We start from the raw sequence: 54865 nt of genomic DNA, 5'->3' as shown, positions 1-54865 counted from the left end.
CCCACGCCCGTCTGGGTCGTACGCGACGGCGACACCCTGGGCGTCTGGACCCCCGCCGACTCCTACAAGGTCAAGCGCATCCGCGCCCGCGGCGACATCCTCGTCGGCCCCTGCGACCTGCGCGGCAACCCCCTCGGCGACCAGGTCCCGGCCACCGCCGAGATCTGCGACCCCGACACCACCGGCCGCTACCGCAAGCTCATCGCCCGCAAGTACGGCCTCATCGGTCGGCTCACGCTGTTGAGCAGCCGGCTCCGCCGAGGCCCACATGGCTCCACCGGTATCCGCATCACCCTCAGCCGGCAGTGAACCCATCGGGGCCCGGCCGACGGCGACGAAGGCGACACAAACGTCCACCCTGCATGACAAGATCCTTTGTATGGCTACGTTGTTTTCTCGCATCATCGCTGGTGAGCTGCCTGGGCGCTTCGTCTGGCAAGATCCAGAAGTCACCGCATTTCTCACCATCGCGCCGTTGCGGCCTGGTCACACGCTTGTTGTGCCCAGGCGTGAGGTCGACCGGTGGACGGACGCCGACGGAGCCCTTCTGGCGCGTTGCTTTGAGGTGGCCCAGGCTATTGGGCAAGGGGTGCAGCGGGCTTGGGATGCTCCGCGAGCCGGTGTCGTCATCGCGGGCTTCGAGGTGCCGCATTTGCATATACATGTAGCCCCTGTCTGGGACATGTCCGACTTTGATTTCAGTAAGGCGAAGCCGGAGGAGGATCAGTCGGCTTTGGACGAAGCCGCGGCCAAGCTCCGTGCCGCCTTGCTCGAGCTCGGTTATGAACAGGCCCGGGACACTGGACGCGAACTGTGAACTTCGTGCGCGGCACGGATGCCTCCGAGCTGGACGTGACGCACAGGCAGCGTTGAGTACGCCATTGCCGTCCCAGCGTGGTTACGCGACGGCAGCCGGGCGGGATCGCTGTGTCACGGTGAGGGGGGTGGCGGTTGGGGCAGTGGGTGGGCTCCCTCGGGACGCAGGCCGTCGAAGATGATCGCGAGGTAGCGCTGCCACAGGTCGGGCGGGGCGTCCGGCAGGAAACTCACAGCGTGGTTCGGCGCGCACATCAGCGCGACCACGTCCGTTCCGGTGATGTCCGCTCGCACATCACCGTGCTCACGAGCGCGATCGACCAGCGCGTGGATGATCTGGAACAGTCGCTCCTGGGCCTGGGAGATCTCGCTGTCGAGTTCGTCGGCGCCCTGGAGGAACGACAGGTCGAGCTGTTGAAGCTCTCGTGCGACGGCGGTGAGGAACTCAAGCAGCGCGGCCCCCGCGTCCGGGGCGCCCAGCAGCCGTTCGCCCACCGCCGTGAGCACGGCGATCCGATCCAGAGCGATCGCGGCGACCAGGTCGTCCTTGGTCGCGAAGTGGCGGAACACGGTGCCCTTCCCGACGCCGGCCCGCCGCGCGATATCGGCCACCGAGGCGTTCAGCCCCCGCTCGGCGAACTCGTCCGCGGCGGCCGCAAGCAGCAGTTTCCGGTTACGAGCGGCGTCTGCGCGCAGCGGTCGAGGAGATGGCACATCAATAGACTAGCAAGTTGACCGCGCGGTCCGCTTATGGTTACCGTCACCCTCACAACATGACCGCGCGGTCCGTTTACTGTCGGATCTCAACACGTGGAGGGCGATACCCATGAAGGCTGTTGTTGCGACCGCTTACGGGCCGCCAGAGCGGTTCACGGTGATGGAGGTGCCGACACCACAGCCAGGACCGGGGCAGATCCAGGTCCGGATCTCCGCGGCCTCGATCAACCCGACGGACGTCCGTCTGCCCGGTGGTGAGTACCGCGGGGCCGTAGAGCTGAAGTTCCCGCATGTACCTGGCAACGACTTCGCCGGAACGGTCAGCCAGGTCGGTCCCGGTGTCACCGCCTTCCAGGTGGGTGACGAGATCTTCGGCGAGGCGGTGCCACGTGCGATGCGTGCGGTGGCCAGTCCCACCCGACCCTCGCTGAGCACCGGCTCGCTTGCCGAATACGCGGTGTTCGAGGCGGACACCCCACTGATCGCGCACCGTCCGGCGGGACTGTCGGCACCCGATGCGGCGGCACTGGCGACAGCCGGTCTGACCGCGCTGGCGATGATCGGGACGGCTGAGGTGCACGAAGGCGAGACCGTCTTGGCCGTGGGCGCGACCGGCGGCGTCGGCACCGCCGTGGTTCCGCTGCTCGTCGCCGCTGGTGCGCGAGTGATCGCCACTGCCACCGCTGCGGACGCCGACCCCCTCCGTGGCCTCGGTGCGGCGGAGGTCATCGGCTATGCGGAGACGGACTACCCCCAGGGTGTCGACACCGCGTTCAACCTGACTCTGCCCGCCGATCGCTTGACCGGAATCGCCCGGGCGCTTCGGCCCGGCGGCCGCCTGGTCACGATCGTCTACCCGCCGCCCCGGCCGGATCACCTCGGTCGCGACGACGTGGGTCTCCGCTTCGTGCTCGACCTGGACGGGAGATTCGGCGGCATGCGGGAAGTCGGCGAACTCGCGGTAGGCGGTCGACTGCCGGCGACCATCAGCCGCCGGTACACCCTGGATCAGGGCCCGCAGGCGTGTGTGGACCTCGTCCGCGCACACACATTGGGCAAGCTGGTCGTAACCATGTGAACAACACCCCGTCGCACGCCTGGGCCTGTGTGCACTCCGCCCGCGGTCCCGCCCTCCGGGCAATCCGTCACGCCAATGGCCTGCCAGCAATGTCCGGATCAATACATTCGAAAGCGAGGTTGACCGGTGACGGCTCTCGACCTGTCCGAGCAACTCCGGCACGTCAACGGGATCGATCTGCACATCACCGAAGCCGGCTCGGGCGAGCCGTTGCTGATGCTCCACGGCGTCACCGTGGACGCCACCGCACAGCGGTACGAGATCGAGACGCTGGCCGACTCCTACCGTGTCATCGCACCCGACCTGCGCGGCCACGGGCGCAGTACCCGGCCCACCGCTTTCACGCTGCGTGATCACGTTGACGACATTATTGCGCTGCTGGACGCGCTGGGGATCGCCCGGACCGCGGTGCTGGGTGTTTCGATGGGCAGCTATGTGGCGCAGGCGCTCGCTCTCGCCGTGCCGCAGCGCGTCCAGAAAATGATCCTCGTGGTGGCCACGTCCCATGGCACGACGTCCTCCTCAGCCCGTGTACTCGCCGAACACGCCGACGAGCTGCGGGATCTCTCGCGTGAGGAGCAGCAGCAGTGGCTCAGTGCTCGCATGTTCGCCCCGGAGACACCGGAATCCGTCCGTCGACAGGTGCGCGACTGGTTCATCTCCCGCCACGACTTGGGGCTCGCGATGAGCGCCGAGCAGATCGAGGCTGCCAACAACGCCGTTCTGGGCTTTGACTTCCGTGCCGAACTGCCCGCCCTCGACATCCCGACGCTGCTGATCAGTGGACGACACGACATCCTCAACCCGCCGGCGGAAGGCGAGCGGATCGCCGGCTTGCTGCCCTCCGCCCAGATCGAGGTCTTCGAATACTCAGGTCACCTGCCGTCCCTGGAGGAACCGCAGCACTACGTCGCCTCCATTCGTACCTTCCTCGCCGAATAACTGAGCCTTTTCAGCGTTGCCTCTCCAGGGTGAGGACGGCCTTGGCGATGACGGTCATGCGGTTGGCGCTGATGCGGGCCCTGCGGAAGATCTGCCAGGACTTCAGCCGTGCCATGCCGCGTTCGACGGGAGATAAGCGAGAATCGTTGTGGTGGGGCAATATCCGCGGTCGAATATCGGTATGCCTCCTGCGTCTTCACGCCGTCCGCGGTTACGCCGATCCGCCCGGTCCACCCTCCGGCCGGACCGGTTTCGAACGGCGGGTCGTGCCCCGCAGAGCGGGGCTGGAGGCCTGGATTGGGCGCGGCGTATCGAGCTGCTGTCGGTCCTGGTGGCGTCTGGTGTGGCGGTGGTCGGCCTGTGGTACTCCAATGTCCAGACGCGGCAGGCAAACGACCAGGCGCGCCAAGAGCGGGCGTTGACGAAGGAAGGGCAGATCACCGACCGGTACACCGCGGCGGTCAGCAATCTGGGTGCGGACAAGATGGACGTGCGTCTGGGCGGCCTCTACGCCCTGGAGCGCATCATGCAGGACTCGCCCCGTGATCACCCGACCATCGCCAACGTCCTCGCCACCTACATCCGCACCCACGTCGCGAAGCCGCCGGCGAAGGGCCAGGACGTCCCGGCAGACGTCAACGCCGCGCTCACCGTCCTCACCACCCGCGACACCACTCACGACGAGGACTTCCACCTTGACCTCCGCTCCGCCTGGCTCCCCGGAACCGAGATCGGACGACAAAGCCCTGCGGACCTTACCGCCTTGGCCAAGGCGGACCTGCGCGATACGCACTTGCGGGGCACGAAACTGGCGTTTGCGGACCTACAGGGAGCGAACTTGGGCAATGCCGACCTGCGCAACGCGGACCTGGGAGGGACCATGCTGTCTGGCGCGCTCCTGGTCAATGCGGACCTGCGAGGCGCGAAGCTGTTCGCAGCTGACCTGCGAGACGCGTTGCTGGCCGACGCTGACCTTTCTGGTACGGATCTGCGCGGCGCACACCTGCGCGGCGCGAGGCTGCACCGCGCGAAGCTGAACGGTTCGGACCTGGAATACGGGGACCTGCGCAGTTCGGATCTGGAAGGCGCGGACCTGAGCGGTTCGAACCTGAAACGCGTGGACTTCAACAGCAAGTCCGCGAAGGTGTCCGGCGCGAATCTGTCCGATGCGAATCTGTCCGGCGCGAATCTGGAAGGTGCGAACTTGAAAAACATGAACAAGGAGTTCAACGGCATACAACTGGCCGGAGTGGTCCTGGACGGCGCGAACCTGGAGGGCGCGAACCTGACCGATGCCGACCTGTCCGGCGCAGACCTGTCCCACGTGAAAAACCTGACGCGCAAGCAGCTCGACTCTGCCCGTACTGACAAAGACACGAGGCTGCCTGCCGGACTCTCGTAGTCCTCTGGTGCCTGCGGCCGTTGACCGCACCGGTCTCGTTGTCCGCGTCCGCTGTTCGGGAAGCAGAGTGCTGAGCTCGCGTGCGGTGGGGCGTTCGAAGACCGCGCGCATCGGGAGTTTGATGCCCGGGCGGGCCCTGATCCTGGTGACCACAGGGGGGAGCGTGACTACAAGTCGCCGGGGCTTCTAGGAACGCGTGCGGCGGGCGCGCTCGCGGAACGCGAAAGGTCGTTCTCCGCTACGGGCCGTCATTTGAGGACGGCCGCCGCTCCACGCGGTGCCGCCCGGACCCGTGCCAGCACCATGGCGGACACCAGTGGTACGACGGCGACCAGGGCGAATCCCCGGTCGCCGAAGGCGTGATAGACGGGCAGCCACACGGGCGTCGCTATCGCGCCCCCGAAGAACTGGGCGGACATGGCCAGGGACGCGGCACCGGCGCGGTTGTCCGGGACGCCGGTGACCGCAAGGGAGTTGCCGGCCGAACGCAGACCGGTCACCGCGGCACCGACCAGGACGATGCCCGCGATCACGACCGGCAGGGTGGTGCCGAGGGACGCGCACAGCAGACCCAGAACCATGGCCGCATCGGCGGCGATGCCCGTGATCAGGGGTCCCTTGGCGTGCAGGATGTGACCGACCAGCGGTGCCACGGCGGCGCCCGCCAGCCCGAATGAGGAACCGGCCAGCCCGATCTCGACCGGTCCCAGGCCGAAGCGGTCCTTGATCCGCAGGACGACGAGGACGGTGAGGCCGACGGCGGCGAAGTAGGCGAGGAAGGACACCGCGCAGGCCAGGACGAGCTGTTTGTCGGCCAGCGACCGCCAGGAGGCACGGACCATGGAGCCACGCCGGGTGGCCGACCGGGACGGCGGGAAGCACACCAGCAGCAGACCGCACACCCCGGGTACCAGAAAGGCCAGTCTCCAGTTCAGGGCTGCCGCGGCACCGCTGAACAGCGGGCTCACCCCCTGTCCCGCGGCCTGTGCGGCGGCGAACCGGCTCAGCGCCTTGGCCAACCGGGCACCGCCCACAAGGTCGGAGATCATGGCCACCAGCAGCGGAGTGGTGAAGGCGTTGGTGGCTCCCTGGAAGGCGCGGGCCACCAGGAAAAGCCGCATGGTGGGCGCCAGCGCGCACAGCGCTGTGGCCGCCGTGAACGCCACGAGCGCCGTGCGCAGTACCCGCCGGCGTCCCCACCGCTCCGCGAGCGTCCCGCTGACCAGCATCAAGGCCGCGAAGGGCACCATGTAGACGGTGACAGCGGTGGCCGCGAGTCCGGGAGTGCTGTGCAGTGCGGCCGCGACCTCGTGCACCATCGGCGTCACCATCGTGCTTCCGTAAGGTCCGAGGAAGCCGCCGACGTACAGTGGCCACGCCCGGTGCCTGTCGCCACGGTCCCGGCGATGGTCGTGCACGGTCGTCCCCCGAGTCGGTAGGAGGTTGGGAAGTGGAGGTTGCCGACGCATGCGGGGGCGTACGGCGGTAACGGCGCCGTACGCCCCCACATGTTCCTCCGGCGGCCTGCGGCCGGCGGGCCCCCGGGACGTGGGCCGTGGCCGCTTCGGTCATGCCGACAGCAGGTTGTCCACGAGGGAGTTGTACGTCGAGCCGTCTTCCGCGATCAGATTCCAGCCGCGCATCCAGTCGTAGGTGCGCTGGAACTGGTCCTCCGGGTAGGGCGCCGGGTCCACGAACCGCAGCCGCCAGCGGGCGAAGTCGCTGGGCCGGAGGTCGGGGTCGATCTCCTTGGGCACCTCGCCGATGAGGTGGTGCAGATAGGGGTAGGGGTCCTTCTGGAGCTTGTGGACGGCCTTGACCACCGCGCGGTTCAAGGCGTCGTAGGTCTCCGCGTCGATCTCCGGCGAGGCGATCTCGGAACCCACATAGAATGCCTCGGTGAGCAGCTGGTAGCCCTGCTTCTGGGCGACCGTGATCCACGGTTCCATCAGTGCGGCGGCCGGAACGGCACCGTCCCGCAGCGCCTCGAAGCGCTGTTGCGGGCCTCCGACGTGCACCACCTTGATCTCCTCGCGGGGCAGGAAGCCCTCCAGGGCTTGCAGGGCGAGGTAGTGCGAGCCGTGGTGGAAATTGACCGCGACCGCCTGACCCGCCAGATCCTGCGGGTGCACGGCGGTCGAGCCGGGCGGGACCAGGATGGCCTGGCTGCCGACCGCGGCTCGCTTGCCGATCACCCGGCCGCCGATCCGGGTGTCGTGGGAGCGCCGGATCTGGCCCCACTCGCAGGCCCGGTACAAGGAGGCGTCGCCGCTCTCGAAGTTGGAGCGGACGGTGCCGAAGGAGCTGACCAGTTCGTGGTCGTCGAGATAGGAGACGTTGGCGTCATAGCCCTTGGGGACGAAGTCGACGTCCAGGCCCTCTTCCTCGTAGAAGCCCTCGTCCTTGGCGACGAGCTGCGGCAGGGAGAAGACCAGCGAAAGGGTCTCCATGGTGATTTTCTTCCGGGGTGCCATCGAGGACACGTTCCTTCCGGTCGATGAGGTGTGGCATGTGCGGTGTGGTCGGCGCGGGTGGGCTCCAGAGCTGGACCGTCAGCCGAGAGCGGCGAGGATCTCGTTGTGGCGGGCGAAGATCCGTGGGTCCTCCGGGGAGCGGGGCCGGGGCAGGCCGACGGTGAACTCCGCGCGCACCCGCGCGGGGCGACCGTCGAGGACGATCACCCGGTCGGCGAGAAAGGCGGCTTCCAGGGGGTTGTGAGTGACCAGCAGGCCGGTACGCGGACGTGCCGTCCACAGTTCCTGGAGCAGCAGCCGCAGCCGCCGCGCCGTGAGCTGGTCCAGGGCGCTGAACGGCTCGTCGAGCAGGATCAGTTCGGGCTCCACGGCGAAGGCGCGGGCGACCGCCGCACGTTGGCGCTGGCCTCCGGAGAGCACTGAGGGATAGCGGTCCGCGTACTCCGCCAGGCCCACGTCGGCGAGCGCCCGCGCGGCACCGGCGGGATCGAGCCCGGCACTGGTCAGGGCCAGTTCGACATTGCGGCGCATGGAGATCCAGTCCAGCAGCCGAGGCTGCTGGAAGACCACGCCGAGCCGGTGCCGGGCGCTGCCCGCACCGGGACTCCGGCCTCGGATCCGTTGCAGACCGGTGCCGTCGGCCAGTCTGATCTCGCCGGAGTCCGGCTCCTCCAAACCCGCCACCAGGTGCAGCAACGTGGTCTTCCCGGTGCCCGAGGCCCCCACGACGGCCACCAGTTCACCCTGACGCACCGTCAGCGTGAAGTCCTCGAAGACCGTTTCGCGCTCGCCGGACCGGGTGCTGGTGAACACCTTGCCGACACCGTCGAGGACGACATACGGCTGAGCGCCCGCGGCCGGGGCCTGCGTCGCCTCCGCCCCGTTCATACGGCCGTCGCCCTCCTCCAGCGCCCGAGCCGTCGTTCCAGGCTCTGGAGGACGCCGTACTCCAGGACCGCCAGGACGGCCGCGAAGAGCAGCGTCCAGCTGAGCACCCCGGCCACATTCTGCGCGGCGAACTGGTTGTTGAGCTCGTAGCCCACTCCGCTCGACATGCCGAACATCTCCACCAGTACGATCACCTTCCACGCCAGGGACAGGCCCAGACGGGCGCCGGAGAACAACGCGGGCAGCAGCGACGGCAGCCACAGATAGCGCAGGCTGGTCCAGACGGAGAAGCGGTACACATGCGCCATCTCACGCAACGCGGAGTCCGTGGCGCGGGTGCCCTGGTAGATGCTGAGAGTCAGCGCGGGAGCGGCGGACAGCGCCACCGCCACCACCGGGTTGGTCAGCGAGACCCCGAACCAGATCACACACAGCAGCGCCCACACCAGACCCGGCACCGTCAGGCCGATCAGCACGGCCGGTTCGAAGAAGCGCCGTACGAACTCGACCCGACCCATGGCGATACCGACCACGACGGCGGTGACGAAGGCCAGCGCGAAGCCGAGGCCGACGCGGAGCAGGGTGGCGCCGAGGGAGTCGTAGAACAGCGGCTGGGTCACGATGTCCGTCAGGGCGGACCAGACGGCCGGGACATCCGGTATCAGGACGCTGCCACTGCGAACGGCCACGATCTGCCAGCCGCCGACCAGCACCAGCAGGAATGCCGCGACGGGCAGCGCGCCCCGGCCGAATGCCCGGACGCGGCGGGAGAGGGTCCGGCGGGTGCGGGCCGTCGCGGGCGGGGTGCCGGACCCGGCACCCGGGGGCGGCGCGGCGGTGGCCGGGCGGACCTCGGCCATCGCTGTGGTGTGGTGGGTCATGACTCATCACCCCAGGTCGCGGTAGACGGTCTTGTCGGGCACGGCCTTGATCAAACCGACCTTGGCAGCGACGCGGAGCTGATCGCGCATGCTGCTGAAGGACGCTCCCGCCCACTCGGTGGGATAGATCCCGACGAGGCGTTCGGGCAGCAGCGCGATGGCCTTCTTCTCGGCCGCCGGGATGCCGTAGTACTGGTGCAGCTCGGCGAGGATTCCCGGCCGGTCGTGGATGTACTGGTGGGCCCTCAGACGCAGCTCCGCCAGGGCTGCCGCGGTCCGCTCGTTCCGTTCCACCCAGCCGCGTTTCGCTCCTTGTCCGTTGAGCAGGAGGTCGGCGTCCGAGCCGGAGCCGTGCCGCCACAGGTCGGTGACGGTGGTGAGCTGGCGTGCGCCCTTCGCGACGAGGCGGGTGGCGTTGGGTTCGATGGTGACGATGGCGTCCACGTCACCGCGTTCGAACAGGGAGAGCCCGGCGAGAACGGCACCGGGGTGGGCGTGGTACTCCCGCTCGAAGTCGATGCCGCCCACCGCGCAGGCGAGCTGGGTGGAGCGGTAGGCGTCGCTGTTCTTCGGCGGTGTGGCGATCTGCTTGCCACGCAGGTCCTCGATGCGGCGGTAGGGACTGTTCTCCGGAACCAGCCACCGCACGTGGTTGGCGAGGCTGGTGGAGAAGATCAGCACATCGGCGCCCGCGGCGAGGGAGACCGCTGCCCCGATGGGGCCCATGCTGGCCACGTCCAGTGCCCCGGAAAGCAGCTTGTTCTGCACATCGCCGGGGCCCGTGCCCGCGATATAGCTGAGCCGCAGGTCGCCGAGCAGATGGCGGCGCTCGCTTATCGGTCTGATGACCGCGCCCGCGGTACCGGCCTGGGTGTCCTCCACCCGGGCCGCAGCGCCGCTCCCGCCGCCCTGGGATTCCCCGCACGCCGCCAGCAGCGGCCCGAACCCAGCGGCGGCCAGGGCCGCTCCACCCGAACGTAGCAGCGTACGGCGGGTGGGGACCGCTCGGCCGGTGATGGCTCCGGACCCATGGACTTGACGGGCGGTCATCGCGGAGTCTCCCCGGGAGAGGTGCGGAGAGCGGGGGCGAGCGGGCCGCGCGGTGCGCGTGGGCACGGCCGGGGCAGGGCGCTGAGCATGAGGGTCTCCTCGGAGCGACATGAGACAAGGGGAGAGGAACGGACGGTGCCAGGCGACCGAGTGGCCCGACGCGCGTGGTTGGGGCGGCGGCGAAGGTGTACGGGACCGGGCCGCGCCGACGAACGGGGTGGCTGCCGTGGGCCCGTGCAGCGGTCACCTCGTGCGAATGGTCACCCGATCGGCGCGGCAGGCGGCGACCGGCGATCGTGCCGGGCCGGTACGGCGGGGGAAGGGGTGAGTGTTCGCTCAGGTCAGGACGAGCCCGGCGGGCCGCCCGCCGGTACACAGACCGCCGGCGAGGAAGCAGAGATCGAGGTGGTGGCGGCGGGTGAGCGCCACCGGATGCCGCATTTCGTCAGCCATGACCATCTCCTCGCCTACCGCAGGGCGAGCAGCGTGTCGTAGCCGCCGCGGCCGTCCGTGAGTTGCCAGGAATTCATCCACGCGTAGCTCTCCGTGAAGCGCTCCCGCGTGAGGGGCGTGGCATGGGTGAAGCGATGATATTCGGAGCGGAGCCGCTCTGGTGCGAGACGGCCCGCGGTTTCGTCGACGATGAGGTCGGCCCAGGCCGTGCGGTCGGCGTTGATGATGTCGACGGCCGCGTTGACCGCGGTCATGAAGGTGTCGAGCCGTTCACGGGGCAGATGCGGCGCCACCACCTGCACACCGCGGTAGAAGTAGCAGCCCAGCAGGTGTGCCCCGGATTCCAGCGCGAGGCTGAGGTAGGGCTCCATCAGCATCACGGCCCGCACGCCGCCGGTGGCGGCCGCGTCCAGACGCGCCGATGGAGGCCCGGTGTGCTCCAGCACGATCCGATCGCGGGGGACGGTGCCTTCGAGGAGGTGCAGGGCGGTGTAGTGGGAGCCGGTGAACTCGTTGACCCCGATGGGCACACCGCTCATGTCATGCGGTTCGTTCAGCTCCGGGTCGAAGCTGATCAGAGCCTGGGCGACGACGGCCGGGCGCAGATACCCGAGGTAACCGCCGCGCCGGTTGCGCTCCAGGCGGTCGATGCCACCCCACTCGCACAGATTGAACAGGTCGGCCCGCTCGGACTCGAAGAGCGCCTCCTTGCGGCGCGCGATCGGGTCGCGCGCCTCACGTTCCTGGGCCGGGGCGTTCTCCGCGAGGCGTACGTCGAGACCAGCCCGGTCGAAGAGCCCGTGCTCCACCGCGACGATCTCCGGGAGGTCGAAGACGGGGTGGTTACGGGATATGACGATCGCGGCATCGCTTTCCGCTGTTGCCATGACCGCCCCCTCTCCTGCCGTTCCATCCGCTGTACGGGCCATCGCCGGGTGTGCCCGAGCGGTTTCCTCAGCCGGGCTGTCGATGACAGTAGGCCAGCGGAACAGGGCCGTCAACGCGCTCATCTCGCGATGCGCGAAGCTCTTTCGCTCTGCGGGAAAGGTCATGTCCGCCTGAAGCGGGGCAAGTTGAGCTCGCTCCGGTGCTCATGGACGGGAATCCGCGATATATGCCGTACGGAAGCTGCAACATGCTCGCCACAAACGCCCTCGGTGCGCGGGCGGGATGCGCCATGGGCACGGCCCGGCCGGAGCCTCACGGATCGGTGCGGGTGGGGCTCACCGCGGCGGCGGGCCGACGACTGCCGTCGACGGAGCCACCGGAGCCGAGGAAGCCGTCAGAGCTGTCCCAGCGCCAGCGCGACCGGCAGACCGCGCAGACTGTCGGCGGCCGCTGTCACCCGGGCACCCAGCCCGTCCAGCCGGGCGTCGGCCATCCGTCCTGCCGGGCCTTGGATGTCCACCGCGAGTTGGACGTACGGGGACCCGCTGTCCACGGGCGCGGCCAGCCCGCGCAGCCCGCTGTCCTCGGCGCCGTCGAAGACGGCGTAGCCCCGGAACTGGGCGGCCAGCAGCCGCACCCGCAGCGCCCACTGCTCGGGCGCCGCAGACCATTCGGCGCTCCGGCCGTCGTGGGCGCCCCGGCCGTTGCAGTCGGCATCCCGGCTGCCGCGATCGGCGCCATCGCCGGGGCGGCTGCCGGTCCGGCCCTGGGTGAACGTCTGTGTGGTCATGCCCCGCGGCAGCGCCCGCCCCGCCCTCGGCGTAGCGTCGAAGGCCATCATGGCCAGGCCCATCGCCGACCCGGCCAGCGGCACGGACACCCCTGGCTCGCCCAGGTAGCGCAGCGGTTGTTCGGATTGGACGGAGACCAGCACCAGCACATTGTCACCGCGCCGCATGCCGATGCTCGCGGTCTCCCCGGTGCCGTCGGCCAGTTCCTTGAGGATCGCCGTCACCTCCGGCAGCCCGCTGGCCGCGAGCGATCTGCGGCCCAGCCGGAGCAGAACGGGACCGGGCAGGAACCGGTCACCCTCCCGGGACCGGCACAGCAGCCCCTCGGAGCAGAGCGTGCCGAGCAGCCGGTGCACGGTACTGACATTCAGCCCAGTGATCTTGGAGAGTTCGGTGAGGGTCACCCCGCTCGACGAACTGTCCACCACGGCGCCCAGCAACACCGCGGCCCGGGCGACCGACTGGACGCCGGAGGCGCGTGAGGTGCGCCCGTCGGCACCAGCGGAGGAAACACTCATGCCGGGACGGTAGCAAGACCCGAAGAAGCTGACCTCGGTGTGCGGAGATATGCGCTGTCCGGCGGCACGGGCCTGCGCGAGATCGAGACCTCGGTCGTCCGCCAGGTGCACGTTGAACACCGCTCCGCCCCGGCTGGTGTCCCGCCAGTACATCCAGACTTCGGGCGCAGGGTCTTGTCGATCAGCCGCTGCATCGTCGGCTGGAAGAGCCCGGGGCTCGAGGAGGGTCTCGCGGCGAGAGGCCCGTGGCAGGGGCTGGCCGCGGTGATCGAGAAGCTGGCTTGTGACCGCGTACGGTGGCGACCCGCGGATGCGGGCACACTCCGTGGCGCCCCGGGGCGGGGCTTTGCAGTATCCTCCGCGCCCACGCCCATTCGGTACGGACGGCACTGGAACGCGGAGTGCGTCCCCTGGTCCACGCTCGCGTGTCGGTTAGCCTTCAACTCGCGCCGCCGCCCGCGTCGCGCGGAGAGGCTTCGACAGGACCAGGACGGAAGCATGTCGGGAGAGATTTCGCCCACCGGGAAGCGCTCCGGCTCCGGCTCGTCGCCCGAGCTGCGAGCCTCTCATGCGGACCGGGACCGGGTGGTGGATGTGCTGCGTATCGCGGCGGGGGACGGTCTGCTGACCGCGGACGAGTTGGACGAGCGCCTGGAAGCTGCCCTGTCTGCGCGGACCGTCAGTGCGCTGGCCGAGCTGACCGCTGACCTGCCGGCCGTGTCCGTTTCGACCGGCACGGCCGTAGCGGAGATCAAGGACGTACTCCGGATCAACGGGGTTCACAGTGGTGCGGTCAAACGCGTGGGGCGCTGGGTGGTGCCGCGGAGGCTGGAGCTGGCCACGGCGTGGTGTGAGGTGACGCTCGACTTCACTCAGGCAGTGATCACGCAGGACACTTTGCAGATCGACATGAACATGGCGGGCAAGGGGCTGACGCTGATCACCAAGCCGGGCATCGTGGTCGATGCAGGTGCCCTGAGCCTGGTACACAGCAAGATCAAGAGTCGTCAGGCTCCAGACCACGGGACGCCGATCACACTGCGCGTGGAGCTGGTCGGCACGATGACGCACGGCCGCGTCGCGGTGCGGCCCCCACGTCGGACGTTCGGGCAGTGGCTGCTGCGCAGGCCCACGTTCCTTTCTGCGGGCGATTGACTCCATCGCTGTGAACGGTCGGCGGGGCGGTCGCTGAGGTCTCCCGGGCTGGGCGGCGCTCGGATATTGCGGGTGCGGCCGCCGCCGAAGTGAGCCAGACCTGCGCACTGTTCCAGCGAGTGGTGCCGGCGGCGCCGATCCGGCATCGAGGCGGCGGTCGGAGCCGGCATGGTGACCGGGAAGTGCTGGCTGCGATCGTGCTCGTGGCGGCGTCGGGCCGCACATGGCAGCAGCTGCCGTCCACCTCGTTCGGGCCGTCGGGAGCGACAGCCCACCGGCGCTTCGCCGAGTGGTCAAAGGCATGCCCCGGTTTACCGGATCCGGGCCTGTCGGCCCCTTCCTTTTCATGGCCCGCATGTTCACCGAGCCGACCGCGCGGCGGGACCGGAGCAGCCCGCCGTGGGCACCGAGCCCATCCAGAGCCGGGCGTTGGCCCTTCGCCCGCAGCCCGACCCTGGATTGTTCAGACCCGCTCCACGCCGGGCACCGCACGACCTGATCGGTCGCCTCGCTGTTCAGGAAGGCGAGCCCGGTCGTGACCGTCTCGGCGTAGTGACGGCGTCACCGAAGCTGAGCCCGCTTGCAGGCACGGCAGCAGAAATTCGCGTGGTGGCGGGCTGCGATGACCTGCGGCGTCTTCGCGGCAGCGGTGCACGCCCTGGCATGGGACGCGGCTCCGCGGTGCTCAAGGCGATCAGCTTCCGTGTCCGTCGCCGTAGGGCCAGGGTTTGTGCCAGCCCGGCGGCGGGTTGTGCCAGCCCAGTGGGGGCTTGTGCCCACCCGGCGGGGGCTTGTGTCCGTCGCCGTGGAACGGCGGCTTGTGCCCGCCCGATGGGGGCTTGGGGTGGCCCTCATGGCTGTTGGTGACGGGTTCGTACTCCGTGGGCTGGGCCGAGAAGAGCCCGAAGGTGACACCCGCCAGCGGTGTGATGGTCGTGGCCGTGTCGCGGTCAGCTCGCGCTCGTCGCCGACCGCGGTGTTCTCGGTGGTGGAAGAGCCGCGGCCCGGTGCGGGCGAGGGCGATGCCGTGTTCGCGGCAGGCGTCCTCAACCGCGTTTCGAGGCCCTCGCACCCTCGACTGGCGGATCTGCCTCGTTACTTCCGACGGACGAATGGCCGAGATGTCCAAAGCAGTCGATGAAGTCGCCCGTAGGCCCGGAACGCCGCAGTCCACCCTTGGACGGCGACCCTGATCGTTCGACTCCATCGGCTTGACCGGCGCACCGCTGACTTACCGGTTCGATCCGTAGTACCATTCAAATAGGTAGATCCGAGGGTGTCACGACAGGAGGGCCGTCGCATGCCGGCAGCAGGCGAGACGGAGCGCGCCCCGAACATCGCCAAGGACGTATGGGACGCCGCGGGCCACCGTGCCAAGAACGAAGGTCTACCTCTTATCTGGGTAGCGTCCCGAGCCCTCACCGACTACGCCGCCGGGACCCTCACACTGCCGCGCACCTCTCCGAATCCTGAGGCGCGCAACCGGCGGGGCCGCACCATCTTCACCGCTGATGCCGTATGGCACGCGGCCGACGAACGCCGCGTCAAGGACACGGTCCGGTCCATGTCCGCCCTTGTTGAGATCCTGCTGGACGCCTACGCCCGAGGTGAGGTCCACACCCACGTCCGCATGGTCACCACCGACCAGCGCGACGCCCTCGCCTTCGCCAGCACCCCTGACGGCCCCACGGGCACCACGAGTCCCACACTGGCCGTAGCCTGACCGCCACTACCAAAGGAACGCCGCTCATGACCGCCGCGCCGCTCGGCTCAGGGGCCGTGCCTCCCATGCCGGACAGGACGCCCAAAGCGCTCCGCGCCGCCATCGCCCAGCACGCGCCGCAACTCCTTGTCGACTTCGACCGGCACTGGCGTCGCGACATCGCCGACGCCTACGACCTCGCGCCGGTCCCCGCCTTCATGGCCCGCTGGTGGGGCGAATACGCCGTCTCCCGCGACCCTCGCCTGGAGGCGAAGGTGCACGGTCTGGAGGACGAGGCCGACCGGGAGCCCGACTACGACCGCGCCAAAGCCCTTATCGAGGAAGCCGGAAACCTTCGCCGCCAGGCAGCCAAGGCGGAACCCGGCCAGTGACCGACGGTTTCATGGGGCCGCCCTGGCAAGCGGACTGGACCAAGAAGGCCGAGGAAGACCGCGACGCTCTCCCCGCAGCCGCCCGCACCCTGGTCCACGCCGCCCGGGCCGAACTGATCACCGCCGCCGACCCGTATTTTCGGGGTATCGACACCGACCGGGACCTTCCGGCCGGGATGAGTGTGGAACCGGTCCAGTCCACCCGCCCCGGCGGTCAGCACGTCCTCTACTTCGACCACGGACGTGGCTGGCTGCGGTACCAATTCACCAGGCGGACCGCCGACCCTCAGCTCGTGGTCGAAGAGTGCTTCTGGCAGTGAGCCGATCCCACCGCTCGCTCCCCGGCGACGGGTCCGGTGAGAACCGAAGTCCGGCGGGCGGGCTTCTGCTGTCCGGCTCGTACCCGTGTGGAAGCCACCGAGCCGGGATCCCAGCTGGGCGGCTCGCGGGTGAGGAAGTCGCCGCGTTCGAGCGGCAGCAGCCGCTTGCCTGAGGGCGCGAGCGTGCCGGGCGCCTGGCAGCGGCGGCACGGGAAGGGGTGGCCGCGGGAAGGAGGGCCGCGTGTAATGCCCGGGGTTCGGTCGGCCTCGTGGCCCAGGCGGGCCCTGCCGTGGTCGGGTCGGCCGGGACTCGACCGGCCTGGCGAGACGGTCAGCTCTCGTAGCCGTAGAAGAGGGGTTCCGTCACGGCGCGGGCGCGGCGGGTCGTGCGGCGGTGGTCGTCCAGCATCTCGCCCACATGGCCCGGACCGCAGCCCAAGTGGTGGACGACCGCGGCCAGTTCGCGGGAGTCGCGTCCTCGTCCAGCCCATCGGCCGGATAGCGCAGAGGGTCGCGCAGCGCGCCGGGTATCTCGGCCGCGGGTGGCGCGTCGCGCGGGACGCGCGGCGTCGGCGGGGTGGCCGGGGCGCCGTCGCCGGTCGGCGGCGGCCAACTCACGATGGGCCGTACAGCCCCGCTGGCCGACCGCGCGCTTTCGAGCACGTCCGCCGCCGCTGTGCGGAACAGCTCACGCGGCCGCACCCCGCACCCCGCACCCCGCACCCCGCACCCCGCGCGCCGCCGCGACCGCCTGTTCGGCGCAGTCGGCGCGGCCGACGGCGGCGAGCACCTCCTGCTCCAGATGGGCCCGGCCGCGCACGTCGGCCGAGGATCCAAGGCTGGGTTCATGGCCCGATCACGCCCCCCGGGCGTCGATGCCCGTTCCTCCACCGGCATTCGATGAGAACACTTCCCCGCCCTGTTCTGCTCTCCTCGGGCGGTGACGCCGCCCTTCCCATCGGATATCCCGGCCGGTCGCTGCCTCAACGGCGGCTACGGCCGAGAAGGAGCAGGTAATGCGTACCTCTGCACGCCGCACCAGCCGTGTTCTCGTACTCGTCCTCGGCGCCGTAACAGCCCTGGCCGCTGTGTCCGGCAGCGCTTCGGCCGACGGTATGGACGCCCCGTACGCCCGCGCCGCCGCGAAGGTGGCCCAGGACGCCACGCTCCTCGCCGCCAAGAACGTCGCATCGGTCACCCGGGGCACTGGCACGACCTTCGCGGGCGTGTACTGCGTCAAGGTTTCGGACCTCAACGTCAGCGATGATCTGGCCGATGCGGCGATCGTCGCCACGCTCAGCAACTACCGGGGCGAGATCACCGCGATCGGCGCGCCGCATGCCTACTGCGGCAACGCTGCGGACACGATCACGATCGTGACCAGCGACAGCGGCGGCAACCCTGCGGACAGGCCATTCACCGTCGCCGTGCTCTAGCCTCGCTCCTTCGTCTTCGCCGAGGGCCCGGCTGGTGTCGGGCCCTCGGCTGTTTGTCACCTGCTGCCGTCCGGGGCCGGGGAGGTCGCGGGCCGTTGCGGTGTCGTTCCCGCGGCGCCGCGACGGCTCGTACCGCATGAGTTCTTGTGCGCGGCCGCAGTTGGGAGCCCGGTTGTCCGAAAAGGGCCCTCCGGCACACTGAACCTCCCCCGGGTATCGCACATCTTCAGATGCGTAGGCGCGCACCGACTTCGCGCGCCGATTCGTATGTGAGGGGAACCCGAAACTTCATGAAGAGCAAGCTGACCGCCGTGGCCCTTGCGGCCGTCGTCGTCGCCGGCACTGCCGCTACCGCCATCCCGGCCTCGGCCGCCACCGCCAAGGCCGCGCCGACCCGCTGTCACACCGCCGACCTGAAGGCCGGCTTCGCCATGGGGGATGACGCGAAGCCGGAGATGGAGCAGAGCGAGAAGCAGACCCAGGCGTACATCTGGTTCACCAACCAGAGCCGGCGCACCTGCACCCTGTCCGGCTTCGCCGGTGTCGACATGGTCGGCGCCCAGAAGACCGACGGCACCTGGTCGCTGGCGCGCTCCTCCGAGAAGCCCACAAAGATGACCCTGGAACAGGGGGACACGGTGGGCTTCAGCGTCAACCTGCTCCCGGTGGCCGGATCCACACCGCAGAAGGAGAAGTTCGTTCCGGCGAAGTTCCTGGTCACCCCGCCGGACGAGACGGAGCACTTCACCCTGAAGTGGCCGTTTGGCGGCCAGATCCTCAAGCAGGACGGCGCCACCCACCCGGGCACCTACCTCAACCCGGTCGGGCTGTAACCAACTGGGCGGCCGCTGAGTCGCCCATCAGCGTCGCAGGTGGCCACCGCAGCGATTCCCGGGGCGAGTTGAGGCCTCCGGGTGATGCGGTGGCCACATCCGGCACATGGCACGCCCGGCCTTCTCGCCGGGGCCCGGAGGTTGTGTTTCCCGCACCAGATCTCCTAAGGCCCCGTGGGCAAACCGCGACGACCTCCAGCAGCCATCTCCAGCCTGGTCAAGGCCGTCACCGCGTCAGCAGAAGGCCGTAGATGCTCGCACCTCGTCGAGTGCTTGTCGTGCGATCTCGCTGAAGTCGTCCTCGGCGGCCGTCCGGCTCCAGCGTTCGAAGGCGATCGTGGAGGCCAGCGCGCCGAGCTCCGCGGCCACGCGAGCGGTCAGGTCGGCGACGCCGCGCCGTTTGAGCGCATCGGCCATCGATGCGATGAGGGCGAGGTTCTTCAGCGCTTCACGCTCTTGAAGCTCGGGGTTGGCGGCGATCACCGCCTGTCTGCGGGCGATGAATTCACGGCGTGCGGGCGTGAAGACTTCTCCGCCGGCCGCGTCCAGCGCGTGAGCGACCGCCTCGAGCGGGCCGGCGGTTGCCGGTGCCGCGGCGATCGCCTCGGCGAGCAGTGCGTTCATCGTGCCACCGCCGAAGAGCACTTCCCGCTTGTCCTGGAAGTGCCGGAAGAAGGTGCTCTTCCCCAGTCCCGCGCGCTGCGCGATGTCGATCACCGTCGTGTTCTCGTAACCCCGCTCGGCGAATAGCTCAAGGGCGGCGTGAGCGAGCCGTTCTGCCGCGTTCGGTTCCCAGCGAGCCATGGACACAGTGTACGGGACTCGGTCCCGTCACTCATGTTACGGTGATGGAACCAAGTCCCGTCACTCGTTCTGTGAGGAGTCTGCCAGTGGGCCGAGCTGTGATCTACGAGACGTTCGGAGGCCCCGAAGTGCTGGAGCTACGGGAGGTTCCCGAGCCGCACGCCGGCCCGGGGGAGGTCCGCGTGCGCGTGACGGCCGCCGGACTGAATCCGATGGACTGGAGTATCGCCTCGCGACCAGAGGCGGCGGCGCGATTCGGCATCACCGTGCCGTCCGGCTTCGGGTCCGACCTCGCCGGCGTGATCGACGAGGTCGGCGACGGAGCCACGGGCTTCGCCGTGGGCGACCGCGTCTACGGTGGAGCCCTGGGTAGGGCGGTAGCGGACTTCGTGGTGGTCAAGCCCGCTGTCGATGCGCTGTGGCATACGCCGGAGGGGATCAGCGACGAGGTGGCGAGCACGCTTCCGGTGGCCGGCCTCACCGCTGCCGCCGCCCTGGCAGCGATCGGCCTGCGGTCCGGCGACACCGTCCTGGTCGGGGGAGCGGCCGGCGGAGTTGGTGTGTTCGCCGTGCAGCTCGCCAGGCTCGCCGGCGCCACCGTGATCGGCACCGCCTCGCCGGGCACGTTCGAGTTCCTGCGGCAGCTGGGCGCCGAGCCGCTGGCCTACGGCCCCGGGCTGGCGAACCGGGTCCGGGCACTGGCGCCAGGCGGGGTGACCGCCGCGACCGACCTGTTCGGCACGGAGACGGCCGAGGCCGCGCTGGCGCTCGGCGTGGCGCCCGAGCGGATCTCCACGGTCGCCGCGGGCCCCAACCCTCCCGGCGGCGTACGCGCCACCGGCGCCATCGACGCGGCGACGGACGTCCCGGAGCAGATCACCGACGCGATCCTCGCCGGCAAGCTCACCGTCCCCATCGCCGCGGCCTTCCCGGTCGAGAAGATCCGCGACGCGGTGACGCTCCAGGCCGGACGCCACGTCCACGGCAAAGTCGTGGTCACGCTGTGACCCCACCCGAAAGACCTCACGTGGGCTCCTGATGAGCCGCTCCATGCCGCACCGCGCCTGTGCGAGCACAGGCGCTCCACCTTCGTCGTCGGGGTCACGGCCGAAGGCGCCGAGGGCCACCGGCCCCTCGCCGAGGAACCGGCCGATGTAGCGGACCGTGCGGATCCGCGCCGCCAGCCCAAGCCGCTGGAGCAATAGCGTGTTGACGCTTCAGGCCCGTCCGTGGGTTGTCCGGTCACCTGGCGGTGGCCGTTCCGGTGTGTCGGCTGCTGTCAGTGGCGCAAGGACAGCGCGAAGGTGTCGGTGCTGGCTCCTCCTCCGCAGCTGGGGGAGCCGCCGACGAAATAGGCTCGGCCGTCCAGGTGCGCGGCGCCGAAACCGTGCCTGCTGCCCGGCAGTGCGGTGAGGCTCCTCCAGCGATCGACGCGCGGGTCGTAGAGGGTGACGTCGTCGAAGGTCTCGGTGCTGCTGCCGGGCCGGCATTCCCCGCCCGCGTAAACGACGCACCCGTCCATGACGACGGCAGCGCCCGCGGATCGGGCCACGGGCAGAGGCGCGGCGCGCAGCCAGCGCCGGGTGAGGGTGTCGAAGACGTCGTGCCGGGTGAGGTTGTCACCGACGTCCTCCACGCGTCCGCCCACGACGTGGACGCTGCTGCCGAGCACCGCCGTGCCGGCGTGATCGCGGGCCTCGCCCGGCAGCGGCGGGGCCTGGCGGTAGGAGCCTGTGTCCGGTTCGAAGACATGGTGGGCCGACACGGTGCCGAACCCCAGTGACACGGGCGACCCCTCAGGTGTGACGACGCGGTGGGAATCGCGCCCGCCCATCAGATGCAGCCGTCCGTGTACGGCGGCGACCGCGATGGATCCGAGGGCGGTCGGCATGTCCGGCAACCGGCGCCAACGGTCTTCACATGGGTCGTAGACGTAGGCGTCCGGCTGCGGATTCAAGTGCACGGCGTCGGTGAATCCCCCGAACGCGTACAGGAGTCCGCCCGACGCGGCCACACCCACATGCGTGAGCGGCTTGGGCAGGGGAGCGTGGACCGACCACCGATCGCGTCGGGGATCGTAGCTGTGGACCGCCGTCGATGCCCAGACGGGGTTGGCTTCCCCCTCCTGCACGGTGCCGCCCACGACGAACAGCCGCCCGGCGAGGGCGGCCGTGCCTACCTCCGCCCGCTTGACCGGCAGCGGCGCCCGCGGCTGCCAACGCCCACTCGCGCGCCCGGAGGGCGATCCTGGCCGGGCAGCGGCTGAACCAGCGGTGCTGGACAACGCCGTGGCCCCGCCCGCGCCGGCCAGCACAGCCGCGACGAAGCGACGTCGTCGCATGCCGGGATCCTTCATCATTCAACTCCATTTCCGAAGAACGAGGAGCGCGCCAACCGGGCGCCACCTGCGTGAAGAAAAGTGCACCAGCCGGCCGCGGAGGCTGTCCAAGACCTCTTCGGGTGCCGCGATACCCGCCGGGTATCGTGCGGGAACGGCCCGCGCCTGCCGGCAGCGCGCGTGCTTCCTTCTCCAGGACCGCGCCGGAGGTTCCATCGATCCCCGGACCCGTAGTACCGCGGTACGACCCGCCAGGTGCGGATCAATCCCCGGTACGACCGAACCGGTGCGAATCGGAACCTAGCGTGGTCGGTGAGGCGTCAGGGACGAGGGACGGGCGCCGGTCTCCGACAGGAAGAAACGCGAATGATCGACGCACAGCGGCTGACCAAGAGATACGGCGAGAAGACGGCGGTCGACCGGCTGGACTTCGCCGTCAGGCCGGGCACGGTGACCGGCTTCCTGGGGCCCAACGGCGCGGGGAAGTCCACGACCATGCGGATGATCGTCGGGCTCGACGCGCCGACCAGCGGCTCCGTCAGGGTCAACGGCCACCACTACGCCCGGCACACGGCACCGCTCCAGGAAGTCGGCGCCCTTCTGGAGGCGAAGTCGATCCACCCGGGCCGCTCGGCCCACAACCATCTGAAGGCGCTGGCGCTGACGCACGGGATTCCGCGTCGCCGGGTCGACGAGGTCATCGACCTCGCGGGGCTCGGCAGTGTGGCGAAGAAGCGGGCCGGTGCCTTCTCGCTCGGCATGGGGCAGCGGCTCGGTATCGCGGCGGCGCTGCTGGGCGATCCGCAGACGGTGATGCTGGACGAGCCGGTCAACGGACTCGACCCGGAGGGCGTGCTCTGGATTCGCAATCTGCTCAAGGGACTCGCAGAGGAGGGCCGGACCGTGTTCGTCTCGTCCCATCTGATGAGCGAGATGGCCCTGGTGGCGGACCATCTCATCATCGTGGGGCGTGGCCGGCTGCTGGCCGACACCACCGTGGGTGACCTCGTCCGCGAGGCGGGCGGCGACACGGTGCGGGTGGCCACGCAGGACCCGGCCCGGCTGCGGGAGGTGTTGGCCGGTCCTGGTGTCGACATCACAGGCCGTGCCGGCTCGGAGGAGCTTCAGATAACCGGGCTGAGCGCCCGCGAGATCGGCCTGAAGGCGGCAGAGCACGGGATCGCGCTGTTCGAGCTCAGTGCGCGGACGGTGTCGTTGGAGGAGGCGTTCATGAACCTGACCAGAGACGCCGTGGAGTACCACGGCTCCACGACCGGCATCGACACCCTCGCGGCCGACGGGAGAGCGGCATGAGTACCCTGACCGCGCCCATCGAGGCGCCCCCGGCCGGCCCAGGCCGTCCCGCCTACCGGGTGACGGGGAAGCGCGTGCTGTCCTCGGAGTGGGCCAAGCTGTGGTCGCTGCGCTCCACGTGGATCACCCTGGGCCTGGGCCTGCTCTTCCTCGTCGCCTTCGGGCTGATCGCCTCAAGCCGCTACAAGTCGGGGATCGGCTCCGGTCATATGGACCCGGACTTCGCCGACTCGACAGCCGTGAGCCTGTCCCTCTTCGGTACCAACTTCGCCCAGCTGGCCCTGGGCGTGCTCGGCGTGCTGGTCATGGCGGGGGAGTACTCCACCGGCATGATCCGCTCGACGATGGCGGCCGTACCGCGTCGGCTGCCCGTGCTGTGGGCCAAGGCGGCCGTGTTCGGGCTGGTCACGCTGGTGGTCGGCACCCTCGGCGCATTCATCACCTTCGGATTCGGCAGTGGCATCGTCTCCGGCACCCCCGCCGCCATGAGCCTGACGCACGCGGGGGTCGTACGGAGCCTGCTGGGCGCCGGGCTCTACCTCGGCCTGGTCGGCGTGATCGGCACCGCGCTGGGCGCGCTGCTGCGGTCGGTGGCCGGCGGTATCTCGGTGCTCGTCGGCGCTCTGATGCTGATTCCGGGGCTCGTCTCCCTGCTGCCCAGCTCCTGGAGGGGCGACATCAGCCCCTACCTGCCGAGCAACGCGGGCGCGTCGATGTTCGCCCTGACCCATGACAGCACCACCCTGTCGCCCACCGCCGGGCTGCTGGTCTTCCTCGGCTGGACGGCGCTGGCGCTGGCGGGGGCGGCGTACCGGCTGGTGCGCCGCGACGTCTGACCGCCTGCACCATGGGCAGGTGACCTCCTTGACGACGACCACGTCCGCCGGCGACATCGGCGGCATGGGACCGCTGGCCGCCCGGCTCTCCCGTGGCGGCCAGCGGCTGCGGCAGGCGGACCAGGCACATCCATGGGTGCTGGACACCGCGGTGGTGGTGCTGGTCTTCCTCATGTTCTGCCTGCCGGACCTGCTGCACGGGGGCGCCGGGGACGGCGACGGCCCACGCCGGTTCCGGCTCGCCTTCACCCGGCTTCCCCTTCCGGCCATGCTGCTCGTTCAGGCGGGCCTGGTGCTGCCGCTGCTGTGGCGCCGGCGCCGGCCCATGGTGGCCTTCGGAGCCATCGCGGCCGTGTTCGTCGCGCAGTGGTCGCTGGGTGCCGCGCTGCGCGCGGACGTCGCTCTCTTCGTCGCTTTCTACAGCCTCGCCCTGCACGGGCGGCTACGGCAGCTGCCGTGGGCCTGCGCGATCATGGCGACGGGGATGGCCCTGGTCGCCGCACGCGTATCGGCGGCGGTGTCCGTCTGGGACGCGCTGTTCTTCCTGCTGAGCACGGCGACGGCGGCCCTCGCCGTCGGCCTGATGATCAGGACTCGGCGGGCCCAGCTCGCCGGGCTGCGGGAGCGAGCGGCCCGCCTGGAGATCGAACGCGACCAGCGCAGCAGACTCGCGGCCGCCACCGAGCGCGCCCGGGTGGCCCGCGAGATGCACGACATCGTCGGCCACAACCTGGCCGTCATCATCACCCTCGCCGACGCCGGCGCGTACGCCACCGACGCGGCTCCCGAACGCGGCAAAGAGGCCCTGCACCTCATCGGCGACACCGGTCGCACGGCCCTCGGTGAGCTACGGCGGGTACTCGGCGTTCTGCGGGAGGCGTCGGACGGGGCCGTCAGGGCGCCTGAACTCAGTCCGCAGCCAGGTCTCGCGGACATCGAGACGCTGTGCGACGGAGTGCGCACCGCCGGCCTGGACGTGGTCTACCGGACCGTCGGCGACGTGGACGCCCTCGATCGCGGGATGCAGCTGGCCGTCTACCGCATCGTCCAGGAAGCCCTCACCAACACCCTGAAACACGCCGGCGCCGGCACAGCGGTGAAACTGTCCGTCATCGTCGAGGACGTCCGGCTGGTCATCCGGGTCCGCGACGACGGTCCGGCCGGACCTCCCGGACCATGGAACGAGGAAGGACACGGACTGGTGGGCATGCGAGAACGAGCGGCGCTCTACGGAGGCGACGTCAGCGCCGGACCCGCGGCCGGCGGCGGATGGGCGGTGGAAGCCACCCTGGATCTGACACCCCAGGCGGGCGGCGCGCGATGACCACGGTGCTCGTGGTGGACGACCAGCCGCTCCAGCGCTACGGCTTCCGGGTGCTGCTCGACTCCATCCCCGAGACGGAGGTGGTCGGCGAGGCCGCGCACGGCGCCGAGGCCGTCCGCAAGACCGCCGAGCTGCGTCCCGACGTCGTCCTCATGGACGTACGCATGCCCGGTATGGACGGCATCGAGGCCACCCGCCGCATCGTGGAGTCGGGCGGCCGCTCCCGCGTCCTCGTACTGACCACCTTCGACCTCGACGAATACGCGCACGCCGCCCTCCGGGCCGGAGCCAGCGGCTTCCTCCTGAAAGACGCGCGCCCCGAGGAACTCCTCGCCGGCATCCGCGCCGTCGCCGGCGGCGACGCCGTCATCGCACCGGCCCTCACCCGCCGCATCCTGGACGAGTACGCCCAGCACGTACCAGCCGACCGGAGCGACCCGAGCGAGGACCCGCGGCTGGCGTCCCTCACCGACCGCGAGCGCGAGATCCTCGTCGCCATCGGCAAGGGCTGGAACAACGGCGAGATCGCCGCCCGCTTCGTCGTCTCCGAGTCCACCGTGAAGACGCACGTGGGCCGCGTCCTCGCCAAGATCGGCGCCCGCGACCGCATCCAGGCCGTGATCTTCGCCTACGACCTCGGCCTCGCCCGCCCCGGTGCTGGGTGAACTCCGGTGGGGCCCGGTCTCGGCCGGGACGAGAGGGGCTACCTCTGGTCTTGCGGAGTGCTTCGCCTTTCAGGGCGCGGGGAGTTCTCGATGTACTGGTGTAAGACGGTAGCCGGGACTTCTTGTAGGAGGGCTGCGACTCCGATGCCGCGGAGGCCGTGGCGCCAACCTCATGAGACGGCACAGCTGGGTGAGACTCAGATCGCCTGACCTGAGCGGGAGTTGGAACGTGACCTACGGGCTCATGGGCGGGCGGATCGGCGATGGACGCCAACACGGATCACACGGATCACGACGCTGATCGGCGGGCTGTTCCCCGTCTCCCACAGTGCGCGGAGGGCATCCCATACCGCCCCGACCTCATCGACGGCAGTCTCACAGAGACCGGACTCGACTCCCAGCCACCTGACCATCCACACGACACCACGAGTTCAACCTCACTGAGCGCGCTCGCGCGTGGCGTACACCATCGAGGCGCGCAAGACCTCCGGAATGTTGACCGCGCTCTCCGTCGTCACCGTGAAACCCTGGGCGTCGAGAACCCCGAGGACCGCGTCCAGGCGGCCGTCCAGGTCCTGTACCTCGATCACGCACTGCCGCACCCGCTGCCAGTCCGAGGCGTCGAGGCCCTCCATGACCTCCAGCTCCGCGCCCTCCACATCGATCTTGAGCAGGTCGATCGGGCCCTCGGGTGCCCAGTCGCGCAGCTCGTCGGACAGCCGACGCACCTCGGCCTCCACCTCGACGCCGCCCATGATGCGGTCCACCGCGTCGTGGCCCATCTGCTCCGCGATCAGCTCCTTATTGAGCTTCTTCTGCTCCGGATACCGCGTGGAGTTCCCGGGCAGCCCGGGGTAATAGGTGAACCTCACGCGCTCCTCGGGCCGTCGGCCGAGCGCTGCCCGCACCACTTGCACGTCCTTAGCGCCGTGGCTGTCCAGGTTTTCCAGGAGTGCCTGGTGGATCGCGGGGATCGGCTCAAAGGCCAGGATCCGCGCGCCCGGGCATTCCTGCATGACGAACAGGGAGAACATCCCCACGTTCGCGCCGATGTCCACGATCCGCGCGGAGTCGGAGAGCCGGATACCGTGTTTGAGATAATCGCGTTCGACGAATACCTCGTGGTAGATGAAGTGGATCTCGGAGAAAAGCGCGTCCTTAAGCTGCGGTACGGAGACGGAGAATCCGTCAGCAACCTGAACTGATTCGAGATCGGTCATGAACGCTCCCTGAGTCGTGATCGCCATACCCCGTACCCCGTACCCTGTGGAGGTTCTGCCCAAGCCACGGGCCCGCGCCGACCGTTGCCCCCGGCAGTCACAAGTACGTCACGGACCAGGTCGAACGGGAAGCACCCTTCCTTGAGTGGCTCGCCGGTCACGAGCGCCGACGCGCTCGGTCACCACCACGACCCCCCTCGAGTCCGAGGCCGGAGCCAGCTGGCGCCGCTATGCCTCCGGTGCCCGCATGGTGCCCGTGCGCCCCGGCAGGGGCATGATTGTCGACACGCGCCGTCTCAACTAACGTTCGCACCATGAGCCATCTCGCCATGGTCAGCATCGCCCACCACGGTCATGTGAATCCGAGCCTGGGGATCGTGCGGGAGCTGGTCGCCCGTGGCCACCGGGTCAGCTATGCCATTCCCGACGAGGGCGACTTCGTCCAGAGGGTGCGCGCCACCGGCGCCGAGCCGAGGGTGTGGAAGTCCACGCTGCCCGCCGCCGGGGACGACCCGGAGGCGTGGGGCGAGACCCGGCTCGACCTCTCCGAGCTGTTCCTGACAGACGCGGTGCAGGCGCTCCCGCAGCTCGCCGCGCTGTACCGAGAGGACGTCCCCGACCTGGTGCTCAGCGACATCTCCGGCTGGGCAGCACAGGTTCTCGCGCACCGTTGGGGCGTGCCCTACGTGCAGTTCTCCCCCAACCTGGTGCCCTGGGAGGGGTACGAGGAGGAGATCGGCGCGCAGCTGGCGCGGGAGCTGAAGTCCTCCGCGCGCGGCCGTGCCTACTACGCGCGCTGGCACTCCTGGCTCGCCGAGAACGGCCTCGCGGGCACCGACCCGGACACCTTCATGGGTCGCCCCCCGCGTTCGCTCGTCCTCATCCCCCCGGCACTCCAGCCGTATGCCGACCGGGTGGATACCCGCCGATACAGCTTCGTCGGCGCCTGCCAGGGCGACCGGGCGGGCCAGGGCGTCTGGCGGCGCCCGGCCGCGGCCGCGGGCAAGCGGGTCGCGCTGGTCTCGCTCGGCTCCAACTTCACCAAGCAGCCCGGCTTCTACCGCGCCTGCGCGGCCGCCTTCGGTGAGCTGCCCGACTGGCATCTGGTGCTCCAGGTGGGCAGGCAGGTCACCGAACAGGAACTGGGCACGGTGCCGGACAACGTCGAGGTGCACTCCTGGGTGCCGCAGTTGGACGTGCTGCGGCAGGCCGACCTCTTTGTCACCCACGCCGGGGCCGGCGGCGCCCAGGAGGGCCTGGCCACCGGCACCCCGATGCTCTGCGTGCCGCAGGCCGCCGACCAGTTCGGCAACGCCAACAGGCTGGTCCTGCTCGGTGTCGCCGAGTGCCTCGACACCGCCGACGCCACCGCTGAGGCGCTGCGTGCCGCTGTACTGCGGCTCGCCGACGACCCGGCCGTCGCCGCGCGGTGCGCCGCGGAGCGGGAGCGAACCGCGGCGGGGGACGGCTCCCGGCGGGCGGCGGACCTGGTGGAGGCGGAGCTGCCAGGCTGACCGGCGTCGAGCCCTCCGGCGGGGTGGGGGTGACGCCGGTGCATATGAGGCTTGTCCGTTCGGTGATTCCCCTGCGCGGCGGTCCATGACTCTGTGCAGTGAGGTGAGATGCCCCTGAGGTACGCGGTTCGCCGAGTACGGGCCCCGTGATCCATGGGGTGAGGGGGCGGCGGTCAGGTGGCGGTGAAGGTTTGGCGGTATTCGCTGGGTGTGGTTCCCGTGGTGCGGCGGAAGTGCTGCCGGAAGTTCGCCGGGGTGCCGAGGCCGCAGGTCTGGCTGATGTGGCTGATGGTGGCGTGGGTGGTTTCGAGGAGTTCGCGCGCTCGGTCTATGCGTGCGGTGTTGAGCCATTTCATCGGGGTGGTGCCGGTTTCGGCAGCGAAGCTGCGTGCGAAGGTTCGGGTGGAGAGCCGGGCGTGTGCGGCCAGGTCGGCGACTGTCAGTGGTTTGTCGAGGTGTGTGAGCGCCCATTCCAGAGTGGCGCCGAGGCCGGTTTTGTTCGACGGTGTTGGCGGTCTTTTGATGAACTGTGCCTGCCCGCCTTCCCGGTGTGGTGCGGCGACGATCTCTCGCGCTATCGCGTTCGCGACGGCCGTGCCGTGGTCGCGGCGCAGGAGGTGCAGGCAGAGGTCGATGCCGCTGGCCACGCCCGCGGAGGTGAGGACGTTCCCGGTGTCGACGTAGAGCACATCGGGGTCGACTTCGACTTTCGGGTAGAGGCGGGCGAGGTCATCCGTGTGGCGCCAGTGTGTTGTTGCGCGTCGCCCGTCGAGCAGTCCCGCGGAGGCGAGTGCGAACGCTCCGGTGCAGATCGAGGCGATGCGGGCACCGTTGTGGTGTGCCTGGTGTAGTGCGGCTGCCGCGTCGTGGGGTGCGCCGTGGAGGAATCCGCGGAAGGCGGGCACGATCACGGTGTCCGCGGTCCTGACGGTGTCGAGGCCGTGCGTGGCGGTCAGGGGCCATCCGTTGTGCGTTTCGACGGGGCCCGGGGCGCGGCCGCAGAGCATCAGTTCGTAGGGCAGTTGGGGCTGGCCGAGGATGTGGAACGGCATACCGGCTTCCATCGGCAGTACTCGCTCGAGTGCGAGGACGGCGATGCGATGTGGCCGGGTGGGGTGTCCTGATGCCCTCGGAACGGTCATGGCAGGAATCTATCCTGGTCGGCCTCTTCTGCCACTTGTGGGTGTGGTGGCGGCCCCGGAGGATCGAGTGGTCCGACATCGTGTCGGACCACGTCGTTTGTCCTGCCAGGAGATGTTTCGAAAAACCATGACTGACGCACTTGGGTATCGAGTCACCGTGCTGTTGTTCGACGGTGTTGAGGAGTTGGACGCGATCGGCCCGTGGGAGACGCTGCGGTTCTGGCAGGTGTTGACCAAGCGGGATGTGGTCGTCCGCACAGCGAGCATCGACGGGCGGCCGGTGCGTTGCGGCATGGGTTTGATGGTCACGCCCGATGGCGCGGTCGATGATGGGCCGAGGCCCGACCTCCTGGTTCATCCTGGTGGTGCCGGAACCGATCTCCTCCGGGCCGACCAGGAGCACTTGTCACGGCTGCGGTCTCTGGCGGCCGGGGGCACGCTGTTGGCGTCGGTCTGCAACGGTTCCCTGGTCTTGGCGGCGGCCGGGCTCCTCGATGGGCTCCCCGCGACCTCTCACTGGGGTGTTCTCGATGAGCTTGTGTCGCGGTACCCGGGCGTGGATGTGCGCACCGGGCAGCGCTGGGTCGACGCCGGACACATTGTGACCAGCGCGGGCGTGTCCGCCGGGATCGACATGGCGCTTCATCTCGTGGACCGCCTCGAGGATGCCGAGATGGCCCGGTCGGTGGCGCACGCGATGGAGTACCCGTGGTCACCCCAGACTCCCGTCACCACCCCGGTGGGGAACGGCGAAGTATGACCGGGGATCGCGAACAGTGGCAGCCATGACGGCCCGTGACGGCTGTGTCAGCCACCGCGATCGCACTGGCAGGATGCTCCTCACCGGCCGCGGCCCCCACGTCGTCTGCCGAAAGCCGCCCTCCGGCGGCACGTCCCCGGCAGAGGCGGGGTCGGCAGGGCCGGACGCCGGGGGTTGGCCGAGTGCCCGGTCACGGCGGAGTCGTCCTCCGTGCCGAAACGGGGGTCGTCACGCTGGACGACAGCGGGCGCCCACGGGCCTGAGGGAACTCAGTCTTCCGTGACCGCCGACTCGAGCAGGGACAGCGTCCGGTTGTCCGCGTCCACGTGTGCGCGGACGCCGAGAGGCAGCGGCAGGTTCGGCGAGGTGTGGCCGAAGTCGGCCTGGGCGAGAACCGGGATGTCACGCTGCGCCAGGACATCGAGTACCACGTCGCGTAGATCCGCGCGCTCCCCGCCACCCTCGTAGGGCGTGACCTCGGTCGGGATGCCGACCACCATGCCCGCGATCCGGTCCAGCACACCGGACAGCCGCAAGGTGTGCAGGTCGTTCCAGATCCGCGAGACCGGCCGCTGCACCTCCTCCCAGAACAACACGGCGCCCTCGAACCGTTCGGCGGCCGGCGCGAACGGTGTCCCCTGGAGCAGAACGAGGCGGTTCAGCAGACCGCCGAACAGCGGTCCCTGCGCGCGGCCCGGCCGCCAGGTTTCCCAAGCCCCCATCGCCGGCAGGACGCCCGGCGCCTCGGCCTTGGTGAGCACACGGGTGTAGAGGTCGACGAGCTCGGAGCGGCGGGCCTCGTCGCCCAGCGTGTACCAATCGCCGCCGAAACCGTGGGTGGCGATGTCGGCGTGGAAGCCGACGAGGCCGGTCTTGGCGTGCAACGCCATGTGCAGCAGCGAGATATCGCTGTAGCCGAGGATCGGTTTCGGGTCGGCCCGGATCGCGTCCAGATCGATCAAATCGAGATAGCCGATGGTCGCCTGTCCACCGGTGTGCGCGACGATGGCCCGCACCTCCGGGTCCCGGAGCAAAACATTGAGTTCATCGGCCTGCTCCGCCGGAGTGCCCGACGCCCACCAGCGATTCCGCGCCGGGTTGACCATCGGGCTGACCCGCACGCGGAAACCCATCCGCTCGAGTATCGCCACACCACGGGCGAGCAGTGGTTCCTCACCCGGCTCGAGCTGGCCCGAGGGCGCGGTAACGACCACAAGGTCGCCGGAACGCAGCGCGCGGGGCCGAAGGATCGCAGGCATGGGGCCTCCTCCTTGTTGATCAATAATGCCGAGCAACAAGGTCCGTGCCGCCGATATTCCGCCTCACCGACGTGACCACGTCAAGCCCGAAACCCCCGGCTGGGCCCGCTCACCGGCCGCCTCCACGCGGACAACCCAGGAAGGGCGGGTGCCGATGACGGGTTCGTCGGCACCCCGAGGACTCCTTCGACTGTGCAGAACTACCGCGGGGTCGCCGGACCCACCAGTGGTCCCGTGCGCTCGCGAGACGCCCGGCGCACCGAACCGTATTGGCCGTATCGACAGCGAGCCGACGGCGACAGGCCGCCACGGATCTGTCAACTTCCCCGCAGGTATTTATCCTTGTCCATAAGAATCGCTGATTTTTTCCATTACTCTTTCCTGACCCATCATCACCATCCGCCCGATCCCGGGCGGGACACTCCACGGGGGAGGAGTCCGTGTGTGAAGACCTGGGCTTCGAGAAGCTGCTCGGCGAGGAGGGTTTCTTCGCCTGTCTGCTCGGGCGGTCGCCATCGGGCGCCGGCCGGGGACCGCTGTACGGCCCCGACCTGCCGGTGGTGCTGCTCACCGGCGGTCCCGGTATGGGCAAGGGACGGCTGCTACGCGCGGTGCGGGACCACTTCGCGACCAAAGTGCCGGTGGTCTACCTCGACTGCGGTTCACCGGTGTACGCGGACCGGGCGGAGCCCGAGCCGGGCGCCCGTGCGGCCGCGACCGAGGCCCTGGTCGAGATCGCCCGGCGGCTGTGCACCTGGCAGGGGACGGGCGGCTCGTTCGCCTTTCCCCGGCTCTTCGCCGGCCTGGCGGTGATCGCGACCGGAGCCGCGGACGGCACCCCCGCGGCGGTCGCGACGGAGATCGAACGGTACGAGGGGCTGCCCCAGAAGCGGCGTCTGCCCGGTCTGCGGACAGGTGACTTCTGGAAGGGAATGGTCTCCGGGTCCATCCAGAACCTGCTGGCGGCCCTGGCGGGGCAGGCGCTCGACCCGTACTCCGCGGCGGTGAGCAACGCGCTGCTGGATGCCCTCTTCCAGTCCTTGGCGCCCCGGGGCCGGGTGGAACTGGAGCGGATCTACGGCGGGTATCCCGGCGCGGCCGGCCAGCCCCAGCACGGGCTGCGGAATCTCGCCGCCGACTTCCAGGCGCGCGGCGAGGCACGGGAGCTGGCGGAGGGCTTCCTCTTCCGGGCGCTGCGCGAGGATCTCGAGGCCGCGTATGCCTCGGCGTCCGGCTGGCTGCGCCGGGTGGGCCGTCCGGGGCTGCTGCTGGACCACGCCGAGTCGCCGCTGGGCGAACGGCTGCTGCGTGCCGTGCTCACCGACCGCCGGGGCGGGCAGCGCGACCGTGTGGTGATCGTGGGCACCGCGCGCCGGGCGGACGGCGGCGCCTTTCTGTACGGCGGTCTGCCGCCGGAGGAGGTGGTGCCCGCGGCGGAGTTCCGTCCCGCCGACGGCGGCCCGCCCGCCTGGTCGCGCGCCGGGGACGGCAGACCGGACCGGGCTCCGCTGGCCGGCGGGGCCCTGCTGCTGCGGATGCCCTTCCTCACCGGGGACCAGCTGCGCCGGGAGACCGAGCGCAGGCAGACGCGCGTGGAGCCGGAGGGCGGCGCGAACCGCCGGCGTATCGACGCTGCCGTGGCGCGGCTGAGCGGCGGACGGCCGCATACGGTGATCCGGCTGGCCGCCGCCGCGGCCGCCTTCCGGATGCCCCCGGACGCCAACGACCGGGACGTGCTGGAGGCCCCGCTGCGGCTCCCCGGCGACGGTGCCCCGGAGCGGCCGGTGGCCGAAGTGCTGCTTCAGGAGCTGCTCATGGACCAGCTGCCGGTGAAGCTGCCGACCGAGCACCGCGACGAGTGGCTGGATCTGCTCACTCATCTGTCGGTGGCACACGACGAGGAATGCGCCGACGTCCTGCTGCGCCATCATCAGTCGGGCCATGTGAACCGCTTGACCGCGCACCAGGTGGCGACGCTGCTCACCGACACCGGATGGCCCAGCTGCGGACGGCACTTCATCGGGGACTTCGGACTGCGCCAGATGCTGGTGCACCGGCTGTACGGGCTGCGCCCCGGCGGCGCCGCCTGGTACGCCGACCACCACCTCCTGAGGGACCATTACGGGCGAGAGGCGGCGGACGGGGAACCGCCGGGCGGAGAGGCGTTCGGCTCGGTCGTCACCCACCGTATGAACCACCATCTGGTGTCCGGCGGTGCGGACGATGTGGCCGGCCATCTGGCCGCCACGCTGCCCGGACGCCCCCGCGAGTGGTGCGCTGAGCTGCTGGAGATCGCCCAGGCGCCGTATCCGGGTGGTGCGGACGCCCGGCGGGAGCGCGCCCAGGGCCTGGTGGTGGCGACCGGACCGGCGCTGCGCCGCACCGTCGACCAGCTGCTGCACGCGGTGTGGCTGTGCGAGGAACGGACCAGGCCGACCGGTCAGGAGACGGCCCGCACCTTGGCCCAGCTGCTGGGCCTGCTCTCGATCATGGAGTTCGAGGGGGCGGGGCAGCTCGGCAAGGTGGCCACTCAATGGAGCGATCTGGCGGCGAACGAGCAGCCGTTGCTGCGCTGCGCATGTACCGAGCAACTGGGTCGAAGGAGGTAACGGGGGATGCCCAGGTGGAAGAAGATCCTCTACGCCCTGCTGACGGTGGGGGCGGTCGCGGTGTGCTTCTGGCTCGTCTGGTCCTTCGTCCAGAAGCCGGACACCTGCGCCGACGGGGTCGAGCGGACCGGCGGCGAGTGCATAGGCGTCAACGGGGAGGGCTACGACTTCGGCACGCCCGAGATCCACGATGTGTCCCGGGCCATCGCCGAGGAGAACAAGAAGATCGACGGTCGCCCGCATGTCACGGTGGCGCTGATGCTGCCGCTCCAGGCGGACAAGCCAGCGCTGCGCCGGCAGATGCGCAGCGACCTCCAGGGCGCGTATCTCGGGCAGCGGCAGGCGAACGAGGGCGAGGGGGAGCCGCCGAAGATCCGGCTGGTGCTGGCCAACCCCGGACGGGCCTACAAGCAGCAGCAGAAGGTCGTGGACACCCTGCTGCGGATGGCCGACTCGTCCAAGGACCGGCTGCGCGCGGTCACGGGCTTCAACCTCAGCCTCGATGACACGCGGGAGGCGGTCGAGCGGCTGACGCAACACAAGGTCCCGGTCCTCGCCTCGCGGATCAGCGGGGACGAGATCGCGAACGCGGACCGCACGGACGGGACGGCGAAGCCACGCTTCCCCGGTCTGGCCCGGTTGATCCCCACCAACCATGACGCGGCCCAGGCGCTGGCCAACTTCAACGGCGAACGGGGCCGACAGAACCGCAAGACGGTGCTGGTCTACGACAAGCGCAGCGACGGCTACAACGAGTCGCTGGCGAAGGCGTTCAGCGGCATCGAGGAGCAGGGCCCGCCCGGCCCCGCCGCGATGCCCTTCGAATCCCCGGCCATCGACGAACCGGGCTCGACCGGCAACCAGTTCTCCCAGACGGCCAACAACATCTGCGACTCGGGCGCCGACACCATCTACTTCGCGGGCCGCACCCTGCATCTGCGGATCCTGGCGCTCAAACTGGCCCAGGTGGACTGCGAGAACCGGCACTACACGATCGTCAGCGGCTCCGACGCGGCCTCGCTGCGGCAGGACATGACCGAGAAGGACTGGCAACAGCTGCGCGGTGAGGGAGGCAAGGCCAAGGTGACGGTGCAGTACGCCGCCCCCGCGCATCCGGACGCCTGGCGTACCGAGCTGGCCGAATGGAAGAAGGAGTGGACCGCCCACCACGACCGCGAGCCCGCCAAGGAGGAGCTCCCGCAGTACCTCACCGAGCCCAACGCGGCCCTGGGCACGCTGAAGAAGCGCATCGAGACCACCCGCGGCGAGGACATCAAGCTCGGCTCCACCCCGAGCCTGGAGGACTCCCGGACGATGCTGGTGTACGACGGCCTCATCACCATCGGAAAGGCGCTCCACCAGGCGCAGGAGGGCAGCGCCGAGGCGGCGCCCAGCAGTGCGGACGTCGGCGCGCAGTGGCCGCTGCTCCAGTCCCGGCACCGGGTGCGGGGCGCGAGCGGCCTGATCTGCCTGACCAGCAGCGGAAACGCATACGACAAACCGGTCGCGGTGGTCGAGCTGGATCCGGGCCGGGAAGGACTTGGCAAGCTGAAGTTCGTCGGCCTGGGCTGGCCCACCGGCCACCCCCAGCCGAAGAACTGCGTGATTCCCAGCAGCGCTCCCTGAGGGACCGGTTGGCTTCACCCGGACCGTGGGGGTTGCGATCGGGGGCGACCGAGGCCGGGGGCGTCCGCCGCCCTGCGGCCTCGCGCCGCGCCGACAGTCAGGACTCGGTGCTCCGGCCGGGCCGGGGCTCCGGGGGGATCGGTGTTTCTGCGGAGGTGGTCAGGCGCACGAGCAGGCCGTAGCCGGTTGCCATGACGAGGGCGAGGGTGAGCACGGCAGGTCCCAGGGCGGTCGCGCCCAGGTGCTGGATGAGCAGTCCCATCCCGGCTGGGAGAACAGCGGCACCGATCTTGGACGCGGCGACCTGGAAGCCGATGGTCTTGTCCGCGTGGTCATGCCCGACTCGTCCGGCCGTTGTGAGGGTGAGCAGGGGGAAGATCGGCGCTGCCGCGAGTCCGAGGATCAGCATGCCGGCGAGGGCGAGGACCGCCGGTCCGGGCAGAGCCATCATGGCCGCGCCGCCGCCGATTCCCCCGACGGCGCAGGAGAGGACGCGTGCCGCACCGACGCGTTCGGCGATGGGACCGAGGATGACTCGGCCTATGAACATGGATGCCCAGAAGCCCGATACCGCCAAGCCCGCGGTCTGTGGCGGGAGCCCGCGGCCCGTGGTGAGGAAGACGTAGGCCCACAGCCCGGTGCCGGATTCGATGCCGATGTGGATGGCGAAGACTGCCGCGCTCAGCGCGAGGACATACCGGCGTGGTCCGGCTGGGCCGCCGAGGCCGCTCACCGGGGCTGACGCGTGCCTACGGACCGCTGTCGTCACAGGGCCGTCCGGGCGGGCGGCCCAACGCCGCCCGTTTCGGAGGAAAGCGCAGGCGAGCGTCATCTGCACCGCGGCGATGATGACGTATGCCCATCGCCACCGAATGCCGGAACTCAGGGCGACGCCGACCGTCGCTGGTCCTATGGCGGCGCCCAGCCCGTAGCAGGCGTGCATCCAGGTGATGTGCCGGGCGCCGAAACGGCTTGCGGCGTAGGCGTTGAGGCCGGAGTCGACCGCGCCCGATGCGAGTCCGAGGACGACAGTCGCCGCCACCACTGCCCACAACGACGGCGCGAGACCGCAGCCGAGCAGGGCGACCACGGACAGGACCGTGCTTGCGGACAACAGCTGGCCGATGTGTACGCGGGTGAGAATGCGCCCGGTCATGGTGCTCGACAGCACCGCCGCGGCGACCCCGAACGGCAGGAGCAGCCCCAGCGCTCCCAGGGGCTGGTGGAAATCGGCGCTCATGGAGGGCCAGAGGATGCCGAGCACGCCGTCTGGCAGCGCCATGCTCACATAGGCCAGGCAGACGAGAACAACAGGAAACATGGAGTAGTAGCCCTTCGGGCCGCAGGCACGACTCATCCCACGCCCGATGCGGGCTGATGAGCCGAGGGGAAACGCGAATCAGGCGACGTCACCAGGGACGTCGCCGCGTCGTGCCGCGGAACCGAGCGGCACGCGACGACAGGTCACAGCCGAAACCACGTCAGCGCGTGCGGGGTTGCCCGGGTACCCCATCTCCACCCATGCCTGAACCTCCGGCCACTGAGCATACTCCCGAGGTGTCAGCGACGGTCCGGCTCGACCTCGATGTCGTTGCCGCCGGTCCCGTGCCCGCCGACTGCCGGGGTGGCGATCGCCTATTGCTCCTCGGACGCCGGGGGAGGCCCTGGCGTCACCGGTGGGCGAGCGTGAGCCCGGCTTGGATCGCGCCGGCCGCCCGGTTCAGTGTCGCGACCAGAGCCGGGAGCCGGTCGCGGTCGTAGCGACGACTCCTCCACGGCGTCGACGAGGCCGCGCATATGCGGCAGTGCGACGGAACGGAGGAGCGCGGTCCGGGACAGGGAATGCGCGGCGAGTTCGAGGACCGGACCGGCACGGTAGACGCGTGTCTCGTCCTGCACCGCGAAGTCGCGGTAGACGAGCATCTGGAGCAGCCGGTTCGCGGTTGACTGTGCGACCCCGAGCCGCTCGGCCGCCTCGGCGACTCTGAGCGAGCCCTCGAGCTGGAGCATCGTCGCGAGCCGGAGGGCATGGTCGATGCTGGCGATGGCGTACGTCGGCGGCGTCTTCATGAGCAGCCCCGCCGCCAACATCCCGAACTCCCGTGCCCACCTCATCAACCGTTGCGGTCACTGGGCCCAGCTCGAGCACGCCGACGAGTTCAATCGCCTGGTGGTCGACTTCGTCACCGACAACTGACTCGAGCGGCTGGAGCACGACCGTCTCATCGCCCCTCGCCGCGGGCTTGGCCGCGCCCGACGCGCCGGCCAAGCCGATCGCGGTGACCTTGAGCGGCTACCGGGCCTGGCGGGCCAGAGACGGCGATCCGCGGCGTCAGCTGACGCCTGTCCCGATCAGCTCCCGAATGTCAGCACATCTCCGCTGAGGTCCACGGTGTCGGTGTCACTTCTCGCGAAGAACTCCATGATGCGCTTGCGGAACAGCTGCACATGCCGGGTCGCGATGGCTTCTGCCGTGTCCGGGTCGCGGTCCTCATACGCCTGGATCAGCTCGCTGTGGTCCTTCTGGACGAGGACGAAGTGGTCGTGTATCTGGTCCCAGTCGTCCGTCCCGCCAAAGGCGAGGTAGCCGAGGCGCTGCTCCTGGTCGTGGATCTGGCAGGCGAGCCGCATGAAGTACTCGTTATGCGCCGCGGTGGCCTCCAGGCGGTGGAGACAGGAGTTGTCCGCGGCGATCCCCGCGGGGTCCCGTCGAAGGATGGCCTGCTGAACAGCGGCATCCGCTGCCCGGAGCTCTTTGAGGTCCTCCGGGGTGGCGCGGAGCGCCGCGAGCCGGGCGACGGCCTTTGCCACGACCACGTGCGCCTCGAACAGGTTGCTGGTGTCGATGAGGTCGAGCGGGCGCACCAGGAAACCGCCCCCGGGGCGCACCAGCACGAGGCCCTCGGAGGCGAGGAGGAACAGCGCCTCCCGCACAGGCGTGCGGCTCAGCTGCATCTCTTCACTGATTTTGAGGTCGTCGATCCAGTCTCCAGGGCGAAGCTGGAGCGTCATGTAACGCTGCCGTATCTCCTGGTACGCCCGGTCCATCAGGGTGCGCTGCCGCCTTGTCATACCCCGATTGTGTCAGGGTTCGTGTTCCCCCACGTTCGTCGTGAAGCGGTTGAGGGCGGTTCGGCCCGGCCGTCGCAGAAGGCACACCAACCCCGGCGCCGCACTGCGGCGGACCCTTGTCCAACCCATAGACACACCTCCACGGGCTCTGTATAACGTCGAAATACAGACGGAAGGCGGTGCGATGTCAGAAGCGATTCCCCTCCCGGTGGAGGTCGATCCCGTCAGCGGCCAGTGGTCGGTCGACGGACTCCCCATGATCCTCGTGCCGCGCCACCTGATCACCAACAACCTCCATGCCGTGGAGGAGCGGATCGGGTACGACGCGAGCACTACGCTGTTCCGGGCGCCCGGCTACCACTCGGCCCAGCAGTGGTGTGCCCACCAGGCGGCGAGGCACGGTCTCAAGGGCGCCGCGGTCGTACGCCACTACCTGGAGCACATGAGCCGCCGCGGCTGGGGCCGCTTCACGATCGAGGAACTGGACCTGGACCGCGGCCGCGCGAGGGTGCGGCTCGACGATTCGGCTCTCGCCGCGCGAGCCGTCGGCCCGCAGCGGAGTGCTTGCTACATGTTCGCCGGCTGGCTGGAGGGTGCGGTGGACCACGTCCGGCCCCGCGACGCCACCGGCGTCCGGTCACGCGAGATACGCTGCCGCGCCGCGGGCGCGGAACACTGTCTCTTCACGGTCGACGAGACCTGACCCGCGCTTCCCGCGCACCGGCGGCTCGCCCATTCTCTTTCTCTCCCCCTGTTCTCCCCCCGTATCCCTCATTCCTCCGTCATCTCCCGGGCACCACGATCTCTCAGCGCAATCCTCGAAGAGAGGCGATACGTCATGGCAGCAACAGCTCCGCACACCCAGCAGGACATACGGACCCTCAAGAAGGTGATCTTCGCTGCCGCCATCGGCAACCTCGTCGAATGGTTCGACTTCGCGGTCTACGGCTTCCTGGCGACCATCCTCGCAGAGCAGTTCTTTCCGAGCGGCGACTCCACCGCGGCTCTTCTGCAAACCTTCGCCGTCTTCGCGGTGGCCTTCGCGCTCCGCCCTCTGGGCGGCATGGTCTTCGGCCTCATCGGCGATCGTATCGGGCGTAGACGCACGCTGGCGGTGACGATCCTGATGATGGCGGGATCCACCACGGTCATCGGTCTGCTGCCCTCCTACCACACGGTGGGCATCGCGGCGACGGTCCTGCTCTGCGCCGCCCGCTCGGTGCAGGGCTTCTCCGCCGGCGGCGAATACGCCGGCGCCTGCGCGTATGTCCTCGAACACTGTCCCCCCGACCGCAAGGGGCGCTACTCCAGCTTCCTCCCGGTCAGCACCTTCCTGTCCTTCGCCCTCGCCGCACTCTTGTCGTTCGCGCTGTCCGCGTCGCTGTCCGCGGAATCGATGTCGTCCTGGGGGTGGCGGATCCCCTTCCTCGTCGCCGCGCCGCTCGGCCTGTTCGGGTTCTACATCCGGTCGCGGCTCGAGGAGACCCCGGCCTTCCATGCCATCGAGGAGCAACACGAGAGGGCGCCGCTCCAAACCTGGAGAGCGCTTGGCCCGCAGGCCGGGGCGATGCTCAAGCTCGGCGGCTTCATCAGTGTGACGGCGCTTTCCTTCTACACGTTCACCTCCTACATGTCGACGTATCTCCAGGCCGTAGCGCATGTGAGCCGCTCGACCGCGCTGCTCTCCAGCGTCATCGCTCTTCTGTTCGCGGCCGCGCTGGCACCGGTGTTCGGCCGCTTCTCCGACCGCGTGGGACGCCGGGCGACCATGACCATCTCCTGCCTCCTGCTCGCCGTGCTGGTGCTGCCGGCCTTCGCGCTGGCAGGAGGGAACTCGCTCCCGCGGATCATCGGCGGCCAGTGGCTGCTCGCGCTGGGCACGGTCATGTGCAACGTCGTCACCGCCGTACTCCTCTCGGAACTGTTTCCGGCCCGCGTGCGCTACACGGCGTCGGCCATCACCTACAACGTCGCCTACACACTCTTCGGAGGCACCGCACCGTTCGTGGCGACCTTCCTGATCTCGAAGACCGGCAACAACCTTTCGCCCGCCCTGTACCTGCTCGTCATGTCGATCGTGGCACTGCTGTGTGCCAGGGCGCTTCCGGAGACCTCGAAGCGATCGCTCACGGACGAGCCGACCAGCACGCCGGAAACCGCCGTCCCCGTGCTCGGCGACGGCGTGCGACGAGCATGACCCCGGGCCCTTGCCCACCCCGACTCGTCTCCCTGACCTCTGAGACCTCGCCATCCGAAGGAGCCACATGAGTACGTCGGTCCTGTTCAAAGACGTCACCCTCGTCGACTGCGTCGGTGAGCCGGCCGAGGGGGCCTGCGTCCTTGTCGAAGGGGGGCTCATCCGTGAGATCACCATCGGCGGGAAGACACCGGCCGGCACGGCTGAGCACACCGTCGACGGCAGGGGACGCACCTTGATGCCCGGCCTCATCGACACCCACGTGCACCTTGGCGCCATAGATGTCAATGTGCTGGAACAGCACCGCAACTACCCTACGAGCCTGGCCTCGGTGAAGGTCGCGCAGATCATCACCCGGACGTTGCAGGAGGGCTTCACCACGGTCCGGGACGCCGGCGGCGCCGACTGGGGCTTCAAGGCGGCGGTCGAGCAGGGGCTCATCGAAGGGCCCCGGGTGCTGGTGGCCAACCGCCCGTTGTCCCAGACCGGAGGCCACGGCGACTTCCGGCGGATGGCCGAGGTCGGTGAGCCGCTGTCCTGTTGCCCCGAGATCGGGTACGTCATGCAGGTCTGCGACGGCCCCGACGAGGTACTGAAGTACGCCCGCGAGCAGCTCCGCCGCGGAGCCGACCACATCAAGGTCATGGCAAGCGGCGGCGCGATGTCGCCCACCGACGACCTCGAAGCGGTCCAGTACACCCCGGAGGAGCTGCGCGCGGCAGTCACCGCCGCCCGGTCCGCCGGCACCTACGTCATGGCACACGCCATCGCCCCGGAGGCCATCCGCAACTGCGTGGACGCGGGCGTCCGATCGATCGAGCACGGCAACCTCATCGACGACGAGACCGCGAAGCTCATGGCCGAGGCCGGGACCTTCCTCGTACCCACCATGGCCGTCTACCAGCACCTCTACGAGGAGGGGGTCGAGCATGGCGTCCCCGAGCGGAGCATGAGAAAGGTGCGTCTCGCCCGGGACCGCGGCTACGAGGCCCTGGAGATCGCACTGCGCAACGGGGTGAAGATAGCCTCGGGCTCCGATCTCCTCGGCGACGCCTCGACCACCAAGGCGCGTGAGCTCGAGCTCAAGGCGGAAGTCCTCGGCGCGTACGGCGCCATCATCGCCAGCACCCGCACCAACGCCGAACTGCTCGGCCTCGATCACGAGATCGGAACCGTCGAGCCGGACAAGCGGGCCGACCTTCTCCTCGTCGACGGCGACCCACTTGAGGACATAGCCGTACTGCGCGACCCGTCACGTCTCGCGGTGATCGTGAAGGACGGTCGTATCGTCAAGTCCACGGTGTCAACTCATCGGCCGTAAACGACCGAGCTGGAAAAGCCGGCCGCCCGCGCCTTCGACCAGGACGATCCACGCGATCTCGCCGAACTGCGAAAGGTGGGGGAGGGCGCGGATGGCCCCACGGCCGTCGGCCTCACCCCGCCGGTCTTCCCCAACCACCGCGCAACGGTTGTAGCCGCGCGCTCCCCGCGAACGGCGGGAAGTTCCACTACCGCCGACAAGACCGGTGGGCCATGACCGCTCAGGGGACCCTGGCGACGCCGACGTGGAAGCCGCACATCCGCGTGGAGGAACTCGGTCACCCCCTCCGGGGTGCTGGTCAGCCGCGCTTCCGCGTGACGCAGGACAATCGAGTCGTTGTCCACGTAGACGATCCGGGCGGCTGGCGCTATCGCCTGCACGGTCTGGTGCAGGTTGGGTGCGGTGGGGATGGCCGGAGCCGATGTCGAGGAACTGGTCGCCGCCGTTCTTCGCCAGCCAGGCGATGGCGCGGTGCATGAACGCCCGGTTCCGGACCGCGTTGCCACGAGTCTCCTCGGGCAGCGCCTCGCCGACCTTCTGGTCGACGGCGTAGTTGTCCTTCCCGCCCAGCAACCAGTCGTAGACGCGAGCGGGGTGAGGTTTGCCGGCGTCGGTGCCGGCACGCGATATATCGGTCACGGGAAACTCCTTCGTGCGCGGAACCCCGGACGCGAGGCGCGCGCCGCGCACCCTCGTTCTCACCATCGCGCTGGCTGGGCCATCCGGAACAGGCGGTGTTCGCAAGGCGGGTGACGGTGCCGGGCCGTCGGAGCTACCGCTGGTCGCCGCTGTGAGGGATCGGATCAGGCGGTGTGGCTGACGGATCCGGGGCGGTGAGATTCTGGTGTCCTATGACGCGCAGCAGTTCGAGCTGTCCCACGGCATCGCTGCCCGGGCGGGGGGTGAAGACGAGCAGCCGCTGGTCCTGCCGGGCGGTGGCGAGTACTTCGCAGTCGATGGAGACGATGCCGACGGCGGGATGGACGATGCGCTTGCGGTCGCTGCGGCGTACGGCGACGTCATGGCGCTCCCACAGATCGTCGAACTCGCTGCTGGCGGCGCGCAGGGCGCCCACCAGCTTCGCGGCCTGCGGGTCCCGGGGACGTAGCGCGACCGCGGCACGCAGGTCGGCGACCTGAACCCGGCTCTGGTGTTCGTGGTCCTCAGCTGGGTAGAGCGCCCGGGTGGCCGACTGGGTGAACCATCGGTAGATGAAGCTCCGGGCGAGCCCGGTGTATGCGGTCTGCTCGCCGAGCAGTGCGACCGCCATCCTGTTCTGCGCGAGGACCTCACCCAGGTCGGAGACGACCTGGGCAGGCAGTTCCGTGAGTGCGTCCAGCAGTCGCAGCAGGCCCGGGCTGACATGGTCGTCGGCGGCGAAGGCGGGTGGAGAGTGGTGACCGGCCAGGTGGAACAGGTGGTCGCGTTCGTCGATACCCAGCCGCAGCGCTCGGGAGAGCGCGGTGAGCATCTGCGGTGACGGCTGCGGACCGCGAGCCTGCTCCAGCCGGATGTAGTAGTCCGGGGACATCCCCGCGAGCTGGGCGACCTCGTGTCGACGCAGCCCCGGGGTCCGTCGGCGTGCGCCTGTGGGAAGGCCCACGTCGGCGGGGGTCAGCAGCTCGCGGCGGCGCCGCAGGAAGCCCGCGAGCTCCTTCTTGTCCATGCATTCGAGTATGAGCCCCTCGGGCGTGGACAGGGAGGGACTGCCGATACCTGTCTTCGCGGGTCTCTCCCGGACCGGTGCGTGCCGTCGCACCGTGGTGGGGCGAGCTCATCGCACCGAGCCAACCGAGTAGAGGGAAGAACCTGATGAAGATCCTCGTCACCGGCGCCACCGGAACCGTCGGCGGCCTTGTCGCCCGACAGCTCTCCGGCAGCGGTCACCAGCTCGTGGCCCTGATCCGTGACCCGTCCAAGGCCGACCTGCCCGCCGACATCACGATCGTCGAGGGTGACCTGACCGACGCCTCCGCCGTGCGCCGAGCCTTGGACGGCACCGACCGGGCGTTCCTCAACATGGCCGACGACAACGGGGCCGTCTTCGCCGACGCTGCCGCCGAGGCCGGGCTGGGACACACCGTGCTGCTCTCCTCCTTCACCGCGGTCACCGAACTGCCCTCCGGCCCGGCGAACATCATCACCGCCCGCCACCAGGCGGGGGAGCAGGCCCTCATGCGGGCCGGTGTGCCCTCGACGTCGCTGCGGGCAGCCGGGTTCGACTACAACATCCTGATGTGGGTCGCCGGCGCCGCCGACAGTGTCGTGCGCGCCCCGAACGCGGACGTGAAGCTCCCGGTGGTCGACCCGGCCGACATCGCCGCCGCGGCCGTCGCCGTACTCACCGCCACCGACCCGAAGCCCGGGGCATACTCGATCACCGGGCCGCAGCGCCTGTCCGTGCGCGACCAGGTCGCCATCATCAACGAGACACTGCACCGCTCGTACACCGTGCAGGAGATCAGCCAGGCCGAGGCGGCCACGGTGGCGTTTCCGCAAGGCACCCCGGACTTCGTCACCACCTCCGTGCTGGAGACCATGGGCCCCGGCGCGGCAGTACTCGTCCCCAGCGGTGACGTCCAGACCCTGACCGGCAAGCCGGCCCGGCCCTTCCGGGCTTGGGTCGCCGACAACGCCAACGCCATCGCGTGACAGCGCAGATGGCAGGGGTCAGGTTGCCTGGACTGTGGTGTTGGTGAGGGAGGGGGACGTGTCTGCCGCGGTTGCGGTTGCGGTTGCTGTGCCGGTGCGTGCGAGGAGGAGTCCTGCGACGCCTTGCAGAAAGGTTTCGGAGACCAGTTCGGGGTCGAAGAGGCAACCGGCGGCCATGGCACCGTCCCTGAGCATCACGAGGTGCCGGGCTGCCGGGGCGGCGGGCGCGTCGCTGGTCTGTGCCAGCAGGTCCGTGATGGTGTTCAGGAACCACTGGCGGTGGGCCAGGATGAATTGGTGGATCGGGTGGGCGGGATCGGGGTATTCGGCCGCCGCGTTGAGGAAGGCACAGCCGCGGAAACCGGGGGAGAGGATGCCCTGGGTGATGGATTCGGCGACGGCCTGGACCTTGCCGACGGCTGACTCGCTGCTTGCCTGGGCGGCGGCGACCTGTCCTCGGATTCCTTGGTCGGCCTGGTCGAGGTAGGCGAGGACGAGGTCTTCCTTGCCCGTGAAGTGTCGGTACAGAGTCGCCCGGGTCACCTTCGCCTCCACGGTGATCCGGTCGATGCCGACGGAGTGGATTCCTTCCGCGTAGAAAATTCTGGTTGCCGTGCTGAGCAGCCGTGCTCGTGCTTCGGAGGTGCTGCCACCTTCTGGAGTAGGGCTCATCCTGCGAGCCTAACAAACGCCCGAGGTAGAACGTTCGGTATTGACATGGCGTTCGTCGAGCCTATGTAATGACGGGACCGAACGTTCTCTCTCGCTGTGCGCATGTGTCCGTGCCGGGCGAGGCGGCGGCGTCCGGGCCCACGTGGGGCAGGGGGCCCTCCGCACCTCGAAGCAGCACCTCCGCACCTCGAAGCAACAGTCGAACCGAAAGGCCACGTCATGCGAATTCGCACCCCCCGTCGCGTCGCACTTGCTGCCGGCGCCCTCCTTCTGCTCGGTGCGACCACCGCTCCGGGCATGGCGCTGGCGACCGACGACGGGTCCTCTGCCGCATCCGCTTCCCCGAAGCCGACCGTCGTCCTCGTCCATGGAGCGTGGGCGGATTCCTCCAGCTGGTCGTCGGTGATGGAGCGACTGCGCAAGGACGGCTATCCGGTGCGAGCCATCGCCAATCCGCTGCGGGGGCTCACCAGCGACACTGCCTACGTTTCCAGTTACCTCTCCACGATCGACGGCCCCGTGGTGCTGGTCGGCCATTCCTACGGCGGTGCCGTGATCACCAACTCCGCCGCTTCGGACCCCGATGTGAAGGCCCTGGTCTACATCGCCGGCTTCATCCCCGCGAAGGGTGAGACGGTGGGTGATCTGGCCGCCAAGTCCTCACCGCCCATCCCGCTCATCTCGACCGCCATCCCGGGCGGTACGGACGTGTCCATCGACCCGGCCCACTTCCGGGAGGTCTTCGCCGGCGATGTCGACGAGACCACAGCCGCCAATCTGGCAGCGGTCCAGCGGCCCGCCAACACCAAAGCGGTCTCCGACGCCGGCGTTGAGGAGGCGTTCCGCACCATCCCCTCCTGGAGCCTGATCACCCGTCAGGACCACGCGATCGCTCCCGACGTCCAGCGTTTCATGTCCAAGCGAGCCGGTTCGCACACCGAGGAGGTCAACGCCTCCCACGCCGTGATGATCAGTCGCCCCGGCGTGGTCACGCACATGATCGAGGATGCTGCCCGCGACACCCGGTGAAACCGACCGCGGTTGTCGGCACCGCACGGCGTGATACCGGACTCACATGTCGGCCGGCTCGGTGTAGGAGGGCGCGGCGTGGGCTTTGAGGAGTCCTTCGACTCCACGTAGGAAGGTCTCGCATACCAGTGCTGGGTCGAAGAGGCAGCCGGCGGCCATCGCGCCATCGCGCATCATCACGAAATGGCGGGCGGCGGGTTCCGCGGGCTGCTCTCGAATCTTGGCCAGAAGTCCGGTGATGGTGTCGAGGAACCACTGGCGGTGCGCGAGGACGGCCTGGTGTACCGGGTGATCGGGGTCGGGGTACTCGGCGACGGCGTTGAGGAAGGCACACCCTCGGAAGCCGGGGGACCGGATGCCCTCGGCGATGGACGCGCTGATGGTCCGGATGGTGTCGGCGGCCGGGAGCCCCGCGGCGACGGCCGCGTCGGCCTGGCCGCGAATGGCGCGGTCGGCCTCGTTCAGGTAGGCGACGACGAGGCTTTCCTTGCTGGGGAAGTGGCGGTAGAAGGTGGCCCGTGTCACCTGCGCTTCCGCGACGATGCGGTCGACGCCGACGGCGTGGATCCCTTCCGCGTAGAACACCCGGATGGCCGTCTTGAGCAGCCGGGACCGGGCTTCGGACGGCCTGCTTTCGGATTCGCTGCGCACCATGCCGTCATTCTAGGTGTAGAACGTTCGGTCTTGACAAGGTGCGACGTTTCTTGCCAGGCTACGAAACAGAACGTTCAGTCTCGCAGAGACGGGCGTCCAGCGGCTCATCGCGTTCGGCGGTGGCCCGGTCCGTCACCCGCCCCGGCACCGACAGGACCGGGCGATCGCGCCGGTCCGGGAGACATACGGCGGGCCCGATCGTGAACGCCGACCGCGGGAAGCCCTGAACTTCTTTCTCCTTCGCATATCCATCGAAAGGATCAACGTGACCACCATTGCTGCTCCGTCCGGTACCACCGGGACGGCTTCTGCCCTGCGGCAGCTGTACTTCGTCCGGTTCGGGTTCGCCATCGTCTGGGCCCTCGTGATGTTCACCATGGCCAAGGAGCTCACCCCGGTCGCGATCGTGCTGCTGGTGCTGTATCCGCTGTTCGACGTGGGTGCGGCCGTCGTCGACGCGAACGCGTCGCGCACCACTCGATCGCCGGTGCTGCTCTACGTGAACATGGCGGTCAGCTTTGTCGCGGCCGTCGGCGTGGGCATCGCCTCCGCGTCCGGCATTCCGGCGGTGCTGCGGGTGTGGGGAGCCTGGGCGATCGTGTCCGGGCTGGTCCAGCTGATCGTGGCCGTTCCCCGTCGCAAGATGGGTGGCCAGTGGCCGATGATCCTCAGCGGCGGTATCTCGGTCCTGGCCGGTGCGTCGTTCGTCGCGTCGGCCGGCGCGGACAAGCCCACGCTCACCAGCGCGATCGGCTACGCCATCCCGGGTGGCGTCTTCTTCCTCATCTCGGCCCTGCGTCTGGGCCGCGCCGCCAAGGAAGACTGACATGGACGACCACACGTATGACGTCATCGTGATCGGTGCGGGTCCGGTCGGGGAGAACGTCGCCGACCGGGTGGCGCAGGGCGGGCTGAGTGCCGCCATCGTCGAGCGGGACCTGGTCGGTGGCGAGTGCTCCTACTGGGCCTGCATGCCGACCAAGGCGCTGCTGCGGAGCACGGCCGCGCTTCGGGCGGCCCGGCACGTGCCGGGATCGCGTGAGGCGGTGACCGGTGACCTGGACGTCACGGCCGTGCTCCGCCGTCGTGACTCCTTCTCCTCGCACTGGAAGGACGACGGGCAGGTGTCCTGGCTCGACTCGGCCGGGATCACGCTGTACCGGGGCCAGGGGCGGATCCGTCCCGACCGGGTCGTCGAGGTCACCGATGAGGCAGGTGTCGCGACGTCCCTGACCGCGCGGCATGCGGTCGTGGTGGCGACGGGCAGCGCCGCGCTGCTGCCGGACATCCCCGGTCTGCGCGAGGCGGAGCCGTGGAGCAGCCGGGAAGCCGCCGCCGCGAGTGCGATACCGGGTCGGCTCGCCGTCATCGGCGGCGGTGTCGTGGCGTCGGAGATGGCGACGGCGTTCGCCGCCCTGGGATCGTCCGTGACGATGCTGGCCCGCGACGGTGTCCTGCCGCTCGCGGAGCCGTTCGCCGGAGAACGGGTCACCGAGTCGTTGCGGGAAGCCGGTGTCTCGGTGCTCCTCGGCGCGGAGGCCGGGACCGTGAAGCGCGACGGCGACGGTACGGTGCACATCACGCTCACCACCGGTGAGGACGTCGAAGCCGACGAGGTCCTCGTCGCGATCGGCCGCGCGCCGAACACCCAGAACATGGGGCTCGGCACCGTCGGTCTGACGCCGGGTGCCTGGCTCGCGGTGGACGACACGCTGCGGGTGGTCGGAGATGACGGGGCGCCGCTGGCCGGCGGGTGGCTGTACGCCGCCGGTGATGTCAACCGGCGCGTGCTGCTGACCCACCAGGGCAAGTACCAGGCCCGTGCGGTGGGTGATGTCATCGTGGCGCGTGCCAAGGGCGAGGCGGTCGACGACAGCCCGTGGGGCCGCCACGTGGCCACGGCCGACGAGCGTGCGGTGCCTCAAGTGGTCTTCACCGAACCGGAGATCGCGTCGGTGGGACTGACCGCGGCCGCGGCCGAGACCGCCGGGTTCCGGATCCGCGTCGTCGACTACGACCTGGGTGCCGTCGCGGGATCGGCCCTGCACGCCGACGGATACCGGGGGCAGGCCCGCATGGTCGTCGACGAGGACCGCAAGGTGATCGTCGGCTTCACGCTCGTGGGTCCCGATGTGGCGGAACTGCTGCACGCCGCGACGATCGCGGTGGTCGGTGAGGTGCCCCTCGACCGGCTGTGGCACGCGGTTCCGGCGTTTCCCACCGTCAGCGAGGTGTGGCTGCGGCTGCTGGAAGCGTACGGCCACTGATCGCCCGCCCGCCCGATGTCTCGTCCCGACGCGACCGCGACGGGACGAGAAGGCCGTTTGGGGCCGGCAGTTCGACACGACATACGACGCACCACTGCGGGCCTGTCCTGTCGCCACCACCGATGTCTGATGCGGCTGGTGGCTGTATCCGGCCACGCGCCGCCGTCAGTGAGGCCGAGGCCGAGGCATCCGCAAGGCTTGGGTCGAACGGATGCGGCGGAGATGAACGCAACCCGTCTGCCCTCGACGGTGCGAGGGCAGACGGCATGTGTTGAGTCCGGTCAGCGAGTGGGCAACTCGAACCCGAGTGTGGTCAGGGCCTCCTCGGCAGCCTGCATATCCTGCTCGTAGCTGCCACCGGAGATCCCGAGACCCCCGACGCACTGGCCGTTGTCGATGATCGGGTAGCCGCCGCCCACGGCCATCACACGCGGGTGGCCGCCCAGCGGCGCGATGCGCTGGTTGGCCAGGTAGTCGTTCCACACATGGGTCGGGGTGTGGAACGACACCGCGGTCCACGCCTTGTCCACGGCGACTTCGGCGGTGAGGAAGGGCGCATCGTCGGCGCGGTCGAATGCCTTCAAATGCCCGCCCTGGTCGGTGACGGCGACAGCTGCCGTGAAGCCGATCCGGATGGCGGCGGCGCGCACCTCCTCGATGAGTGCGCGGGCAGCCACCTGGGTGATCGAAGAGGCTGGAACCGTTTTTTCAGGCGTATCAGTGCTCATGGGCAACTTTCCTTGCGGCTGTGCGGTGGCGCGGTGGTGGTCGAACTCTCGTAGGCGCGGGTTCAGCGCAGTGGAGAGGCCGCGGTGGGACTCACGCGGGTGACGACCGTCTTCTCGGGGATCAGCAGGCTGTTGACGATCGGACCGATCTCGTTCTTCCACCGGTTGTGCTGGTAGACGGCCGCGTACAGGGCGTCGCTGTCCGACTCGTCCTCGAACCGGCGCATCCACACGTAGCCGTCCTCGTCCTGGTCGTCGATGAAGGAGGCGGTCACGTTCATACCCTGCGCGGTCTGGAACGGGATGATCACCTCTTCCATGTATCGGACCCACTCCTCGCGGCGTCCGGGCTGGGTCTGGTAGTGGCGGATTTCGTAGTACATGGTGCTGCTCCGGGGCAGGTGCGAGGGTCAGTTGACGGTGAGAACGAGCTTTCCGCGGGTGCGGTTGGTCTCGCCCAGGCGGTGGGCCTCCGCGGCCTCTTCCAGTGCGAAGGTGCGCTCCACCTCGACCCGGACCGTGCCGGAGTCGACCAGACCGGCGATCGTGTGCAGGGCGGTGGCGTCCGGCTCCACCAGAAACGGGCTGGTGCGCACCCCGGCTTGCGCGGCCACGGTGGCAAGACGCTCCGAAACACCGCCGGGAATCGCGACGACCAGGCCGCCGGGACGAGTCACCGACACGGAACGTGCGTCGGTGTCGTCCAGGGCGCCGATCAAGTCGATGACGATGTCGATGTCGCCGGTGACGTCCTCGAACGGCTGCCGGGTGTAGTCGATGACCTCGTCCGCCCCCAGTTCCTTGAGCCAGGCGTGCCGGGGTTCGCGGGCGGTCGCCACCACCTCGGCGCCGAGGTGCCTGGCGAACTGCACCGCCAGGTGCCCGACGCCGCCGGCCGCCGCGTGCACGAGGACGCGCTGCCCGGCCTTCACACCGGCGGTGTCGACCAATGCCTGCCACGCGGTGAGCGCGGCGAGAGGCAGGCTCGCGGCCTCGACGTGACCGACCGAGGCCGGCTTGCGGGCGAAGTGGCGGGAGGGCGCCGTAACGAACTCGGCGTAGGCACCGGCGGCCCTGGGGAACCAGGGCATGCCATAGACCTCGTCACCGGGCGCGAGCGTGGTGACGCCGAAGCCGACCTCCTCGACGACGCCGGAGACGTCCCAGCCCAGGATCATCGGCAGCGTCTGCAACCCGGCCATTCCCTGGCCCGCACGGGTCTTCCAGTCCACCGGGTTGATCCCGGCGGCGTGCACACGCACCAGCACCTCGGTCGGCAGCGGCTCGGGCCGGGCGACCCGCTCGGCGGTCAGCACCTCGGGCCCGCCGAATTCCCTGATGGTGACAGCACGCATGGTGTGCTCGCTCATGCTTCCTCGCTCATATCCGTTTCGTGGGTTCTCGTGCCGGACCGTGGCCCGGCGAGATCCACTCTGGCGGGTGCTCGCGGCGGCGGGTGAGTGGCCTGAGGGACACCTGTCGTACCATTCCGGCCATGCCGCATCATGTTGCCGTCCTCGCTCTCGACGGGGTCCTGCCGCTGGATCTGGGCATCCCGGCCCGGGTGTTCAACGAGGCGTGTACCTCCGACGGGACCCGTCTCTACTCTGTGAGCACCTTCTCGCCCGGAGGCCGTACGGTCCGTACGCACGAGGACTTCCGGATCCTCGTCGACCACGACGAGTCCGTACTGAAGACCGCGGACACCGTGGTGATTGCCACTCAGGAGCCCGGTAAGCACCTGCTGGCCACGGGGACGCTGCCGGGCGACCTGGCCGCGACGCTGGATCGGATACGGCCGCGGACCCGCATCGTGAGCCTGTGCACCTCGGCCTTTCTCCTCGCGGCAGCCGGCCTGCTGGATGGCCTGCGAGCCACCACCCACTGGGCGCTGTGCGACACCTTCGCGGAGCTGTTCCCCGACGTCGAGGTCGATCCGAACGTGCTGTTCGTCGACAACGGGCGCATTCTGACGTCCGCAGGCGGGGCCGCGGGCATCGACATGTGCCTTCACCTGGTGCGCCGGGATCACGGAGCGGCCATCGCGGCGGCCGCGGCACGCCGGTGTGTGGCGGCCCCGTGGCGCGAGGGCGGGCAGGCCCAGTTCATCGAGCACCTGGTCCCCCGAGACACCGACCGGTCCACCTCCGCAACCCGGCAGTGGGCACTGAAACGGCTGGCGGAACCGATCACGCTGGAGGACATGGCACGGCACGCGCACATGAGCGTACGCACCTTCACCCGCCGGTTCCGGAGCGAAGCAGGCATCAGCCCACTCAAGTGGCTGGCCCAGCGCCGGCTGGCACACGCGCGCCTGCTCCTGGAGTCCACCGACCTGCCCGTCGCACGGATTGCCGCCGCCTGCGGCTTCGGCGACCCGGTCGCCCTGCGCAAACAGTTCCACACCCACCTGGGCCTGTCCCCGGTGGCCTACCGCCGGGCCCACAACGCACCGGAGCCGACGACAGTGCAGTGACGGTCCGGAGGGCCGACGGCCCGACCCCGCCGGGTGGAGTGCCCCCGACAACCTTCACCGGACCGGCGCCGCACCCGGCGCCGGGCCAGGGCCCTGGCCGAATCTTCCTGACCGGTGTCGTCGCCCTGCGCTGATCAGTTCCCGGCGTGGGCGTTGATCAGGTTGTGGGGTGCGCCCTCGCCCAACATCACGTGAAGATCGGGGGCCCCGGCGTTGGCCGCGACGCTGCGCACGAACATGGCCCGCTCGTATTCGGTGAGCGCGGTCTCGATGTCGTCGGGGTGCGCGGCGATGGCCTTGCCCAGCTCGGCGCCGTCGTACAGGGCCAGGTTGGCGCCTTCGCCGTTGGGGGCCGCGAGGTGTGCGGCGTCGCCGAGCAGGGTCACCCCCGGTGTCCGGTCCCACTGGTGCTCGACGGGCAGGGTGTGGATGTTGCGCAGGATCGGCGCGGTCTCGCCGTCGGTGATCAGCGCGGTGAGTTCCGGCGCCCAGCCGTCGAACTCGCGTGCGATCTGTGCGGTGGCCGCGGCGGGGTCGGTGAAATCGATGCCGGTGAACCAGTCCTGCGGCCTGGCGAGAATCACCCAGGTGTGGAGGTTCCCGCCGCGCTCTCGGTGAGCCAGTATCCCCTTCCCCGGCTCGAGCGCCATCATCGTTCCGCCGCCGACGGTTTTCGCGCTGGTCGGATGCCGGTTGTCGCCTTCGAACAGGTGGGTCTCGATGAACGAGACGCCGGTGTACTCGGGTGTCGCTCCGGAAAGCAGTGGCCGGACTCGGGACCAGGCGCCGTCGGCGCCGACCAGCAGGCTCGTGGTGGCGGCAGTGCCGTTGGCGAAGGCCACCTCATGGCGGCCGTCGCCGAGGGCGCGGACGCCGCTGACCTTGTGGCCCCACCGGACGGTGCCGGCCGGGAGCGAGTCGAGCAGCATCTGCCGCAGTTCGCCGCGCTGCACCTCGGGTTCGCCACCCGTACCGTCGTCGGGCACGTCCAGCAGTACGTTCCCCTCCCGGTCCAGGAGCCGCATCGCCTGGCGTCCCGCCAGGATGATCTTGCGGAACTCCTCGGTCAGGCCCGCCGTCTGAAGCGCCGGCTGGCCGTTGTAGTCGCGGATGTCGAGCAGACCGCCCTGCGTGCGTGTCGACGGGGAGGAATCCGCCTCGTAGACCGTGGACGGGATGCCGTGCACGTGCAGCACCCGGGACAGCGTCAGGCCGCCCAGACCTGCTCCGACGATCGTGACCGGTGTCGTCATGGGTTTCCTCCCGAACTCGCAGGACCGATCCTGATTGGATCGTCGCTCCAACAAGCTAGCACGACGTTGGAGTGGCGATCCATTCATGCGATGATGAGGACCATGAGGAAGAAAACCGCGACGCGATCCCAGCGGGCCCCGCGGCGCACGGACAGTCTGTCCAGAGAGCTGATCATCCAGACCGCGATCGAGCTTCTGGACAGCCGGGGCGAGAGCGCGTTGACTCTGCGCGCGCTCACCGTTCGCCTCAGCACCGGCTACGGAGCGATCTACCACCATGTCGCGGACAAGAGCGACCTGCTCGCGGCCGCCACCGACGACATCATCACCCGCGTACTGTCCGGCGCCGGCATGGATACGGACCCGCGGGAGACCCTGCGCCACCTTGCTCTGGGCC

55 protein-coding genes and 3 pseudogenes (2 of these 58 running past the window's edge) are annotated in these 54865 nt (G+C 69.6%); 31 read left to right on the top strand and 27 right to left on the bottom strand.

The window, feature by feature from the left end; genetic code table 11:
• Positions 1–309, top strand: the 3' portion of a protein-coding gene (locus AB0E24_RS04960) for a PPOX class F420-dependent oxidoreductase (protein WP_359374947.1). It extends 84 nt beyond the left edge of the window; 309 of the gene's 393 nt are visible here — the last part of the coding sequence; the start codon falls outside the window, past its left edge; the stop codon is at positions 307–309.
• 70 nt (positions 310–379) lie between these two features.
• A complete protein-coding gene (locus AB0E24_RS04955; protein WP_359374946.1) occupies positions 380–817 on the top strand; it encodes an HIT family protein in 438 nt (145 codons plus the stop codon).
• 113 nt (positions 818–930) lie between these two features.
• Here the strand turns inward: AB0E24_RS04955 and AB0E24_RS04950 are convergent, their stop codons facing one another.
• Positions 931–1530 (bottom strand): TetR/AcrR family transcriptional regulator, encoded by a 600-nt coding sequence (locus tag AB0E24_RS04950; protein WP_093706386.1) that lies wholly within the window; start codon positions 1528–1530, stop codon positions 931–933.
• 112 nt (positions 1531–1642) lie between these two features.
• Between AB0E24_RS04950 and AB0E24_RS04945 the strand changes: the two genes are divergently transcribed.
• Together AB0E24_RS04945 and AB0E24_RS04940 are read left to right on the top strand one after the other, a co-directional pair.
• Positions 1643–2611, top strand: a complete 969-nt coding sequence (locus AB0E24_RS04945; RefSeq protein ID WP_359374945.1) for an NADP-dependent oxidoreductase — start codon at positions 1643–1645, stop codon at positions 2609–2611.
• A 126-nt stretch (positions 2612–2737) separates the two neighbouring features.
• Entirely contained in the window at positions 2738–3553 is an 816-nt protein-coding gene (locus tag AB0E24_RS04940; RefSeq protein ID WP_359374944.1) for an alpha/beta fold hydrolase, read from the top strand.
• A 10-nt stretch (positions 3554–3563) separates the two neighbouring features.
• On the opposite strand, the pseudogene AB0E24_RS04935 reads toward AB0E24_RS04940, so the two are convergent.
• A pseudogene (locus AB0E24_RS04935) lies at positions 3564–3686 on the bottom strand (IS5/IS1182 family transposase); the annotation flags it as partial.
• A gap of 210 nt (positions 3687–3896) precedes the next feature.
• Between AB0E24_RS04935 and AB0E24_RS04930 the strand changes: the two are divergent.
• Entirely contained in the window at positions 3897–4955 is a 1059-nt protein-coding gene (locus AB0E24_RS04930; protein WP_359374943.1) for a pentapeptide repeat-containing protein, read from the top strand.
• Between the two features lie 248 nt (positions 4956–5203).
• Here AB0E24_RS04930 and AB0E24_RS04925 read toward each other — a convergent pair whose 3' ends face one another.
• The 7 genes from AB0E24_RS04925 to AB0E24_RS04895 form a co-directional block, all read right to left on the bottom strand.
• On the bottom strand, positions 5204–6373 hold the full coding sequence (locus AB0E24_RS04925) for an MFS transporter (protein WP_359374942.1): 1170 nt from the start codon (positions 6371–6373) through the stop codon (positions 5204–5206).
• A 150-nt stretch (positions 6374–6523) separates the two neighbouring features.
• Positions 6524–7429, bottom strand: coding sequence for an ABC transporter substrate-binding protein (locus AB0E24_RS04920; RefSeq protein ID WP_359374941.1), 906 nt, complete (start codon positions 7427–7429; stop codon positions 6524–6526).
• 78 nt (positions 7430–7507) lie between these two features.
• Positions 7508–8317, bottom strand: coding sequence for an ABC transporter ATP-binding protein (locus tag AB0E24_RS04915; RefSeq protein WP_359374940.1), 810 nt, complete (start codon positions 8315–8317; stop codon positions 7508–7510).
• Positions 8314–9198 carry an ABC transporter permease gene (locus AB0E24_RS04910; protein WP_232564211.1) on the bottom strand — a complete coding sequence of 295 codons (885 nt, stop codon included), beginning with the start codon at positions 9196–9198 and terminating at the stop codon, positions 8314–8316. The genes AB0E24_RS04915 and AB0E24_RS04910 overlap by 4 nt, the downstream gene beginning before the upstream one ends.
• A gap of 6 nt (positions 9199–9204) precedes the next feature.
• A complete protein-coding gene (locus AB0E24_RS04905; protein WP_359374939.1) occupies positions 9205–10248 on the bottom strand; it encodes an ABC transporter substrate-binding protein in 1044 nt (347 codons plus the stop codon).
• 467 nt (positions 10249–10715) lie between these two features.
• Positions 10716–11588 carry a substrate-binding domain-containing protein gene (locus AB0E24_RS04900; RefSeq protein ID WP_069869501.1) on the bottom strand — a complete coding sequence of 291 codons (873 nt, stop codon included), beginning with the start codon at positions 11586–11588 and terminating at the stop codon, positions 10716–10718.
• A 395-nt stretch (positions 11589–11983) separates the two neighbouring features.
• Positions 11984–12898 carry an IclR family transcriptional regulator gene (locus AB0E24_RS04895; RefSeq protein WP_283888403.1) on the bottom strand — a complete coding sequence of 305 codons (915 nt, stop codon included), beginning with the start codon at positions 12896–12898 and terminating at the stop codon, positions 11984–11986.
• A gap of 498 nt (positions 12899–13396) precedes the next feature.
• On the opposite strand from AB0E24_RS04895, the gene AB0E24_RS04890 reads away from it, so the two are divergent.
• Together AB0E24_RS04890 and AB0E24_RS04885 are read left to right on the top strand one after the other, a co-directional pair.
• Positions 13397–14053, top strand: a complete 657-nt coding sequence (locus AB0E24_RS04890; protein WP_359374938.1) for a DUF1707 SHOCT-like domain-containing protein — start codon at positions 13397–13399, stop codon at positions 14051–14053.
• Between the two features lie 65 nt (positions 14054–14118).
• Positions 14119–14355 (top strand): annotated as a pseudogene (locus AB0E24_RS04885) (transposase); the annotation flags it as partial.
• Positions 14356–14747: 392 nt separating this feature from the next.
• Here AB0E24_RS04885 and AB0E24_RS04880 read toward each other — a convergent pair.
• On the bottom strand, positions 14748–15125 hold the full coding sequence (locus tag AB0E24_RS04880) for a hypothetical protein (protein ID WP_283888406.1): 378 nt from the start codon (positions 15123–15125) through the stop codon (positions 14748–14750).
• 228 nt (positions 15126–15353) lie between these two features.
• Between AB0E24_RS04880 and AB0E24_RS04875 the strand changes: the two genes are divergently transcribed.
• Genes AB0E24_RS04875 through AB0E24_RS04865 form a run of 3 tightly spaced genes read left to right on the top strand, consistent with a single transcriptional unit; the run spans position 15354 to position 16467 of the window.
• The gene (locus AB0E24_RS04875) at positions 15354–15776 is read left to right on the top strand and encodes a hypothetical protein (protein ID WP_093703541.1); all 423 of its coding nucleotides are present in this window, start codon (positions 15354–15356) and stop codon (positions 15774–15776) included.
• A gap of 26 nt (positions 15777–15802) precedes the next feature.
• Positions 15803–16147 (top strand): hypothetical protein, encoded by a 345-nt coding sequence (locus AB0E24_RS04870; protein WP_069869505.1) that lies wholly within the window; start codon positions 15803–15805, stop codon positions 16145–16147.
• Positions 16144–16467 carry a hypothetical protein gene (locus AB0E24_RS04865; RefSeq protein ID WP_359374937.1) on the top strand — a complete coding sequence of 108 codons (324 nt, stop codon included), beginning with the start codon at positions 16144–16146 and terminating at the stop codon, positions 16465–16467. Before AB0E24_RS04870 ends, AB0E24_RS04865 begins: the two co-directional genes overlap by 4 nt.
• A 688-nt stretch (positions 16468–17155) precedes the next feature.
• Here the strand turns inward: AB0E24_RS04865 and AB0E24_RS04860 are convergent.
• On the bottom strand, positions 17156–17287 hold the full coding sequence (locus AB0E24_RS04860) for a hypothetical protein (RefSeq protein WP_359375280.1): 132 nt from the start codon (positions 17285–17287) through the stop codon (positions 17156–17158).
• Positions 17288–17483: 196 nt separating this feature from the next.
• Between AB0E24_RS04860 and AB0E24_RS04855 the strand changes: the two genes are divergently transcribed.
• Together AB0E24_RS04855 and AB0E24_RS04850 are read left to right on the top strand one after the other, a co-directional pair.
• The gene (locus AB0E24_RS04855) at positions 17484–17903 is read left to right on the top strand and encodes a hypothetical protein (RefSeq protein WP_359374936.1); all 420 of its coding nucleotides are present in this window, start codon (positions 17484–17486) and stop codon (positions 17901–17903) included.
• Positions 17904–18193: 290 nt separating this feature from the next.
• A complete protein-coding gene (locus tag AB0E24_RS04850; protein WP_359374935.1) occupies positions 18194–18736 on the top strand; it encodes a DUF4232 domain-containing protein in 543 nt (180 codons plus the stop codon).
• A gap of 234 nt (positions 18737–18970) precedes the next feature.
• Here the strand turns inward: AB0E24_RS04850 and AB0E24_RS04845 are convergent, their stop codons facing one another.
• Entirely contained in the window at positions 18971–19540 is a 570-nt protein-coding gene (locus AB0E24_RS04845; RefSeq protein ID WP_079255794.1) for a TetR/AcrR family transcriptional regulator, read from the bottom strand.
• An 86-nt stretch (positions 19541–19626) separates the two neighbouring features.
• Between AB0E24_RS04845 and AB0E24_RS04840 the strand changes: the two genes are divergently transcribed.
• Positions 19627–20547 (top strand): NADP-dependent oxidoreductase, encoded by a 921-nt coding sequence (locus AB0E24_RS04840; protein ID WP_102933134.1) that lies wholly within the window; start codon positions 19627–19629, stop codon positions 20545–20547.
• A gap of 272 nt (positions 20548–20819) precedes the next feature.
• Here the strand turns inward: AB0E24_RS04840 and AB0E24_RS04835 are convergent, their stop codons facing one another.
• Positions 20820–21881 carry a Kelch repeat-containing protein gene (locus tag AB0E24_RS04835; protein WP_359374934.1) on the bottom strand — a complete coding sequence of 354 codons (1062 nt, stop codon included), beginning with the start codon at positions 21879–21881 and terminating at the stop codon, positions 20820–20822.
• A 363-nt stretch (positions 21882–22244) separates the two neighbouring features.
• Here AB0E24_RS04835 and AB0E24_RS04830 point away from each other — a divergent pair, with 363 nt between their 5' ends.
• From AB0E24_RS04830 to AB0E24_RS04815, 4 genes are all read left to right on the top strand, one after another.
• The gene (locus AB0E24_RS04830) at positions 22245–23192 is read left to right on the top strand and encodes an ABC transporter ATP-binding protein (RefSeq protein ID WP_079255792.1); all 948 of its coding nucleotides are present in this window, start codon (positions 22245–22247) and stop codon (positions 23190–23192) included.
• The gene (locus tag AB0E24_RS04825) at positions 23189–24028 is read left to right on the top strand and encodes a hypothetical protein (protein ID WP_079255791.1); all 840 of its coding nucleotides are present in this window, start codon (positions 23189–23191) and stop codon (positions 24026–24028) included. The genes AB0E24_RS04830 and AB0E24_RS04825 overlap by 4 nt, the downstream gene beginning before the upstream one ends.
• Before the next feature lie 64 nt (positions 24029–24092).
• Positions 24093–25352, top strand: coding sequence for a sensor histidine kinase (locus tag AB0E24_RS04820; RefSeq protein WP_069869643.1), 1260 nt, complete (start codon positions 24093–24095; stop codon positions 25350–25352).
• A complete protein-coding gene (locus AB0E24_RS04815) occupies positions 25349–26017 on the top strand; it encodes a response regulator (protein ID WP_069869513.1) in 669 nt (222 codons plus the stop codon). The genes AB0E24_RS04820 and AB0E24_RS04815 overlap by 4 nt, the downstream gene beginning before the upstream one ends.
• Before the next feature lie 437 nt (positions 26018–26454).
• Here the strand turns inward: AB0E24_RS04815 and AB0E24_RS04810 are convergent, their stop codons facing one another.
• Positions 26455–27237: an FkbM family methyltransferase gene (locus AB0E24_RS04810; protein ID WP_359374933.1), complete on the bottom strand. Its 783-nt coding sequence runs from the start codon at positions 27235–27237 to the stop codon at positions 26455–26457.
• A 314-nt stretch (positions 27238–27551) separates the two neighbouring features.
• On the opposite strand from AB0E24_RS04810, the gene AB0E24_RS04805 reads away from it, so the two are divergent.
• Positions 27552–28751, top strand: a complete 1200-nt coding sequence (locus AB0E24_RS04805; RefSeq protein ID WP_359374932.1) for a macrolide family glycosyltransferase — start codon at positions 27552–27554, stop codon at positions 28749–28751.
• 173 nt (positions 28752–28924) lie between these two features.
• Here the strand turns inward: AB0E24_RS04805 and AB0E24_RS04800 are convergent, their stop codons facing one another.
• The gene (locus AB0E24_RS04800; protein ID WP_359374931.1) at positions 28925–29893 is read right to left on the bottom strand and encodes a GlxA family transcriptional regulator; all 969 of its coding nucleotides are present in this window, start codon (positions 29891–29893) and stop codon (positions 28925–28927) included.
• Between the two features lie 127 nt (positions 29894–30020).
• On the opposite strand from AB0E24_RS04800, the gene AB0E24_RS04795 reads away from it, so the two are divergent.
• Complete coding sequence (locus tag AB0E24_RS04795) at positions 30021–30653, top strand: DJ-1/PfpI family protein (protein WP_102933130.1); 633 nt, start codon at positions 30021–30023, stop codon at positions 30651–30653.
• Positions 30654–30922: 269 nt separating this feature from the next.
• Here the strand turns inward: AB0E24_RS04795 and AB0E24_RS04790 are convergent, their stop codons facing one another.
• The gene (locus AB0E24_RS04790) at positions 30923–31912 is read right to left on the bottom strand and encodes a S66 peptidase family protein (protein WP_102933129.1); all 990 of its coding nucleotides are present in this window, start codon (positions 31910–31912) and stop codon (positions 30923–30925) included.
• Positions 31913–32352: 440 nt separating this feature from the next.
• On the opposite strand from AB0E24_RS04790, the gene AB0E24_RS04785 reads away from it, so the two are divergent.
• Together AB0E24_RS04785 and AB0E24_RS04780 are read left to right on the top strand one after the other, a co-directional pair.
• Positions 32353–34521: a hypothetical protein gene (locus AB0E24_RS04785; RefSeq protein WP_102933128.1), complete on the top strand. Its 2169-nt coding sequence runs from the start codon at positions 32353–32355 to the stop codon at positions 34519–34521.
• Positions 34522–34527: 6 nt separating this feature from the next.
• Positions 34528–36147: an ABC transporter substrate-binding protein gene (locus tag AB0E24_RS04780; RefSeq protein ID WP_359374928.1), complete on the top strand. Its 1620-nt coding sequence runs from the start codon at positions 34528–34530 to the stop codon at positions 36145–36147.
• A gap of 97 nt (positions 36148–36244) precedes the next feature.
• Here the strand turns inward: AB0E24_RS04780 and AB0E24_RS04775 are convergent, their stop codons facing one another.
• Positions 36245–37468: an MFS transporter gene (locus AB0E24_RS04775; protein WP_359374926.1), complete on the bottom strand. Its 1224-nt coding sequence runs from the start codon at positions 37466–37468 to the stop codon at positions 36245–36247.
• A 314-nt stretch (positions 37469–37782) separates the two neighbouring features.
• Positions 37783–38217: a helix-turn-helix domain-containing protein gene (locus AB0E24_RS04770; protein WP_359374924.1), complete on the bottom strand. Its 435-nt coding sequence runs from the start codon at positions 38215–38217 to the stop codon at positions 37783–37785.
• On the opposite strand from AB0E24_RS04770, the gene AB0E24_RS04765 reads away from it, so the two are divergent.
• Positions 38216–38344 carry an alpha/beta fold hydrolase gene (locus AB0E24_RS04765; protein ID WP_430541504.1) on the top strand — a complete coding sequence of 43 codons (129 nt, stop codon included), beginning with the start codon at positions 38216–38218 and terminating at the stop codon, positions 38342–38344. The genes AB0E24_RS04770 and AB0E24_RS04765 overlap by 2 nt on opposite strands.
• Positions 38345–38499: 155 nt before the next feature.
• On the opposite strand, the gene AB0E24_RS04760 is transcribed toward AB0E24_RS04765, so the two are convergent.
• Positions 38500–39219, bottom strand: coding sequence for a GntR family transcriptional regulator (locus tag AB0E24_RS04760; RefSeq protein WP_200764599.1), 720 nt, complete (start codon positions 39217–39219; stop codon positions 38500–38502).
• Positions 39220–39403: 184 nt separating this feature from the next.
• Here AB0E24_RS04760 and AB0E24_RS04755 point away from each other — a divergent pair, with 184 nt between their 5' ends.
• The 3 genes from AB0E24_RS04755 to AB0E24_RS04745 all read left to right on the top strand — a co-directional run bounded on the left by AB0E24_RS04755 (position 39404) and on the right by AB0E24_RS04745 (position 42737).
• A complete protein-coding gene (locus AB0E24_RS04755; RefSeq protein ID WP_069869531.1) occupies positions 39404–39922 on the top strand; it encodes a 4-vinyl reductase in 519 nt (172 codons plus the stop codon).
• Positions 39923–40108: 186 nt separating this feature from the next.
• Positions 40109–41416, top strand: a complete 1308-nt coding sequence (locus AB0E24_RS04750) for an MFS transporter (protein ID WP_359374921.1) — start codon at positions 40109–40111, stop codon at positions 41414–41416.
• A gap of 67 nt (positions 41417–41483) precedes the next feature.
• Positions 41484–42737: a metal-dependent hydrolase family protein gene (locus AB0E24_RS04745; RefSeq protein WP_102933124.1), complete on the top strand. Its 1254-nt coding sequence runs from the start codon at positions 41484–41486 to the stop codon at positions 42735–42737.
• A gap of 245 nt (positions 42738–42982) precedes the next feature.
• Here the strand turns inward: AB0E24_RS04745 and AB0E24_RS04740 are convergent.
• Both AB0E24_RS04740 and AB0E24_RS04735 read right to left on the bottom strand, forming a co-directional pair.
• A pseudogene (locus AB0E24_RS04740) lies at positions 42983–43442 on the bottom strand (SAM-dependent methyltransferase); the annotation flags it as partial.
• A 67-nt stretch (positions 43443–43509) separates the two neighbouring features.
• Positions 43510–44403 (bottom strand): helix-turn-helix transcriptional regulator, encoded by an 894-nt coding sequence (locus AB0E24_RS04735; protein ID WP_206331050.1) that lies wholly within the window; start codon positions 44401–44403, stop codon positions 43510–43512.
• Positions 44404–44549: 146 nt separating this feature from the next.
• On the opposite strand from AB0E24_RS04735, the gene AB0E24_RS04730 reads away from it, so the two are divergent.
• On the top strand, positions 44550–45389 hold the full coding sequence (locus tag AB0E24_RS04730) for an SDR family oxidoreductase (RefSeq protein WP_359374918.1): 840 nt from the start codon (positions 44550–44552) through the stop codon (positions 45387–45389).
• Between the two features lie 18 nt (positions 45390–45407).
• On the opposite strand, the gene AB0E24_RS04725 is transcribed toward AB0E24_RS04730, so the two are convergent.
• On the bottom strand, positions 45408–46061 hold the full coding sequence (locus tag AB0E24_RS04725; RefSeq protein WP_359374916.1) for a TetR/AcrR family transcriptional regulator: 654 nt from the start codon (positions 46059–46061) through the stop codon (positions 45408–45410).
• A gap of 219 nt (positions 46062–46280) precedes the next feature.
• Between AB0E24_RS04725 and AB0E24_RS04720 the strand changes: the two genes are divergently transcribed.
• Positions 46281–47090: an alpha/beta fold hydrolase gene (locus tag AB0E24_RS04720; protein ID WP_359374914.1), complete on the top strand. Its 810-nt coding sequence runs from the start codon at positions 46281–46283 to the stop codon at positions 47088–47090.
• A 42-nt stretch (positions 47091–47132) separates the two neighbouring features.
• On the opposite strand, the gene AB0E24_RS04715 is transcribed toward AB0E24_RS04720, so the two are convergent.
• Positions 47133–47744 carry a TetR/AcrR family transcriptional regulator gene (locus tag AB0E24_RS04715; RefSeq protein ID WP_079255778.1) on the bottom strand — a complete coding sequence of 204 codons (612 nt, stop codon included), beginning with the start codon at positions 47742–47744 and terminating at the stop codon, positions 47133–47135.
• 265 nt (positions 47745–48009) lie between these two features.
• Here AB0E24_RS04715 and AB0E24_RS04710 point away from each other — a divergent pair, with 265 nt between their 5' ends.
• Positions 48010–48570 carry a DUF308 domain-containing protein gene (locus tag AB0E24_RS04710; protein ID WP_069869539.1) on the top strand — a complete coding sequence of 187 codons (561 nt, stop codon included), beginning with the start codon at positions 48010–48012 and terminating at the stop codon, positions 48568–48570.
• Position 48571: 1 nt separating this feature from the next.
• Complete coding sequence (locus AB0E24_RS04705) at positions 48572–50011, top strand: dihydrolipoyl dehydrogenase family protein (RefSeq protein ID WP_359374911.1); 1440 nt, start codon at positions 48572–48574, stop codon at positions 50009–50011.
• 281 nt (positions 50012–50292) lie between these two features.
• On the opposite strand, the gene AB0E24_RS04700 is transcribed toward AB0E24_RS04705, so the two are convergent.
• From AB0E24_RS04700 to AB0E24_RS04690, 3 genes are all read right to left on the bottom strand, one after another.
• The gene (locus AB0E24_RS04700) at positions 50293–50688 is read right to left on the bottom strand and encodes a GlcG/HbpS family heme-binding protein (RefSeq protein ID WP_251771182.1); all 396 of its coding nucleotides are present in this window, start codon (positions 50686–50688) and stop codon (positions 50293–50295) included.
• Between the two features lie 113 nt (positions 50689–50801).
• Positions 50802–51122, bottom strand: a complete 321-nt coding sequence (locus AB0E24_RS04695) for an NIPSNAP family protein (protein ID WP_251771183.1) — start codon at positions 51120–51122, stop codon at positions 50802–50804.
• 27 nt (positions 51123–51149) lie between these two features.
• Positions 51150–52109 carry an NADP-dependent oxidoreductase gene (locus AB0E24_RS04690; protein WP_359374910.1) on the bottom strand — a complete coding sequence of 320 codons (960 nt, stop codon included), beginning with the start codon at positions 52107–52109 and terminating at the stop codon, positions 51150–51152.
• 125 nt (positions 52110–52234) lie between these two features.
• Between AB0E24_RS04690 and AB0E24_RS04685 the strand changes: the two genes are divergently transcribed.
• Positions 52235–53215, top strand: coding sequence for a GlxA family transcriptional regulator (locus AB0E24_RS04685; RefSeq protein ID WP_359374908.1), 981 nt, complete (start codon positions 52235–52237; stop codon positions 53213–53215).
• Positions 53216–53349: 134 nt separating this feature from the next.
• Here the strand turns inward: AB0E24_RS04685 and AB0E24_RS04680 are convergent, their stop codons facing one another.
• Positions 53350–54468, bottom strand: a complete 1119-nt coding sequence (locus AB0E24_RS04680) for an FAD-dependent oxidoreductase (protein ID WP_359374906.1) — start codon at positions 54466–54468, stop codon at positions 53350–53352.
• A gap of 102 nt (positions 54469–54570) precedes the next feature.
• On the opposite strand from AB0E24_RS04680, the gene AB0E24_RS04675 reads away from it, so the two are divergent.
• Positions 54571–54865, top strand: the beginning of a protein-coding gene (locus AB0E24_RS04675; RefSeq protein ID WP_100808725.1) for a TetR/AcrR family transcriptional regulator. 407 nt of this gene lie beyond the right edge of the window; only the first 295 of its 702 coding nucleotides appear in the window; it begins with the start codon at positions 54571–54573; its stop codon lies off the right edge, out of view.

The organism is Streptomyces malaysiensis subsp. malaysiensis (assembly GCF_040653035.1).
GTDB lineage: Bacteria > Actinomycetota > Actinomycetes > Streptomycetales > Streptomycetaceae > Streptomyces > Streptomyces malaysiensis.
The sequence above is the reverse complement of the archived record's forward strand: the minus strand, read 5'-3'. Positions and strand labels throughout refer to the sequence as shown.

Coding starts and splice junctions, on each gene's coding strand:
- AB0E24_RS04955 (WP_359374946.1), top strand. CDS start 380: ATGGCTACGTTGTTTTCTCGCATCATCGCTGGTGAGCTGCCTGGGCGC.
- AB0E24_RS04945 (WP_359374945.1), top strand. CDS start 1,643: ATGAAGGCTGTTGTTGCGACCGCTTACGGGCCGCCAGAGCGGTTCACG.
- AB0E24_RS04920 (WP_359374941.1), bottom strand. CDS start 7,429: ATGGCACCCCGGAAGAAAATCACCATGGAGACCCTTTCGCTGGTCTTC.
- AB0E24_RS04915 (WP_359374940.1), bottom strand. CDS start 8,317: ATGAACGGGGCGGAGGCGACGCAGGCCCCGGCCGCGGGCGCTCAGCCG.
- AB0E24_RS04910 (WP_232564211.1), bottom strand. CDS start 9,198: ATGACCCACCACACCACAGCGATGGCCGAGGTCCGCCCGGCCACCGCC.
- AB0E24_RS04905 (WP_359374939.1), bottom strand. CDS start 10,248: ATGACCGCCCGTCAAGTCCATGGGTCCGGAGCCATCACCGGCCGAGCG.
- AB0E24_RS04900 (WP_069869501.1), bottom strand. CDS start 11,588: ATGGCAACAGCGGAAAGCGATGCCGCGATCGTCATATCCCGTAACCAC.
- AB0E24_RS04895 (WP_283888403.1), bottom strand. CDS start 12,898: ATGAGTGTTTCCTCCGCTGGTGCCGACGGGCGCACCTCACGCGCCTCC.
- AB0E24_RS04890 (WP_359374938.1), top strand. CDS start 13,397: ATGTCGGGAGAGATTTCGCCCACCGGGAAGCGCTCCGGCTCCGGCTCG.
- AB0E24_RS04875 (WP_093703541.1), top strand. CDS start 15,354: ATGCCGGCAGCAGGCGAGACGGAGCGCGCCCCGAACATCGCCAAGGAC.
- AB0E24_RS04870 (WP_069869505.1), top strand. CDS start 15,803: ATGACCGCCGCGCCGCTCGGCTCAGGGGCCGTGCCTCCCATGCCGGAC.
- AB0E24_RS04855 (WP_359374936.1), top strand. CDS start 17,484: ATGCGTACCTCTGCACGCCGCACCAGCCGTGTTCTCGTACTCGTCCTC.
- AB0E24_RS04850 (WP_359374935.1), top strand. CDS start 18,194: ATGAAGAGCAAGCTGACCGCCGTGGCCCTTGCGGCCGTCGTCGTCGCC.
- AB0E24_RS04845 (WP_079255794.1), bottom strand. CDS start 19,540: ATGGCTCGCTGGGAACCGAACGCGGCAGAACGGCTCGCTCACGCCGCC.
- AB0E24_RS04835 (WP_359374934.1), bottom strand. CDS start 21,881: ATGCGACGACGTCGCTTCGTCGCGGCTGTGCTGGCCGGCGCGGGCGGG.
- AB0E24_RS04830 (WP_079255792.1), top strand. CDS start 22,245: ATGATCGACGCACAGCGGCTGACCAAGAGATACGGCGAGAAGACGGCG.
- AB0E24_RS04825 (WP_079255791.1), top strand. CDS start 23,189: ATGAGTACCCTGACCGCGCCCATCGAGGCGCCCCCGGCCGGCCCAGGC.
- AB0E24_RS04820 (WP_069869643.1), top strand. CDS start 24,093: ATGGGACCGCTGGCCGCCCGGCTCTCCCGTGGCGGCCAGCGGCTGCGG.
- AB0E24_RS04815 (WP_069869513.1), top strand. CDS start 25,349: ATGACCACGGTGCTCGTGGTGGACGACCAGCCGCTCCAGCGCTACGGC.
- AB0E24_RS04810 (WP_359374933.1), bottom strand. CDS start 27,237: ATGACCGATCTCGAATCAGTTCAGGTTGCTGACGGATTCTCCGTCTCC.
- AB0E24_RS04805 (WP_359374932.1), top strand. CDS start 27,552: ATGAGCCATCTCGCCATGGTCAGCATCGCCCACCACGGTCATGTGAAT.
- AB0E24_RS04800 (WP_359374931.1), bottom strand. CDS start 29,893: ATGACCGTTCCGAGGGCATCAGGACACCCCACCCGGCCACATCGCATC.
- AB0E24_RS04795 (WP_102933130.1), top strand. CDS start 30,021: ATGACTGACGCACTTGGGTATCGAGTCACCGTGCTGTTGTTCGACGGT.
- AB0E24_RS04790 (WP_102933129.1), bottom strand. CDS start 31,912: ATGCCTGCGATCCTTCGGCCCCGCGCGCTGCGTTCCGGCGACCTTGTG.
- AB0E24_RS04780 (WP_359374928.1), top strand. CDS start 34,528: ATGCCCAGGTGGAAGAAGATCCTCTACGCCCTGCTGACGGTGGGGGCG.
- AB0E24_RS04775 (WP_359374926.1), bottom strand. CDS start 37,468: ATGTTTCCTGTTGTTCTCGTCTGCCTGGCCTATGTGAGCATGGCGCTG.
- AB0E24_RS04765 (WP_430541504.1), top strand. CDS start 38,216: ATGAGCAGCCCCGCCGCCAACATCCCGAACTCCCGTGCCCACCTCATC.
- AB0E24_RS04770 (WP_359374924.1), bottom strand. CDS start 38,217: ATGAAGACGCCGCCGACGTACGCCATCGCCAGCATCGACCATGCCCTC.
- AB0E24_RS04760 (WP_200764599.1), bottom strand. CDS start 39,219: ATGACAAGGCGGCAGCGCACCCTGATGGACCGGGCGTACCAGGAGATA.
- AB0E24_RS04755 (WP_069869531.1), top strand. CDS start 39,404: ATGTCAGAAGCGATTCCCCTCCCGGTGGAGGTCGATCCCGTCAGCGGC.
- AB0E24_RS04745 (WP_102933124.1), top strand. CDS start 41,484: ATGAGTACGTCGGTCCTGTTCAAAGACGTCACCCTCGTCGACTGCGTC.
- AB0E24_RS04735 (WP_206331050.1), bottom strand. CDS start 44,403: ATGGACAAGAAGGAGCTCGCGGGCTTCCTGCGGCGCCGCCGCGAGCTG.
- AB0E24_RS04730 (WP_359374918.1), top strand. CDS start 44,550: ATGAAGATCCTCGTCACCGGCGCCACCGGAACCGTCGGCGGCCTTGTC.
- AB0E24_RS04725 (WP_359374916.1), bottom strand. CDS start 46,061: ATGAGCCCTACTCCAGAAGGTGGCAGCACCTCCGAAGCACGAGCACGG.
- AB0E24_RS04720 (WP_359374914.1), top strand. CDS start 46,281: ATGCGAATTCGCACCCCCCGTCGCGTCGCACTTGCTGCCGGCGCCCTC.
- AB0E24_RS04715 (WP_079255778.1), bottom strand. CDS start 47,744: ATGGTGCGCAGCGAATCCGAAAGCAGGCCGTCCGAAGCCCGGTCCCGG.
- AB0E24_RS04705 (WP_359374911.1), top strand. CDS start 48,572: ATGGACGACCACACGTATGACGTCATCGTGATCGGTGCGGGTCCGGTC.
- AB0E24_RS04695 (WP_251771183.1), bottom strand. CDS start 51,122: ATGTACTACGAAATCCGCCACTACCAGACCCAGCCCGGACGCCGCGAG.
- AB0E24_RS04690 (WP_359374910.1), bottom strand. CDS start 52,109: ATGAGCGAGCACACCATGCGTGCTGTCACCATCAGGGAATTCGGCGGG.
- AB0E24_RS04685 (WP_359374908.1), top strand. CDS start 52,235: ATGCCGCATCATGTTGCCGTCCTCGCTCTCGACGGGGTCCTGCCGCTG.
- AB0E24_RS04680 (WP_359374906.1), bottom strand. CDS start 54,468: ATGACGACACCGGTCACGATCGTCGGAGCAGGTCTGGGCGGCCTGACG.